Annotated in this window: 49 protein-coding genes, 4 tRNA genes and 1 pseudogene (1 of these 54 running past the window's edge); 40 read left to right on the top strand and 14 right to left on the bottom strand. The window is 58.4% G+C overall.

Annotation, left to right across the window (positions count from 1 at the left end):
* The 16 genes from wecA to DDA898_RS20070 all read left to right on the top strand — a co-directional run.
* A protein-coding gene (wecA, locus tag DDA898_RS20145; RefSeq protein ID WP_038912670.1) for a UDP-N-acetylglucosamine--undecaprenyl-phosphate N-acetylglucosaminephosphotransferase crosses the window boundary here: on the top strand, positions 1 to 945 show its 3' portion. Its footprint begins 129 nt before the window's first position; 945 of the gene's 1,074 nt are visible here — the last part of the coding sequence; its start codon lies beyond the left edge, outside the window; it ends in the stop codon at positions 943 to 945.
* 71 nt (positions 946 to 1,016) lie between these two features.
* The gene (gene wzzE, locus DDA898_RS20140; protein ID WP_038912173.1) at positions 1,017 to 2,051 is read left to right on the top strand and encodes an ECA polysaccharide chain length modulation protein; all 1,035 of its coding nucleotides are present in this window, start codon (positions 1,017 to 1,019) and stop codon (positions 2,049 to 2,051) included.
* Between the two features lie 86 nt (positions 2,052 to 2,137).
* Positions 2,138 to 3,268: a non-hydrolyzing UDP-N-acetylglucosamine 2-epimerase gene (gene wecB, locus DDA898_RS20135; protein WP_038912172.1), complete on the top strand. Its 1,131-nt coding sequence runs from the start codon at positions 2,138 to 2,140 to the stop codon at positions 3,266 to 3,268.
* Positions 3,265 to 4,530 carry a UDP-N-acetyl-D-mannosamine dehydrogenase gene (gene wecC, locus DDA898_RS20130; protein ID WP_038912170.1) on the top strand — a complete coding sequence of 422 codons (1,266 nt, stop codon included), beginning with the start codon at positions 3,265 to 3,267 and terminating at the stop codon, positions 4,528 to 4,530. The genes wecB and wecC overlap by 4 nt, the downstream gene beginning before the upstream one ends.
* A gap of 47 nt (positions 4,531 to 4,577) precedes the next feature.
* Entirely contained in the window at positions 4,578 to 5,282 is a 705-nt protein-coding gene (rffC, locus tag DDA898_RS20125) for a dTDP-4-amino-4,6-dideoxy-D-galactose acyltransferase (protein WP_038912169.1), read from the top strand.
* 48 nt (positions 5,283 to 5,330) lie between these two features.
* Positions 5,331 to 6,461 carry a dTDP-4-amino-4,6-dideoxygalactose transaminase gene (gene rffA, locus DDA898_RS20120; protein ID WP_038912168.1) on the top strand — a complete coding sequence of 377 codons (1,131 nt, stop codon included), beginning with the start codon at positions 5,331 to 5,333 and terminating at the stop codon, positions 6,459 to 6,461.
* Complete coding sequence (wzxE, locus tag DDA898_RS20115) at positions 6,461 to 7,711, top strand: lipid III flippase WzxE (RefSeq protein WP_038912167.1); 1,251 nt, start codon at positions 6,461 to 6,463, stop codon at positions 7,709 to 7,711. Before rffA ends, wzxE begins: the two co-directional genes overlap by 1 nt.
* Complete coding sequence (locus DDA898_RS20110) at positions 7,708 to 8,793, top strand: TDP-N-acetylfucosamine:lipid II N-acetylfucosaminyltransferase (RefSeq protein WP_038912166.1); 1,086 nt, start codon at positions 7,708 to 7,710, stop codon at positions 8,791 to 8,793. The genes wzxE and DDA898_RS20110 overlap by 4 nt, the downstream gene beginning before the upstream one ends.
* Positions 8,786 to 10,126: an ECA oligosaccharide polymerase gene (gene wzyE, locus DDA898_RS20105; RefSeq protein WP_038912165.1), complete on the top strand. Its 1,341-nt coding sequence runs from the start codon at positions 8,786 to 8,788 to the stop codon at positions 10,124 to 10,126. The genes DDA898_RS20110 and wzyE overlap by 8 nt, the downstream gene beginning before the upstream one ends.
* Entirely contained in the window at positions 10,123 to 10,860 is a 738-nt protein-coding gene (wecG, locus tag DDA898_RS20100) for a lipopolysaccharide N-acetylmannosaminouronosyltransferase (protein ID WP_038912163.1), read from the top strand. Before wzyE ends, wecG begins: the two co-directional genes overlap by 4 nt.
* Before the next feature lie 313 nt (positions 10,861 to 11,173).
* On the top strand, positions 11,174 to 12,568 hold the full coding sequence (gene thrP, locus DDA898_RS20095) for a bifunctional threonine/serine APC transporter ThrP (RefSeq protein ID WP_038912162.1): 1,395 nt from the start codon (positions 11,174 to 11,176) through the stop codon (positions 12,566 to 12,568).
* Between the two features lie 146 nt (positions 12,569 to 12,714).
* Positions 12,715 to 12,791 (top strand) — tRNA-Arg (locus DDA898_RS20090).
* A gap of 82 nt (positions 12,792 to 12,873) precedes the next feature.
* A tRNA-His gene (locus DDA898_RS20085) sits at positions 12,874 to 12,949 on the top strand.
* Positions 12,950 to 12,969: 20 nt separating this feature from the next.
* Positions 12,970 to 13,055, top strand: a tRNA-Leu gene (locus tag DDA898_RS20080).
* 40 nt (positions 13,056 to 13,095) lie between these two features.
* Positions 13,096 to 13,172 (top strand) — tRNA-Pro (locus DDA898_RS20075).
* A 143-nt stretch (positions 13,173 to 13,315) separates the two neighbouring features.
* A complete protein-coding gene (locus DDA898_RS20070) occupies positions 13,316 to 13,651 on the top strand; it encodes a nuclear transport factor 2 family protein (RefSeq protein ID WP_038912161.1) in 336 nt (111 codons plus the stop codon).
* 103 nt (positions 13,652 to 13,754) lie between these two features.
* Here the strand turns inward: DDA898_RS20070 and DDA898_RS20065 are convergent, their stop codons facing one another.
* The 4 genes from DDA898_RS20065 to DDA898_RS20050 form a co-directional block, all read right to left on the bottom strand.
* A complete protein-coding gene (locus tag DDA898_RS20065) occupies positions 13,755 to 15,209 on the bottom strand; it encodes an amidase (RefSeq protein WP_038912160.1) in 1,455 nt (484 codons plus the stop codon).
* 52 nt (positions 15,210 to 15,261) lie between these two features.
* Positions 15,262 to 16,485 (bottom strand): MFS transporter, encoded by a 1,224-nt coding sequence (locus tag DDA898_RS20060; protein ID WP_038912159.1) that lies wholly within the window; start codon positions 16,483 to 16,485, stop codon positions 15,262 to 15,264.
* A gap of 13 nt (positions 16,486 to 16,498) precedes the next feature.
* Positions 16,499 to 17,368: a SphA family protein gene (locus tag DDA898_RS20055; RefSeq protein WP_167401399.1), complete on the bottom strand. Its 870-nt coding sequence runs from the start codon at positions 17,366 to 17,368 to the stop codon at positions 16,499 to 16,501.
* A 131-nt stretch (positions 17,369 to 17,499) separates the two neighbouring features.
* Complete coding sequence (locus DDA898_RS20050; protein WP_038912157.1) at positions 17,500 to 18,480, bottom strand: helix-turn-helix domain-containing protein; 981 nt, start codon at positions 18,478 to 18,480, stop codon at positions 17,500 to 17,502.
* A 439-nt stretch (positions 18,481 to 18,919) separates the two neighbouring features.
* Here DDA898_RS20050 and purB point away from each other — a divergent pair, with 439 nt between their 5' ends.
* The 6 genes from purB to DDA898_RS20020 all read left to right on the top strand — a co-directional run bounded on the left by purB (position 18,920) and on the right by DDA898_RS20020 (position 24,368).
* Positions 18,920 to 20,284 carry an adenylosuccinate lyase gene (gene purB / locus DDA898_RS20045; RefSeq protein WP_038912156.1) on the top strand — a complete coding sequence of 455 codons (1,365 nt, stop codon included), beginning with the start codon at positions 18,920 to 18,922 and terminating at the stop codon, positions 20,282 to 20,284.
* Between the two features lie 11 nt (positions 20,285 to 20,295).
* Positions 20,296 to 20,820 carry a GNAT family N-acetyltransferase gene (locus DDA898_RS20040; RefSeq protein WP_013319841.1) on the top strand — a complete coding sequence of 175 codons (525 nt, stop codon included), beginning with the start codon at positions 20,296 to 20,298 and terminating at the stop codon, positions 20,818 to 20,820.
* Between the two features lie 13 nt (positions 20,821 to 20,833).
* Positions 20,834 to 21,613 carry an amino acid ABC transporter substrate-binding protein gene (locus DDA898_RS20035; protein WP_038912154.1) on the top strand — a complete coding sequence of 260 codons (780 nt, stop codon included), beginning with the start codon at positions 20,834 to 20,836 and terminating at the stop codon, positions 21,611 to 21,613.
* A gap of 72 nt (positions 21,614 to 21,685) precedes the next feature.
* Positions 21,686 to 22,357: an amino acid ABC transporter permease gene (locus DDA898_RS20030; protein WP_013319839.1), complete on the top strand. Its 672-nt coding sequence runs from the start codon at positions 21,686 to 21,688 to the stop codon at positions 22,355 to 22,357.
* A gap of 9 nt (positions 22,358 to 22,366) precedes the next feature.
* The gene (locus DDA898_RS20025) at positions 22,367 to 23,128 is read left to right on the top strand and encodes an amino acid ABC transporter ATP-binding protein (protein WP_038912153.1); all 762 of its coding nucleotides are present in this window, start codon (positions 22,367 to 22,369) and stop codon (positions 23,126 to 23,128) included.
* Between the two features lie 79 nt (positions 23,129 to 23,207).
* Positions 23,208 to 24,368 carry a M20 peptidase aminoacylase family protein gene (locus DDA898_RS20020; protein ID WP_013319837.1) on the top strand — a complete coding sequence of 387 codons (1,161 nt, stop codon included), beginning with the start codon at positions 23,208 to 23,210 and terminating at the stop codon, positions 24,366 to 24,368.
* A gap of 621 nt (positions 24,369 to 24,989) precedes the next feature.
* Here DDA898_RS20020 and hemY read toward each other — a convergent pair.
* The 4 genes and pseudogenes from hemY to hemC form a co-directional block, all read right to left on the bottom strand.
* A complete protein-coding gene (gene hemY / locus DDA898_RS20015; protein ID WP_038912151.1) occupies positions 24,990 to 26,186 on the bottom strand; it encodes a protoheme IX biogenesis protein HemY in 1,197 nt (398 codons plus the stop codon).
* Between the two features lie 2 nt (positions 26,187 to 26,188).
* A complete protein-coding gene (gene hemX, locus DDA898_RS20010) occupies positions 26,189 to 27,316 on the bottom strand; it encodes a uroporphyrinogen-III C-methyltransferase (RefSeq protein WP_013319835.1) in 1,128 nt (375 codons plus the stop codon).
* 101 nt (positions 27,317 to 27,417) lie between these two features.
* Positions 27,418 to 28,159, bottom strand: a pseudogene (gene hemD, locus DDA898_RS20005) (uroporphyrinogen-III synthase).
* On the bottom strand, positions 28,156 to 29,097 hold the full coding sequence (gene hemC, locus DDA898_RS20000; protein WP_038912150.1) for a hydroxymethylbilane synthase: 942 nt from the start codon (positions 29,095 to 29,097) through the stop codon (positions 28,156 to 28,158). Before hemC ends, hemD begins: the two are co-directional and overlap by 4 nt.
* A 325-nt stretch (positions 29,098 to 29,422) precedes the next feature.
* Here hemC and DDA898_RS19995 point away from each other — a divergent pair, with 325 nt between their 5' ends.
* Positions 29,423 to 31,981, top strand: a complete 2,559-nt coding sequence (locus tag DDA898_RS19995) for a class I adenylate cyclase (RefSeq protein WP_038912149.1) — start codon at positions 29,423 to 29,425, stop codon at positions 31,979 to 31,981.
* A 57-nt stretch (positions 31,982 to 32,038) separates the two neighbouring features.
* On the opposite strand, the gene cyaY is transcribed toward DDA898_RS19995, so the two are convergent.
* Positions 32,039 to 32,359 (bottom strand): iron donor protein CyaY, encoded by a 321-nt coding sequence (gene cyaY / locus DDA898_RS19990; RefSeq protein ID WP_013319831.1) that lies wholly within the window; start codon positions 32,357 to 32,359, stop codon positions 32,039 to 32,041.
* 77 nt (positions 32,360 to 32,436) lie between these two features.
* Here cyaY and lptM point away from each other — a divergent pair, with 77 nt between their 5' ends.
* The 8 genes from lptM (at position 32,437) to DDA898_RS19950 (ending at position 40,637) form a co-directional block, all read left to right on the top strand.
* Positions 32,437 to 32,601: an LPS translocon maturation chaperone LptM gene (gene lptM, locus DDA898_RS19985; RefSeq protein WP_024107630.1), complete on the top strand. Its 165-nt coding sequence runs from the start codon at positions 32,437 to 32,439 to the stop codon at positions 32,599 to 32,601.
* Between the two features lie 88 nt (positions 32,602 to 32,689).
* Positions 32,690 to 33,514 carry a diaminopimelate epimerase gene (gene dapF, locus DDA898_RS19980; RefSeq protein WP_038912148.1) on the top strand — a complete coding sequence of 275 codons (825 nt, stop codon included), beginning with the start codon at positions 32,690 to 32,692 and terminating at the stop codon, positions 33,512 to 33,514.
* Positions 33,511 to 34,212: a DUF484 domain-containing protein gene (locus tag DDA898_RS19975; RefSeq protein ID WP_038912146.1), complete on the top strand. Its 702-nt coding sequence runs from the start codon at positions 33,511 to 33,513 to the stop codon at positions 34,210 to 34,212. The genes dapF and DDA898_RS19975 overlap by 4 nt, the downstream gene beginning before the upstream one ends.
* The gene (xerC, locus tag DDA898_RS19970) at positions 34,209 to 35,117 is read left to right on the top strand and encodes a tyrosine recombinase XerC (RefSeq protein ID WP_038912145.1); all 909 of its coding nucleotides are present in this window, start codon (positions 34,209 to 34,211) and stop codon (positions 35,115 to 35,117) included. Before DDA898_RS19975 ends, xerC begins: the two co-directional genes overlap by 4 nt.
* A complete protein-coding gene (gene yigB / locus DDA898_RS19965; RefSeq protein WP_038912144.1) occupies positions 35,117 to 35,833 on the top strand; it encodes a 5-amino-6-(5-phospho-D-ribitylamino)uracil phosphatase YigB in 717 nt (238 codons plus the stop codon). The genes xerC and yigB overlap by 1 nt, the downstream gene beginning before the upstream one ends.
* Before the next feature lie 86 nt (positions 35,834 to 35,919).
* The gene (uvrD, locus tag DDA898_RS19960) at positions 35,920 to 38,082 is read left to right on the top strand and encodes a DNA helicase II (protein WP_038912142.1); all 2,163 of its coding nucleotides are present in this window, start codon (positions 35,920 to 35,922) and stop codon (positions 38,080 to 38,082) included.
* 369 nt (positions 38,083 to 38,451) lie between these two features.
* Positions 38,452 to 39,402, top strand: coding sequence for a magnesium/cobalt transporter CorA (gene corA / locus DDA898_RS19955; RefSeq protein WP_022635229.1), 951 nt, complete (start codon positions 38,452 to 38,454; stop codon positions 39,400 to 39,402).
* Between the two features lie 176 nt (positions 39,403 to 39,578).
* Complete coding sequence (locus tag DDA898_RS19950; RefSeq protein WP_038912141.1) at positions 39,579 to 40,637, top strand: AbrB family transcriptional regulator; 1,059 nt, start codon at positions 39,579 to 39,581, stop codon at positions 40,635 to 40,637.
* Here DDA898_RS19950 and rarD read toward each other — a convergent pair.
* Together rarD and DDA898_RS19940 are read right to left on the bottom strand one after the other, a co-directional pair.
* Entirely contained in the window at positions 40,596 to 41,516 is a 921-nt protein-coding gene (gene rarD, locus DDA898_RS19945) for an EamA family transporter RarD (RefSeq protein ID WP_038912140.1), read from the bottom strand. The genes DDA898_RS19950 and rarD overlap by 42 nt on opposite strands.
* 100 nt (positions 41,517 to 41,616) lie before the next feature.
* On the bottom strand, positions 41,617 to 42,087 hold the full coding sequence (locus DDA898_RS19940) for a thioesterase family protein (protein WP_013319820.1): 471 nt from the start codon (positions 42,085 to 42,087) through the stop codon (positions 41,617 to 41,619).
* 224 nt (positions 42,088 to 42,311) lie between these two features.
* Here DDA898_RS19940 and pldA point away from each other — a divergent pair, with 224 nt between their 5' ends.
* The 4 genes from pldA to DDA898_RS19920 all read left to right on the top strand — a co-directional run bounded on the left by pldA (position 42,312) and on the right by DDA898_RS19920 (position 47,117).
* On the top strand, positions 42,312 to 43,181 hold the full coding sequence (gene pldA, locus DDA898_RS19935; protein ID WP_038912139.1) for a phospholipase A: 870 nt from the start codon (positions 42,312 to 42,314) through the stop codon (positions 43,179 to 43,181).
* Positions 43,182 to 43,333: 152 nt separating this feature from the next.
* Entirely contained in the window at positions 43,334 to 45,178 is a 1,845-nt protein-coding gene (gene recQ, locus DDA898_RS19930; RefSeq protein ID WP_038912138.1) for an ATP-dependent DNA helicase RecQ, read from the top strand.
* A 60-nt stretch (positions 45,179 to 45,238) separates the two neighbouring features.
* Complete coding sequence (gene rhtC, locus DDA898_RS19925) at positions 45,239 to 45,862, top strand: threonine export protein RhtC (RefSeq protein ID WP_038912137.1); 624 nt, start codon at positions 45,239 to 45,241, stop codon at positions 45,860 to 45,862.
* Positions 45,863 to 46,226: 364 nt separating this feature from the next.
* Positions 46,227 to 47,117: a DUF6402 family protein gene (locus DDA898_RS19920; RefSeq protein ID WP_038912136.1), complete on the top strand. Its 891-nt coding sequence runs from the start codon at positions 46,227 to 46,229 to the stop codon at positions 47,115 to 47,117.
* A 157-nt stretch (positions 47,118 to 47,274) separates the two neighbouring features.
* Here the strand turns inward: DDA898_RS19920 and rhtB are convergent, their stop codons facing one another.
* Positions 47,275 to 47,895 carry a homoserine/homoserine lactone efflux protein gene (gene rhtB, locus DDA898_RS19915; protein WP_038912135.1) on the bottom strand — a complete coding sequence of 207 codons (621 nt, stop codon included), beginning with the start codon at positions 47,893 to 47,895 and terminating at the stop codon, positions 47,275 to 47,277.
* A gap of 113 nt (positions 47,896 to 48,008) precedes the next feature.
* Here rhtB and pldB point away from each other — a divergent pair, with 113 nt between their 5' ends.
* Together pldB and yigL are read left to right on the top strand one after the other, a co-directional pair.
* On the top strand, positions 48,009 to 49,001 hold the full coding sequence (pldB, locus tag DDA898_RS19910; protein ID WP_013319812.1) for a lysophospholipase L2: 993 nt from the start codon (positions 48,009 to 48,011) through the stop codon (positions 48,999 to 49,001).
* Between the two features lie 52 nt (positions 49,002 to 49,053).
* The gene (gene yigL, locus DDA898_RS19905; protein ID WP_038912133.1) at positions 49,054 to 49,851 is read left to right on the top strand and encodes a sugar/pyridoxal phosphate phosphatase YigL; all 798 of its coding nucleotides are present in this window, start codon (positions 49,054 to 49,056) and stop codon (positions 49,849 to 49,851) included.
* Here the strand turns inward: yigL and glpQ are convergent.
* Positions 49,842 to 50,924, bottom strand: coding sequence for a glycerophosphodiester phosphodiesterase (glpQ, locus tag DDA898_RS19900; RefSeq protein WP_038912132.1), 1,083 nt, complete (start codon positions 50,922 to 50,924; stop codon positions 49,842 to 49,844). The genes yigL and glpQ overlap by 10 nt on opposite strands.
* 144 nt (positions 50,925 to 51,068) lie before the next feature.
* On the bottom strand, positions 51,069 to 52,418 hold the full coding sequence (gene glpT, locus DDA898_RS19895; protein WP_038912131.1) for a glycerol-3-phosphate transporter: 1,350 nt from the start codon (positions 52,416 to 52,418) through the stop codon (positions 51,069 to 51,071).
* 300 nt (positions 52,419 to 52,718) lie between these two features.
* On the opposite strand from glpT, the gene glpA reads away from it, so the two are divergent.
* From glpA to glpC, 3 genes are read left to right on the top strand one after another with little or no spacing between them, the layout of a single operon-like run.
* Complete coding sequence (gene glpA / locus DDA898_RS19890; protein WP_038912130.1) at positions 52,719 to 54,362, top strand: anaerobic glycerol-3-phosphate dehydrogenase subunit A; 1,644 nt, start codon at positions 52,719 to 52,721, stop codon at positions 54,360 to 54,362.
* Complete coding sequence (gene glpB, locus DDA898_RS19885) at positions 54,352 to 55,602, top strand: glycerol-3-phosphate dehydrogenase subunit GlpB (protein ID WP_038912129.1); 1,251 nt, start codon at positions 54,352 to 54,354, stop codon at positions 55,600 to 55,602. Before glpA ends, glpB begins: the two co-directional genes overlap by 11 nt.
* Entirely contained in the window at positions 55,599 to 56,804 is a 1,206-nt protein-coding gene (glpC, locus tag DDA898_RS19880; protein ID WP_033112121.1) for an anaerobic glycerol-3-phosphate dehydrogenase subunit GlpC, read from the top strand. The genes glpB and glpC overlap by 4 nt, the downstream gene beginning before the upstream one ends.
* Positions 56,805 to 57,365 lie beyond the last annotated feature (561 nt).

Here is a 57,365-nt window from a genome sequence, read left to right as displayed (position 1 = left end):
CTGGTTGGCGGTATTTCTGTCTACATTGGCGTCTGCCTGCTGCCTGTTCTCATTTCCGAACCGATTCCCCATTTCCCGATCTACCTGATGTGTGCGGGTATGCTGGTGCTGATTGGCGTGCTGGACGATCGCTTTGATATCAGCATCGGCGTGCGGGCAGCGGTACAGGCGGCCGTGGCTATCCTGATGATGGCGCTGGCCGGCATCCTGCTACAGCGTCTGGGGTATATTCTGGGGCCGCTTTGGGATATCGGGTTGGGGCCGGTACGTTATCTCATGACGCTGTTTGTGGTGTGGACGGCCATTAACGCTTTTAACATGGTGGACGGCATTGACGGTTTGCTGGGCGGGTTGTCCTGCGTGTTGTTCGCTGGATTGGGCATCCTGCTGTATCACCACGGTAGTTTTGCGCTGGCGTTGTGGAGTTTTGCCATGATTGCCGCCATCTTGCCGTACATTTTGTTGAATCTTGAGCTCATGGGCCGACGTTATAAAGTGTTTATGGGGGATGCGGGCAGCACCATGATCGGCTTTACCGCGATCTGGCTGCTGTTGCAGAGCTCTCAAGGCGCGGATAATGCCATCAGGCCGGTGACGGCGCTGTGGGTTATCGCTATTCCGCTGATGGATATGGTGGCGATCGTCTATCGTCGGTTGCGTAAAGGCACGGGTCTGTTCTCGCCGGATCGCCAGCATATCCATCATCTGCTGATGCGGGCGGGACTGACCTCCCGTCAGGCTTGTCTGCTGATTACACTGGCCGCCGTGCTGCTGGCGGCGGTGGGGATAGCCGGCGAATGGCTGGCGGTGCCCGAGTATGTGATGCTGGCGCTGTTTTTGCTGGCGTTCGGCGGCTATGGCTACTGCATCAAGCGGGCGTGGCGGGTGGCGCGAGCCGTCCGGCGTATTCTGCGTTATTGGCGAAGTCGTCGTTATTGCGAGTAAAACGAATGGCGAGTAAACCGAATTGAATTGTGAGTGGGCCGAATTGTGAATAAACCGAATCAGGGAGCGCAATGAAACCGGAAACCTCCCCTCAGCCGATGTCGCCGGATAATGAGCTGGATATTCGCCGGCTCTGCCGGGCGCTGTGGCAAGGCAAGATGTGGATTGTCGGCTCGGCGGCGCTGTTTGCGCTGCTGGCGCTGATGTATTCCTGGCTGGCGCAGCCGGTATGGCGCACCACCGCGGTAACCGATAAACCAACGGCCGCCATGCTGTCGACATTCTTCGACCAGCAGCAGTGGCTGCGTTCGCTGGATGCGCCGACGGCGGCGATACCGGACGGCAGCGCCATTATGGCGGATGCCTACACCGAATTCACGATGCAGGCCGCCGCCTACGATACCCGGCGTGAATTCTGGCTGCAGTCTGCTTATTACCGCGCGCGCCAGAAAGGCGATGACAAGGCGGATGCCGTTCTGCTGGATGCGCTGATCAACGATATTCAGTTTATGCCGCGCGATGATGCCAAAAAAACCAACGATACCCTCAAATTGGGCGCTGATAACGCGCAAGACGCCAGCAATCTGTTGCGGCAATATGTGCAGTTCGCCAACCAGCGGGCCGTCAATCATCTGAATCAGAGTCTGGCCGGAAGCTTGGCGGCGCGCGTCCGGTTTGAACGCGCCTGGCTGCAACGCGAGGATACGGCGGCGCGAGCCGTCTATGACCGGACGCTACAGCGTTTGACGCAGGCGCTGGCTATTGCGCGCCAGCAAGGGATCGTACAACCGAAAAACGAGGCGTCGCCGCCGCTGCCCGATTCGGAATGGTTTTTACAGGGCAGCGCGCAATTGCAGGCGAGTCTGGACATGCTGAAGGCCAGCGGGCCGACGTTCGACGCCGATTACGAGCCGCGACGGGCGGCGCTGGCGATGCTTGAAAACGGGCCTGCGCTGGCGGACCGGTTCCAGACTTACCGCTATCTGCATACACCGGAAGAGCCGGTGCAGCGCGACAGCCCACGGCGCGGTTTTCTACTGTTGATGTGGGGCAGCATCGGCCTGTTGGTCGGCGCCGGGCTGGCGCTGGCGCGGCGTTCCCGCTAAGTGGGGGATGATTGGCACAGACAGTACAGTATTGATATGAATGAATGGGTTACCGTGGCGGCAAGCCGGAATAAAGAGAGTCATCAGTGAAAGTATTGACGGTTTTTGGCACTCGCCCTGAAGCGATAAAAATGGCGCCGGTGATACGGGCGATGGCTCAGGATGCTTTCTTTGAATCCAAAGTCTGTGTGACGGCGCAGCACCGCGACATGCTTGATCAGGTACTGCGCCTGTTTGAGATTGTGCCGGACTACGATCTCAATGTTATGCAGCCGGATCAGGGGCTGGTGGAGATTTCCGCCCGTATCCTCTCTGGGCTGGGGCCGGTGTTGACCCAGTTCCAGCCTGACCTAATGCTGGTGCACGGCGATACCACCACGACTCTGATGACCAGCCTGGCGGCGTTTTACCATCGTATTCCGGTCGCGCATATCGAAGCCGGCCTGCGCACCGGTAATCTGACGGCTCCGTGGCCGGAAGAAGCTAATCGCCTGCTGACCGGTCGTCTGGCGACCTATCATTTTGCGCCGACGATCACCGCGCGGCAGAATTTGCGCCGGGAGCAGGTCCCGCCGTCCCGCATCTGGGTGACGGGCAATTCGGTGATTGACGCTTTATTCTGGGTGCGGGATCTGATCGCCCGCGACGCGGCATTGCGTGACCAGTTGCAGGAAAAGTACGCCTTTCTGGAGCCGGAGCGGAAAATGATTCTGGTTACCAGCCATCGGCGGGAAAGCTTTGGCGAAGGGATGGAGCGAATTTGTCACGCGCTGGCGGCGCTCGCCCGCCATCATCCGGATATTCAGATCGTTTATCCGGTACACCGCAACCCCAACGTACTGGAGCCGGTGCAACGTATTCTCAGCGGTATCGATAACGTGTTTCTGATCGCGCCGCAGGACTATTTGCCTTTCGTCTACCTGATGAATCGCGCCTGGCTGATCCTGACGGATTCGGGAGGGATTCAGGAAGAAGCGCCTTCGCTCGGAAAACCGGTGCTGGTGATGCGGGAGACCACCGAAAGGCCGGAAGCGTTGGCCGCCGGCACCGTCCGGCTGGTGGGCACCGATACCGTGACGATTATCCGCGAGGTTTCCCAACTGCTGGCGGATGCTGCCGTTTATCAGGCGATGAGCTATGCGCATAACCCTTATGGCGACGGCTTGGCCAGCCAACGAATTCTCTCCGTTTTGAAACAACACCGGGTGACCGCATGAGTTTTAATCGCATTTGTGTGCTGGGTCTCGGGTATATCGGCCTACCGACCGCTACGCTGTTGGCCTCGCGGCAACAGTCTGTTTTTGGTGTGGATGTGAACCCGCACGTGGTGGAGAGCATCAACCGGGGCCATACTCATATTGCGGAGCCGGGACTGGCGCAGGCGGTGCAGGCGGCGGTGGCGCAAGGATATTTGCAGGCCGGCAGTCGGCCGGTATCGGCGCAGGCCTTTCTTATCGCGGTGCCGACCCCGTTAAAAGCGGACCATCGGCCTGATGTCTCGTTTGTGGAAGCCGCCGCCCTGTCGCTGGCGCCGGTGCTGAAACCGGGGGATCTGGTGATTCTGGAGTCGACGTCGCCGGTCGGTACCACCGAGCAGATGGCGCGCTGGCTGGCGCAGGCGCGGCCGGATCTGAGCTTTCCCCAGCAGGCCGGCGAGGCATCGGATATCCGCATTGCCTATTGCCCGGAACGGGTGTTGCCCGGCCGCATTATGGAAGAACTGCTCAGCCAGGATCGGGTGATTGGCGGGATGACGCCGCGTTGCTCGGCGCGGGCCAGCGAGTTGTATCGCCTGTTCCTGCTCGACGGCGAGTGTGCGATGACGGACTCGCGAACCGCTGAAATGTGCAAACTGACGGAAAACAGCTTCAGGGACGTCAATATCGCGTTCGCCAATGAGCTGTCGCTGATTTGCGCCGAACAGCAGATCGATGTGTGGGCGCTGATTCGCCTGGCTAATCGCCATCCGCGCGTCAATATTTTACAACCGGGGCCGGGCGTGGGCGGTCACTGCATCGCGGTCGATCCCTGGTTTATCGTATCGCAGCATCCGCAGCAGGCGCGTCTGATTCGCACCGCCCGCGAGGTGAATGACGCCAAGCCCCGCTGGGTGGTGGAGCAGGTGAAAGTCATGGTGGCGGAGGCGCTGGCGCAGGGAAACCAACGGGCCTGCGATCTGCGCATCGCCTGTCTGGGGCTGGCGTTCAAGCCCGATGTGGAAGATCTTCGCGAGAGTCCGGCGCTGGCGATCGCCGGGCAGATTGCCGAATGGCATGCCGGGACGACCTGGGTGGTCGAGCCTCATATCCGGCAGTTACCGCCTGGCTTGCAGGAAAAAGCCGGGCTGGTGAATATCGATCGGGCGCTGAGTGAAGCGGACGTCCTGGTTTTGCTGGTGGATCACCGGCAGTTCAGGGCGATTGCCCCTGAACAGGTGGCGCAACGTTGGGTGGTGGACACCAAAGGCGTCTGGCGGTGAAGGCGACGTGGTGACGGCTGTGGATTCTGCGTTAACCGGAGTGACCTATGCCTGTTCGTGCTGAGATTGAACCTCTGGTCTGGGAAAGCGATTTTTTTCAGCGTATCAGCGGGCGGTTGAGTTTTCAGGAGACCGCACCGCCGTTAACCCTCGCCGATCTGGATCGCTATGAGTTATGCCAGGCTAAGCTGGCGGCCAACGATCTGGCGACGGCGGATGCGCTATCGGCGCTGGGGTTTCGGCTGGCGGAAGGCGAGATGGATTTCAGTATGCCGGTCGTGCCTGTCGCCCGGGCCATGTTCGCCGTTGGCGTGCGGGAGGCGGAGGCAGGGGATATTCCGGCGCTGTGCGCGGCGGCGACAAAAAGTTTTGTGCTGAGCCGGTTCCGGGCACCGTGGTATGGCCCGGACGATTGTGGCCGTTTTTATGCGCGTTGGGTGGAAAAAGCGGTGTATGGCACCTTTGACGATGCCTGTCTGGTGATGGGCGGTCAGGGCTTGCCGTTGCAGGGGTTTGTTACGTTGCGCCAGACGTCGCCCAGCACCGCGCGTATCGGCGTGTTGTCCGCCTGGCCGGGTATGACCGGGCAAGGGATTGGTCAGCGGCTGATGCAGGTGGCGCGGGTCTGGTGTCAGCAGCGCGGCATTCGCCGGTTGACGGTGGCGACCCAGACCAGCAATCTGGCGGCGTTACGCCTCTACCTGCGCAGCGGCGCGCGGGTGGAGAGCACGGCCTACTGGTTTTATCGATAATGGTTTATCGATAATGGCTCTACCGATGATGATTCTGCAGGTGACGACATGATTCCTTTTAACTCGCCGCCGGTGGTGGGATCAGAACTGGAATATATGCAGGCTGCGATGCGCAGCGGCAAGCTCAGCGGCGACGGCGCTTTTACCCGTCGCTGTCAGCAGTGGCTGGAACGTTATTCGGGCAGTTGCAAGGTACTGCTGACGCCTTCCTGCACCGCGTCGCTGGAAATGGCGGCGTTGTTGCTGAACATCCAGCCCGGCGACGAAGTCATCATGCCGAGCTACACCTTTGTCTCCACCGCCAACGCTTTCGTGCTGCGCGGCGCTACCATCGTGTTTGTCGACATCCGGCCGGATACCCTCAATCTTGACGAAAACCGCATCGAAGCCGCGATTACGAACAAGACCCGCGCGATTGTGGTGGTGCATTACGCCGGGGTGGGCTGCGACATGAACGCCGTCATGGCGCTGGCGCAGCAACACGGGTTGTTTGTGGTGGAAGATGCGGCGCAGGGGATGATGTCGCGCTATCAGGAGCGGCCGCTGGGCGCCATCGGCCATATCGGTTGTTTCAGTTTCCACGAAACCAAGAATTACACCGCGGGCGGTGAAGGCGGCGCTACGCTGATCAACGCCCCCGAGCTGGCGGAGCGGGCCGAGATTATCCGCGAGAAAGGCACCAACCGTAGCCAGTTCTTTCGTGGGCAGGCGGATAAATATACCTGGCGCGACATCGGCTCCAGTTATCTGATGGCGGATATTCAGGCCGCTTATCTGTGGGGGCAACTGGAAGCGGCGCAGCGCATTCATGAGCGGCGCCTGATGTTATGGCAACACTATGCGCGCGCGTTCGCGCCGCTGGCGGCGGCAGGCCGGGTGACGTTGCCGGTGATCCCGGCGGACTGTCGCCACAATGGCCACCTGTTTTTCCTGCGCCTGCGAAATGAAGCGGAACGTTCAGCGTTCATCAGCCATATGAAAGAAGCGGAGATCCTGACGGTGTTCCACTATATTCCATTGCATTCCAGCCCGGCTGGCCGGCAGTTTGGCCGTTTTGTCGGTGAAGACCGTCATACCACGCGGGAAAGCGAACGGTTGGTGCGTCTGCCGCTGTTCTACAACCTGTCTGACCTTGATCAGCGTACCGTCATCAATTCGGCGCTGAGTTTCTTTTCCTGATGTCGCTGGCGCGCGCCTCGTTATGGACGGCTGCCTCCACGCTGGTCAAAATCGGCGCGGGGCTGGCGGTCATCAAACTGCTGGCGGTGACGTTCGGCCCGGAAGGCGTCGGGCTGGCCGGGAACTACCGTCAGTTGATCACCGTACTGGGCGTAATGGCCGGCGCGGGCATCGCCAACGGCGTAACCCGCGCGGTGGCCGCCGCCCCGCCCGATGCCAACCGCCCCGGCCCGTTGCTGGGGACGGCGGTATCGCTGTCGATGGGTTGCTCGCTGCTGTTGACGCTGGCGTTGTGGCTGCTGGCTGCGCCGCTGTCGCGCCTGCTGTTCGGTGATGACGCCTACCAGCCTGCCATCCGTGCGCTGGCCTGGCTGCAACTGGGCATCGCGGGCGCCAGCCTGCTGCTGGCTATTCTGAAAGGTTATCAGGATGCACGGGGCAACGCGCTGGCCGTTATGGCCGGCAGTCTGCTGGGGGCGGTGGCGTACGGCGTCAGCGTGTGGCTTGGGGCGTATACCGGCGCGTTGGTGGGATTGGCGCTGATGCCGGCGCTGACGTGCGTGCCCGCGCTGATACTGTTGTTCCGGCGAACGCCATTAGGTTTGCAAGCGCTCACACCTGATTGGTCGTGGCCGCTGGCCGGTCAGTTAACCCGTTTTAGTCTGATGACGTTGATCACCGCCGTAACGCTGCCGGTGGGTTACGTGATGATGCGAAATCTGCTGGCGACCCATTACTCCTGGCAGGAAGTGGGGGTGTGGCAGGGGGTCACCACCATTTCTGATGCCTGGCTGCAATTCATTACCGCGTCATTCACGGTTTATTTGCTGCCTGCGTTGGCGCGCCTGCAGGATAAACGCGCGGTCCGGCGTGAGATTCTCAGCGCGTTGCGGTTTGTGTTGCCGGTGGCTACCGCGGTAGGCGTAGCTATCTGGCTGTGGCGCGATGTGGCGATCCGCTTACTGTTTTCCAGCGCGTTTTCGGCCATGCGTGACCTGTTTGCCTGGCAGCTGGCAGGCGATGTATTGAAAGTAGGCGCTTACGTTTTTGGTTACCTGGTGGTTGCCAGAGCCTCGCTGCGCTTCTATTTGCTGGCTGAGCTCGGCCAGTTTCTGCTGCTGACCGGATTTTCCCGCTGGCTGATTCCATTGCATGGCGCGCTGGGCGCGTCGCAGGCGTATCTGGCAACCTATGCGGTCTATTTTCTGCTGTGTTGCGGCGTTTTCATTCTGTACTGCAGGCGAGCATGACCACACTTATTCACGTTCTGGGGGCGGATATTCCCCACCATAATCAGACGGTGCTGCGTTTCTTTAATGATACGCTGGCGCCGTCGCTGCCGTCGCATCAGGTACGGCGGTTTATGGTCGTCTCGGCGGCTGAACTCTCCGGGCATGCCTATCCGGCGTTGCAGATAGCGCGTTTCGCTGACCAGAAAGCACTGGCGCGTGCCGTGGTGGTGCAGGCGCGTGAAGATCGATCGGTCCGTTTCTTTTTTCACGGCCAGTTTAACCCCTGGCTGTGGCTGGCGTTGCTGTGCGGCGGTATCAGCACGACGCAGGCGTACTGGCACATCTGGGGCGCGGACCTGTATGAGGAAGCCCGCGGCTGGAGATACCGCTGGTTTTACCGTCTGCGACGGCTGGCGCAGCGGCGGGTCGCTCGGGTGTTCGCCACCCGCGGCGACATCGACTATTTCCGGCGGCGATATCCGGCCGCGGCGACGTCGCTGCTCTATTTCCCCACCCGCATGAGCCTGCATGCGGCGAGTCCACATGAAAAAGCGCCGGACGCGCTGCTGACTATTCTGGTCGGCAACTCCGGCGATCGCAGCAACCGCCATCTGGCGGCGCTTGATGCCATTCATCGTCAGTTTGGCGTGCAGGCGCGGGTGATCGTGCCGATGGGGTATCCGGCCGGCAACCATGCCTACATTGAGCAGGTGGCGCAGCACGGGCTGGCGTTGTTCGGCGCTGACCGTTGCCGGGTGTTGCGTGAATCACTGGCGTTCGATGACTATCTGGCGTTGCTGCGCACCTGCGATCTCGGCTACTTCCTGTTTCACCGCCAGCAGGGGATTGGCACCCTGTGTTTGCTGATCCAACTGGGCGTACCGTTCGTCATCAGTCGTCATAACCCGTTCCGGCTTGATTTGTCGCAACAGCGCCTGCCGGTGCTGCTTGGCGAGGAGACGCTGAATCAGGCGATGGTGCGTGACGCCCGCGAGCAACTGGCGCACATCGATACCCGGCAGATTGCGTTCTTCAGCCCCGGCTATGAACAAGGGTGGCGGCAGGCGTTGTCACTGGTGGCGGGAGACTGTGATGACTGAGTGGGCGTTTTTCGGGTTGTGGCTGGTTTGGCTGGGCGGTGGCGGCGTGGTGCTGTGGCTGAGCGGGCGTGAATTCCGCCGCTGGCGTTTCAACTTCAACGTGTTGTTTTCCCTGTTGTATCTGCTGACGTTCTATTTCGGCTTTCCGTTAACCGCCTTACTGACATTTCGCTTCGGGGTGGAGACGGCCTCACCGCTGAACCTGCTGCTGGCGCTGCTGTCCGCCACGGCGTTTTACGTCATTTATTATGTCAGTTATAAAACCCGGCTGCGGTCCGCGCCGCCGGTATCACGCCCATTGCCGTTGACCATGACGCGGCTGGAAGCGCTTCTCACCGCTGGATTGCTGGCGCTGGTGGCGCTGGTGACCGCAGCAGTGTTCTTTGCCAACAATGGCCTGTTGTTGTTCAAACTCAGCTCCTATAGCCAGATTTTCTCTCGCGACGTCGCCGGCGTCGCCCTGAAGCGCTTCTTCTACTTCTTTATTCCCGCCATGCTGATGTGGTATTTCCTGCACCAGACCCGGCGAGCCTGGTTGATTTTCCTGCTGACGACCGTCGCGTTTGGTGGGTTGACCTACCTACTGGTGGGCGGCACCCGTGCCAATATCATCATCGCCTTCGCCCTGTTTCTGTTTATTGGCCTGCAACGCGGTTGGATTGCCTGGTGGATGCTGGCGGCGGCGGGCGGCGGCGGTATCGTGGCGATGTTCTGGCTGGCGCTCAAGCGCTACGGTCTGGACGTACAGGGCGAAGAGGCGTTCTACACCTTTTTGTATCTGACGCGGGATACCTTTTCGCCGTGGGAAAATCTGGCCATGCTATGGCAACATCTCGACCAGATCACGCTACAGGGGTTGGCGCCCATCGTACGGGATTTCTATGTCTTTATTCCCGCCTGGCTGTGGCCGGATCGACCGGCGCTGGTGCTTAACAGCGCCAACTATTTCACCTGGGAAGTGCTGAATTATCATGCCGGGCTGGCGATATCGCCGACCTTGCTCGGTTCGCTGCTGATCATGGACGGACCGCTGCTGATTCCGGCCGGCGCGGTCGCGGTCGGGTTGCTTATCAAAGGGTTTGATGGCCTTTACCACTATGGGCGGCAGGCGGAAAACCGCTATCTGTCCGCCGTGTTGCAGGCGTTCTGCTTTGGCGCGGTTTTTAACCTGATCGTGCTGGTGCGTGAAGGGCTGGATGCGTTTGTCTCACGGGTGGTGTTTTTCTGTCTGGTTTTCGCTGTCTGCCTGCTGGCGGCTAAATTGCTGTACTGGCTGTTGTTGCGCGCCGGCGCGGTTGCCGCCCGCGCGCCATCTCAAGGAGAAACGGAATGAATGATGCACAGCCGCAGTACCGCATTCGCGGCATCCCGGTGCAGGGTTTTCGGGACATGGACCAGTGTGTGTCGGCGCTGTTTGCGGGCGGCTCGCCGCACCCGGGAACGCTGATTGCCATTAATGCCGAAAAGGTGATGGCCGCCGACCGCGATGCGTCGCTGCGTGAACTGATGTTGCAGGAGGGAAATTGCAACTATGCCGACGGCATCAGCGTGGTGTGTTCCATTCGCCGCAAATATCCGGGCGCTCAGGTGCAGCGTATCGCCGGCGCCGATCTGTGGGAGGCGCTGATGCAGCGCGCCGGGCAGTTGGGAACGCCGGTGTTTCTGCTCGGTGGTAAACCGGCGGTGCTGGCGGAAACCGAGCGCAAGCTGCGTGAGCAGTGGCAGGTCAACATTGTCGGAACGCAGGACGGTTATTTCGCGCCGGAACAGCGTCAGGCGGTATTGGAACGCGTGCGCGACAGTGGCGCGCAACTGGTGACGGTGGCACTGGGGTCGCCGCGGCAGGAGTTGTTGATGCGTGATTGCCGTCGGCTGTATCCCGCCGCGCTTTATATGGGCGTGGGCGGTACTTACGATGTGTTTACCGGGCAGGTCAAACGCGCGCCGCCGGCGTGGCGGCGTTACGGGGTGGAATGGTTGTACCGCTTGCTGACGCAACCCAGCCGTTTTCGCCGCCAGTTCAAACTGTTGCGCTATCTGGTCTGGCATTTCGGCGGCAAACTCTAGGCGCGTTTCAATACGGTGCTGGCTGGTATGGCGACGGCGGCCTGGCTTCGCGCTTGCTGCCCGTCGTACCACTTTTTTTACCGCTTTATCGTTGTGATCAAGGTCTGCCTGCGCTGTTTATTTCATCATGTCCGGGTACAGGAAGGGTAGGAATCCGGTTTGCATTGCGGTATCTTCTCGGCCGTTTTTCCGGTCGGGGAGCGGTAATGCTTTGCCGGGAGAGAGCCGGTATACCCATGTGAAACATGACGGGTATAAAACAATAACGCTTTTGATGCCGGCGTAAAAAGGAACCATTAAAGACAGAGGTTATATGGTAAATATAGAAAAACAAGACAAGCTCCACCGTGGGCTGGAAGCGCGACATATCGAGCTTATCGCGCTGGGCGGCACCATCGGCGTGGGCTTGTTCATGGGGGCGGCCAGCGCCCTGAAATGGGCCGGGCCGTCCGTGCTGCTGGCCTATATCGTGGCAGGCATTTTTGTGTTCTTCATCATGCGGTCGATGGGGGAAATGCTGTTTTTGGAACCGGTGACCGGTTCGTTCGCGGTTTACGCCCACAATTACCTGAGTCCGTTCTTCGGCTATCTCACGGCGTGGGGGTATTGGTTTATGTGGATGGCGGTCGGCATTTCGGAAATTACCGCCATCGGCGTGTATGTGCAGTACTGGTTCCCGACCTTGCCGCAGTGGATACCGGCGATCGGCGCCGTGGCGCTGGTGGCGGCGGCCAATCTGGCGGCGGTGCGGCTGTATGGTGAAATCGAGTTCTGGTTCTCGATGATCAAGATCACCACCATTGTGGTGATGATTGTGGTGGGCGTCGGCATCATTTTCTTCGGCATCGGCAACCACGGCCAAGCCACCGGTTTTGTTAACCTGACCGAGCATGGCGGTTTCCTGGCGGGCGGCTGGAAAGGGCTGCTGTTTGCGCTCTGTCTGGTGGTGGCCTCCTATCAGGGGGTGGAACTGGTCGGCATTACCGCTGGTGAAGCCCGCAACCCGCAGGTGACGCTGAAGCGGGCGATCAACAATATCCTGTGGCGTATCCTGATTTTCTATGTCGGCGCCATTTTCGTGATTGTGACCATTTTCCCGTGGAATGAGATCGGCACGTCCGGCAGCCCGTTTGTGCTGACCTTCGCCAAAATCGGTATCACCGCTGCGGCAGGCATCATCAACTTCGTGGTGCTGACGGCGGCGTTGTCCGGTTGCAATAGCGGCATGTACAGCTGCGGGCGTATGCTCTATTCGCTGGCCAACAACCGTCAGTTGCCGGCGGCGCTGGGCCGGGTGACGGCGGGCGGCGTGCCGGCTATTGGGGTGATGGTGTCCATCCTGTGCCTGGTGGCCGGTTCGGCGCTGAATTACCTTATCCCCAATCCGGAAAAAGTGTTCGTGTACGTGTACAGCGCCAGCGTGCTGCCGGGGATGATTCCCTGGTTTGTGGTGCTGATAAGCCAGTTGCGTTTCCGTCAGCAGCATCAGTCGGCGCTCGCTGGCCATCCGTTCAAGTCGATCCTGTTCCCGTGGGTGAACTACCTGACGATGGCGTTTCTGCTCTGCGTGCTGGTCGGGATGTACATCAATGAGGACACGCGTATGTCGCTGGTGGTCGGCGGTATTTTCCTGGCCGCGGTCAGCTTGTTTTACGTTGTGCTGGGGCTCGGTAAAAAACAGCCGGAAATGCAAACGGAAGCCGAGTAATCGCGGCTAACGGCGGGTGGTGACGGTGGATTGAAGCGGGTTTTGAGCTCAAATGAGCAAAGCATAAGCAAACGCATCATTTCTGTGAAAAAGCACTGGACAGGCCCATATTAAATCCGTACTATCCCCACCCGCAACGGCGCTATGCGCCCGTAGCTCAGCTGGATAGAGCGCTGCCCTCCGGAGGCAGAGGTCTCAGGTTCGAATCCTGTCGGGCGCACCATTAAATTGAGTGCGGGAGCTGCGGAGGTACTTATTACCCCGTAAGTTGAGTACTGGAATACGTAGTAAAGCAGTGGTATATGGTGGCTATAGCTCAGTTGGTAGAGCCCTGGATTGTGATTCCAGTTGTCGTGGGTTCGAGTCCCATTAGCCACCCCAAATTTTAAAGTTTGTGACAGGCGAAGGTGGCGGAATTGGTAGACGCGCTAGCTTCAGGTGTTAGTGTCCTTCGGACGTGAGGGTTCAAGTCCCTCTCTTCGCACCACACAAACAACAGCAGTAATGTACGTGTTCTAAATCGGGATCGGCGAGTAGCGCAGCTTGGTAGCGCAACTGGTTTGGGACCAGTGGGTCGGAGGTTCGAATCCTCTCTCGCCGACCATCCTATTCTTAAGAAACGGCAGCCCAAATGGGCTGCCGTTTTTTTTATGGTTTTTCCCGCCGGATTTGCTTTCCACCGCTGACTGGTGTATTACGTCGAATTGAATTTTTATTCATGATTATTGCATTTAAATGGAGAGTGCTATGTCAATCATCGATCCGGTTGAAAAACAGTTTGCCGCCTACAACGCCCATGACCTGACCGCTTTTGTCGCCTGTTTCCACGACGACTTCCGGGCTTACCGCATGCCATCCGAAAACTCGTCCATGGAGGGAAAAGCCGCGCTGGAAACCTTCTATCGCGACCACCGGTTCAATAACCCGGCGCTGCGAGCCGAGCTGGTGTCCCGCACGGTGCTGGGTAACCATGTTTTTGATCATGAAAAGATTTACGGCATAGAACCTGAACCGATCGAAAGCATCGCGGTGTTTGAAGTCAAAGACGGATTGATTGCGACGGCATGGTTCTATTTTGCGTAATTATGCGAATGCGGTGGCGTTCGCAGTGTATAAAAAAGACCGCTCCGGCGGTCTTTTTTATAACAGTAAGCCTCAGTCAGCCGAACGCGCTTTTGACGTGGCGTTATGTTGACAACGCATTGACCGGCGGCACCCGGCCAGCCCAGGGTTGCGCCTGCTCCAGCTGTGCCGCCAGCGCCAGCAGCGTGTTTTCGTCGCCAAAGCGGGCGGCGAAATGAGAGCCGATCGGCAGGCCCCCCGGCGTCCAGTAAAGCGGCACTGACATCGCCGGTTGTCCGGTGGCGTTGAATAGCGCGGTAAACGGGCAATAACGGTGGAAGCCTTCAATGATATCGTCCACGGTGAGCCGATCGTCAAACGCATCCAGTGTGCCGATCGGCGTCGGTTCACGAGTCAGCGTCGGCGTCAGGATCAGATCATAATCCTGCATGAATCCGGCAAACTGTCGGCCTAGCGCATGCATGGCGTTAACCGCCGCCACGTATTCGACGCCAGACTGACGGCCGCGTTCACGTAACATGACCCGAGTTCTGGGCTCCAGTTCTTCCGGCCTGACCGGCGCTCCCCGCATATGGCCGAGCAGATCGACGTATTCCTGCGTGTTGACGCTGATAATGGTAAAGGCATCGCTGAAGAATTTTTCCGCCGTCACCGGGAGCGTCGCCACATCGACCTGGTGGCCCAGGCGTTCGCACAGCCTGGCGGTGTGCCGGACGGCGCTTAGCGCTTGTTCGCTGGTAACCCAGGGGGAGAGATGTTCGACCAGCGCGATACGCAGTGTGCGGGCAGGGCGTGACAGCGCCGCCATGAAAGGTTCGCTTTGGTATGGCGCGGCGTAAGGCGCGCCTGCGTCGGCCCCTGACGCGATATCCAGCAGCGCAGCGCTGTCGCGTACCGAGAGCGTCACTGCATGGGGTGCGCCCATCCCTGCCCAGCCTTCGCCTGCCAGCGGCCCGCTTGGCATTCGCCCCCGGGTCGGTTTCAGCCCGAAGACGCCGCAGCAGGATGCCGGCACCCGCAGTGAACCGCCGCCGTCATTGCCGTGGGCGAACGGCACCACGCGAGCCGCTACCAGCGCACCAGCGCCGCCGCTGGAGCCTCCGGCGCTGTGTTGCGTATTCCACGGGTTACGGGTGGCGCCGAAGCGGGTGGATTCGGTGGTGTAGGAAGAACCAAACTCCGGCGACGTAGATGTACCGACAATCAGGATGCCCGCTTTGCGATAGCGCCGCATCATTTCATCGTCGAGTCCGGGATATGTTTCGCCCGGTGCCAGCGAACCGTTGGTCATTCTTGCTTCTTTCACCGCGGTAAACAGGTCTTTGACCAGCGTAGGAACGCCTGCCAGCGCGCCGCCCTGAGCGATCTCCATCGTGCGGGCGGCGTGTCGGGCGCTGTCGTAAAGCGGTTCGGCCACCGCATTGAGGCTGGGGTTGACTTGTTCCAGACGTTCAATCACGGCTTCAACCAGTTCCGCAGGCTTGACTTCGCCGCATGTCACCAAACCGGCCAGCCCGACGCCATCCTGTGTGTCCAGTAACTGATGGATGTGTTTCACGTAACGCCTCCTTATGTATCTGACTCTTTTAATTGGTTTTTATAATCAGCTGTTATTTGTCTTTGGCGATCTGGGCGGATTGGCGTTTCAGACCGGTGAACAGCCATGCCAGCGCGCCTGCCAGACTGGCGACAGACAATAATTGGATCGATCCCTGGATGTTGTGCGCAACATTCGCTATGACGGCGACAACCAATGGGCTGATGAATTGCCCGATATACAGACAACCGGTAAATACGCCGAGGCCTTTACCCCGATGCCGCTCGGATAACGCATTCATGACCGGCAGCATCGTATTGGGGACCAGCATACCGACGCCGATACCGTGCACGGACACCGCCAGCAGTACTTGTGGGTAATCTCCAGCATGCACCAGCAGCCATAAGCCGACTCCTTCCAGCGTGAGCAGTAAAGTATTAACGCCCGCGATCCCCACACGATGGCGAAACCAGGGCCACAGCAGCGAACCGACAAGTGATGCCAGCAGGCCGAGTCCGGCGGACAGCCCGATCAGCGTGCTGGAAGTGATACCTTTCTGCACGAGCAGCGCCGGCGTTTGCACCGGCACCACAAACGCCAGCACCATACCGCCAGACACCAGCAGGTAGTTGGCCAGCAGGGTACCGGACACCGTCGGCTGACCGGCCTCCGGTTGTTTTTGTCTGGCGCGCGGTTTCACCTGAGGTTCCCACAGCACGCCGATCATGGCGGGCACCAGCAACAGCGGCAGCAGATACAGATAAAAAGGCAGGCGCCAGCTGTGCTCGCCGAGTGCTCCGCCGATGACAAAGAACAACGCACCGACAATCCCGATGGATACCACCTGTAGATTGACGAAGCGCCCTCGCTCCTGGCCGTGCCAGTAATCGGCAATCAATGTGGTGCAACAGGTCATGATGGCGGCTTCAGCGCAACCGAATACCAGACGGCTCAGTACGATGCTGCCGAGGTCGTCCAGTAATGCCGGCAGCATACCGGTGACGGCGTACAGCACAGTAGCCAGAATCAGCAAATTTTTGCGGCCGAAACGGTCGGCCAGCCAGCCGACCAGCGGGGAAAACAGCGCCATCGCCAGCGCCGGGCCGGTGATAGCCAATGGAACCAGCACGTCGGCGGCCGGTGTGCGCGGGCCGAACTCGGCGTCGATCTTCGGCATCACCGCAGCGATCATCACCGAACCCATGATGGTCAGGCTGCCGCCGAGGATCAGTATTAGCCCTTCGCGGCTGGCGCGCGGAATTCGTCCTTCGGCCGGGGTAGTCAGTATTGACTGCATGATGGCGTCTCCGTCAGAAGCTTTGTGCGATGCGAAAGGCGAGGGTGTAGCCTTCGCTGCGGTTGCGGGAATAGTTTTCCTTATAGGCGTGTACCCAAATTGCCGGACCTTTGGGGGTGAAATAGCTGACCGCCGGGCCATAGGCGAAGGTCCGTGAGCGGATACCCTGTGTCAGCGTCGGGCTGCTGTCGTCGCTGAACTGGTTGTAGTAATAACCGCCGACGCCGACTGTCCAGGCACCGATATGTTGCCCCAGCGCATATTCGTAGCGGTATTCGACGCCGTTGCGGTAATCGGTGGCATGATTTTGCGTGTTGACATCCACCTCCAGGCTGGAGGAAACCTCGAACCCACTGGACGTAATATAGGTGGCGTTGATGATGGGAGAGAAAACCCAGTGGTTTAGCCCCGGAGAAACCAGACGGTTGCGGTCATAGTCGCCGGTTGGCGCCTGAATCTGGAACTGGGTATTGATGGCAAGATTGGGGGCGGGCGTCCAGCCGAGAATCAACGGTATGACTTGTAGGTCCGCTGCGCGGAATACGTTGTCGCGCAGCGTCAGCCCGCCTGCCGGCGTAGGCACCGTCATGTCGATATCCATTTTGAAGAACGGCTGGATCAGGCCGAAACCATAGCGGCCGCCGAGTAGCGTCTGGTCGGTCATTTTCATCCAGGCCAGACTCATCGATAGTACCTGCAATGAAAAGGGGGCGTTGAGCGTGTTGCCGTTGTTGTCACGGTTGGTGTGCGCGGTATAGAACGCGATACGGGAGCCGAAGGTGCCGAAATCCGTGGTGAGCGGCAGGAAACCGGTGCCGAAATCATACACGCCGGCGGCCGTGGTGGGGGTGCCGTTTTCAGCCGCCTGAGCCACACCGGTCATTATTGTCGAAAGTGTCGAAAATATTAATAAATTGCGAATAAATGACGAGATATTGCTGAGAAAATTCATCTTCATATTCCTTTTCGCTGTATTTGTTGTTGGTCAGCGTAGGTAATGAAGATGAAACAATGTTAGCCGAAATTAGCACAGTTGTGACGGCTACGGGCCAGCGTGGCGGAGGGCGGTTCGCCAAACAGTCGGCGGTAGTCGTTGGCGAAGCGGCTAAGATGCCAGAATCCCCAGCCGTAGGCGACATCTTGCACCGAAGGTGCGCCCTTTAGCAGGTCACGATGTACTCCATTGAGGCGCAGCACGCGCAGATAACTTACCGGGTTGATGCCCAGCGTTTCCTGGAAACAATACTGAAGTTTGCGGCGGCTGGCGCCGGCGTGTTTGCACAGCTCCAGAATCGAGGGCGGGTTTTCGCAGTGGGTCAGCATATACTCCTGCGCCCGGTCCACGATGCGCTTTTTGGCGCTGCCGGTTAGCCTCAGCGCCTGCGAATGCCCCACCATATCCGACAGGGAAATCAACAGCGTATCGCGCAGCCCTTTACGGATAGCCGTGAAGTCCAGCAGTGTCGCGTTGCGCCGGCTTTCTTCGTCAAGGCTGTCGCTTAGCATTTGCCAGCGGGTCAGGTTGTCAGGGTCATTAAGCGGGAATACCTGCGGCGTATTCAACGCCCGGTCATCTGCGTCGTCGAACAGGGTGGTAAAGCAGGCTGCGTCCACGCTGATGGCCAACAAATCAATGTGTTCCGGCGCGCGCAGATCCGGCAGCGAAGCGGATGGCGCCACCAGCAGGCTGTGGCGGTTGATTTGGTGCCCAGCGCAGTAAAAATCGGCGCAGGGAGCATGCAGAGGAAAAGTGAACAGCAGCTCTTTTCTGGCCTGGCCGCTTTTGAATAACGCCAGATTGACGCGATCCCGGACGAACTGAATGCCCTCCAGCTCCAGGACCGTCAACCGACCGGAAAATTTCCCCGGTGTCAGTTGATTGTACTGCAATGACCAGCCGGTCATGCCGGCAGCGTGCTCTTCAATATTGGATGAGCGCAGATGACTTAACGACGCGGATGCATTTGCCGGTCTGGAAAAAACGACAGATTCCATGTTGGCCTCCAGCCAGTAAACCCCATGAATTCAAGCAATTCCTGAGCCAGTACGCCGCCTCTGGCGTGGGCAGGGACAGAATTGCCGAAAACGGATAGTGCGGGGTGAGTCCTTTAAGTTTAATCGATTGAAAAATAATCCTTTTACTTCCGGCGCTTCCAGCCGGGGCGATGACCATATCCTGATTTACCGGCGAAGATGGCGTAATGGGGACGCACGCATTCGGTGCAGGCCATCGCAAACGGCATATCAGGAGTTAGACTGATTACATAGTTTTCAGGAAAATAATTGCCAACGAAATCATAAAACAATAAAGAATATCTTATATCGATCGGGTATATAGGCGGGAATATCGCCGGTGATATAGTCGCCAACAAACAACAGCGTCGTCTTGACCCGCCTCTCTTTCCCCCATTATTACAATGTAAACGAGTGAGTTATGGCATCACATCTGATTGATTTTCTTCTTATTGGAAATAACTTTGGCACACCAGAAATGCGCGCCGTATGGTCAGAGCAGAATCGCCTGACCCGCCAGGTTGACGTGGAAATCGCGTTAGCGCTGGCAGAAGGCGATCTGGGTGTCATCCCGCAGGACGCGGCCAGCACTATTGCTTCCCACGCCAACGCCAGCGCACTGAATATTGAAGAGATCGCTCAGGATGCGGTGCGCATGAAGCATTCTCTGATGCCGACCATTGCCGCTATCCAGAGGCAGTGCGGCGAAGCCGGCGAGTACATCCATTATGGCGTGACCACGCAGGATGTGGTGGATACCGCCACGGTATTACAGCTGCGTCAGGCGTTCGACATCGTGGTGCGCGACACCCGTCTGGTGGCTATCGAACTGAAACGACTGGCGAAGAAACACCAGCATACGCTGATGACCGGCCGTACCCACGGCATGCAGGCGTTGCCGACCACCTTTGGTTTCAAGCTGGCGGTATGGCTGGACGAGTTTGTGCGTCACCTGCAACGCCTGAATGAAATCCGTGAGCGTGTGCTGGTAGGTAACATCAACGGCGCTATCGGCACCTATGCCTCTTTTGGCGAGCTGGGGCCGGAAATCGAACGCCATACCCTGACCCGTCTGGGTTTGAATACCCCAAATATCGGCTGGCAGTCCGCCCGCGACCGTTTCTCGGAATACGCGTCGGTGGCGGTGCTGATCAGCGGTACGCTCGGTAAAATCGGCAACGAGCTGTACAACCTGATGCGCACCGAAATCAACGAAATCGAAGAGCCGTTCTCCGAAGGGAAGATCGGCTCTACTACCATGCCGCACAAACGCAATCCGGCCGCGCTGGAAGGGCTTGCCAGCCTGACGGCGCCGCTGTTTAAGAGCGCCGCCCTGATCCACGAATCAATGAAAGTCGAACACGAACGTGACGCCATGAGCTGGCGCGCGGAGTGGATCGCGCTGCCGGAAATCAACATCTATCTGTCGGCGCAGTTGCAGAACGCGCTTGGCATCCTGCGTGGTATGTCGGTGAACGAAAAGCAGATGCGCGCCAATCTGGATTTGCAAAACGGCCTGCTGCTGTCGGAAAAAGTGATGTTCGAAATCGGCAAACTGCTCGGCAAACAGACGGCACATCACCTGGTGTATGAATGCTCGATGGCGGCGTTCGAACAGAACCGCGAGTTCAAGGCGTTGCTGCTGGAGCATCCGGTGCTGTCGCAGCACCTGACGGCGGATACGCTGGATGCCTGGCTGGATCCGGCGAACTATGTCGGCAGCGCGCCGCAGAAAGTTGATGAGGTGATCCGGTACGCGGATGGCACCGGTCTGCTGGCCGAGTAACGGGAGAGGCCATGAGTACCGTATTTCGTCAGGCCACGTCTGCGGACGATGAGGCATTTTTGGCGCTGGCGCTGGCCGCTTATGCGCCGGTGCGCGAACTGGGCATCAAGTTTGACGCCGCCTATGCGGACATCGATATGGTGCGCCGCCATCTGCGCAGCAACGGCGTGTATGTGATGGAGAAAGACGGGCGTCTGGCCGCGTCTGTCACCCTTCGCTATCCGTGGGGGCCGAATCCCGGCCCGTACGGATTACCGCACATCGGTTGGTTCGCCACCCATCCGGACTTCAAACAACAGGGGCTGGGCAAACAGATGCTGGACTGGCTGGAGCAGGCGGTGCTGAAAGACCAGTTAAAAGCACCCGCCGTGACGCTGGGCACGGCCAAACAGCATCCCTGGTTGCTGGAAATGTACCGGAAATATGGCTTTCAGGAAGTCGGCCAGGCGGATTTAGGGAAAGGACACCTCACGATTTACATGCGAAAAGTCCTGGATCAGGACCTTTATCATCACTGGGAAAAGAAACACCCCTAAGAGGCGTTATTCGATGACTATGAAAAAAATTATCCTCCCTGTATTAGCCTTGTCTGCGGCCATTCTGGCGGCGGGTTGCGATTCTCAGAACAGCGGCGAGAAGGTACTGCGTATCGGCGCCACCGGGCAGAGCTACCCGAGTTCGTTCAAACAGGACAACAAGCTGGTTGGTTTTGACGTGGAAGTGGCGGAAACCATCGCTAAAGATTTGAACTACAAAGTCGAGTGGGTGACGGCGGATTTCAGCGGCCTGATGGGGCAACTGGAAGCCAGCAAGCTGGACACCATCGCCAACGTGGTGGCGATTACCCCAGCGCGTCAGGAGAAATACAGCTTCTCCCAGCCGTACAGCTATTACGGCAGTCAGATCGTTACGCATAAAGACAACGCCAACATCAATACGCTGGATGATCTGAAAGGCAAAACCGTGGCGGGCGTGCTGGGTTCCAACCACGTCAACAACCTGAAAAAAGCCTTTGCCGACGGCAGCGTCAACATTCGCACTTACGAAACCCGCGACGGCGCCATGAGCGATGCGTTGGCGAAACGTGTGGAAGGTTACATCAACTCCCGCCCGATCCTGCTGGCGGAAATCAATAAGCGCAACCTGCCGTTCAAGCTGGTGGGCGAGCCGCTGGTGGTGGAGCAGGTGGGCTTCCCGTTCCATAAAGATCAGAAAGGCGACGAGCTGCGCAAGAAGTTTGATGACGAACTGAACAAAATGCGCAGTGATGGCCGACTGAAAGCCCTGTCTGTTAAATATTTCGGCGAGGACATCACGGCGGGCAAATAACCCTGCCTGCTCGCTCAACTCCTGTGACGCCAGCCAGATTCGCGGCTGGCGTCAGTGTTAATGGTATGACCCATGAATATCGATCTTTCCTACCTGCTGAAAGTTTTTCCCCAGGTGTTGATGTACTTACCCACCACGCTGTTGCTGGCGGTGGTATCGATGCTGTTTGCCATCGTGCTGGGACTGGTGCTGGCGCTGGTTCGCGAGAGCCGCTTCGTTGTGGTGGCGAAACTGGTTGAGCTCTATATCTCGCTGTTTCGCGGTATCCCGTCGCTGGTGCAATTGTTCATCATCTATTTCGGCCTGCCCCAGCTGTTCCCGTCACTGAATGGCCTGTCCGCCATGACGGCGGCGATTATCGGCTTTAGCCTGAAGAACTCGGCTTATATGGCGGAGATTTTCCGGGCGGCGCTGGCGTCGGTGGATTTCGGGCAAACCGAAGCCGGTCTGTCGGTAGGGATGAACAAGGCGCAGATTTATCGCCGCATCGTGCTGCCGCAGGCGATGCTCAATGCGCTGCCTGCCACCGGCAACACCTTTATTTCGCTGATTAAAGATACCTCGGTGGCTTTTGCGCTCGGGGTGTCGGAACTGTTTGCCGAAGGCAAGATGATCGCCGCCGAATCGCTGCGCTTCTTCGAAACTTTCCTGGTGGTAGGGCTGATTTACTGGATGCTCATTGTGGTTTACTCCTGGCTGCAGTCTCAGCTGGAGAAGAAACTCAGCCACTCACGGCAGCGTTAAGGAGCCGACATGATTAGCGTAAAAAACCTGACCAAACGTTTTGGCGACCAGGTGGTGCTGAACAACATCAGTCTGGATATCGCCCAGGGCGAGGTGGTGGCGATCATCGGGCCGTCCGGCTCGGGCAAATCCACCCTGTTGCGTTGCCTGAATCTGCTGGAGAAGCCGGAATCCGGCACCATTACCATCGGCGAGCAGTCGCTGGATACTCGCCGTTATACCGGCAAGGAAGAGTATGCGCTCAGACGCCAGACGGCGATGGTGTTCCAGAACTACAACCTGTTCAAGAACAAGACCGCGCTGGAAAACATCACCGAAGCCCTGATTGTGGTGAAGAAAATGCCGAAAAAGCAGGCGGACGAGATTGGGCTGTCGCTGCTGGAGCTGGTGGGGCTGCTGCCGCAGGCGCACCAGTATCCGGTGACGCTGTCCGGCGGCCAACAGCAGCGCGTCAGCATCGCCCGTGCGCTGGCGGTGGACCCTAAAGCGATCCTGTTTGATGAGCCGACCTCGGCGCTTGACCCGGAGCGCGTGCATGAAGTGTTGCAGGTTATCCAGAAACTGGCGGGGCAGAACACCACCATGGTGATTGTGACCCATGAGATGCAGTTCGCCAAAGAGGTGGCGGACCGCGTGATCTTTATGGCCGATGGACACATTGTCGAGCAAGGCCCGGCGGAGAAAGTGATCAGTTTCTCCGACAACCCGCAGACCCGCCGCTTCCTGCGACAGCTGACTAACATTCAGGAACCATCAGAGTTCGATATCTGATCGATAACGTATTCACCTGCAGGCTCGACGCGTCGGGCCGCCCTGCGAGGCAGGGCTGAAAAAAGAGGAGTGACCCTACATGAAAGAGCATGCCCAGCATGCGCCGTTGGCGCAGTTTATTCAGGCGTTCCGGCACGATTTGCATCAGCATCCGGAATTGTCCAATCAGGAGTTTGAAACCACGCGGAAAATTCGCGCCGTGCTGGAAAAAGAAGGGATCCGCATTCTGGATCTGCCGCTGAAAACCGGTCTGGTGGCGGAAGTGGGTGGCCTGCAGGACGGCCCGTTGGTGGTGGTGCGTTCCGACATCGACGCCCTGCCGATTGAAGAAGAGTCCGGCGTCGAATTCAGTTCGAAGAATGCCGGCGTGATGCACGCTTGCGGTCACGATTTCCATTCTTCGGCGGCGCTGGGGGCGGCGATTTTGCTTAAACGCATTGAGCCGGAACTGAAAGGCACCGTGCGTATTCTGTTTCAGGCGGCTGAAGAAACCGGGCTGGGCGCGCCGGAAGTGATCGCCGTCGGCGCGCTGGACGGCGCGACCGCCATTTTCGGCATTCATAACGACCCAACGCTGCCGGTCGGCGTGATTGGCGGTAAAGACGGCGCGCTGACCGCCGGGGTGGACCGTTTCGAAATCAAGATTGCCGCCAAAGGCTGCCACGCCGCCAAGCCGCACGAAGGCAATGATCCGATCATTATTCTGGGGCAGCTGATTTCCTCCGTGCAGACCATTATTAGCCGTACCGTGCCGTCCGACAATAATGCGGTGGTGTCGATCACCCAGGTGCACAGCGGCAGCACCTGGAACGTGATTCCGGACACCGCCTATGTGGAAGGAACGGTGCGTACTTTTAGTCAGGCGGTGCGTGACCTGATTGAACAGCGTTTCCGCCAGATTGTGGCCGGCATCGCCAGCACCTTTGGCGCGGAAATCGAATTTATCTGGCACGCCGGACCGCCATCGGTGGTGAACACGCCGCGCTGGGTGGACTTCGCGCTGCAGGTCGCTGATGACGAAGGGTTTGAGGCGCGTCGCGTCGAAGCCAGCCCCATCGGCGAAGACTTCGCGTTCTACCAGCAGAAGCTGCCGGGCACCTTTATGATGGTCGGCTCTGGCGGCCCGTACGCGCTGCATCACCCCAAATTCCGGGTGGATGATAGTGCGCTGTTCCCGACCGCGCATTACCTGTATCAGTTGGCGAAGCAGAGCCTGGAACAACTGCCGCAGACCGCCTGATCACCCGTCAGCGCCCTATCAAACAAAACGGCCACGGTTATCCGTGGCCGTTTTGTTTGAATCGTAAGCTAAACGCTACCTGTGGCTTTTCGGCGACAGTTGGGGTGTCTTCCTGTCGCCAAAGAGAGACATATAAACATTTGATTTTTAAAGGATATAAATAGCGCTGTTGGCATCGTCTCTTATTAGCGACAGTATTGGTGAGGAATGCCTGATTTTTCAGCAGGTTAGTTAGGCCGGTATTAAGCAGCGATTTATATTTAATTCCTTATTTATCAATGAATAATATTTTTCTATTTGGATTTTAGTGAAGTTGGCATCATTCATGCTTTATTAAGCGTGTAGATGCTCATTCCACCTTCTATGCTTGCTTCGGCTTCATAAACCTGGGAATGACGCAGAGCCATTTACGGTGCCTAACGTCCGATTATTGATGAAGCTTGCTTCATCGCCGTTGGACGTAACGTTGAGTGGGGCACCTTAAAGTTGTCTTTCAGACCTGATTTTTATTGCACGCTTGCCGCTGGTCGGTAAGCGTTTTTTTTTGCCATTATTCAGCTAAATCATGGTGTTATCTGGAAGACGTGAAGACCGGCGCGGGAACGCGCCGGTCAGGGCAGGTCAGGCGTCGTGGGGCGGCTGCAGCGTCAGTAACAAACCGTCACGCCGCATGCGGGCCGCGTCTTCGGGGCGCTTTAGCCGGTCAAAGGCATCGGCGCACCAGGCGTAGTCGTAGGCGTCCGGTCGCAACGCCAGCGCGGCGGAGAAGGCATCGCTGGCCTGTTGCCATTCGCCATGCTTCGCCAGTAACTGCCCCAGCGTGCTGTGCAGCAGCGCGTCATCGTTGTGCTGTTTCAGACGCAGGCGCAACAGTTTTTCCAGCGGTTCCGGCTGACCGGCATTGAGCCGGGGGATCAGCTGTACCAGCCGGTAGTCAAACTGCTGCTTCAGCCCGTCTACAATGATGTCCTGTGCGGTGACGTGGTCATCACACACAATCAGCCGTTCAGCCATGGCCACCTGCATTGGCAGCGCCTGGCGAACTTTACGCGGCTGATTTTTCCACCACTGTTTCAACCCTTCGCTGCCGCCTTCCGCCATCGCCTGATCCATCAAACCGATGGTGGCGCGCTGCTGCAATTCATCCAGCTGGGATTCGTCATGCAGCCGGGTTTTACGCATGGCGGGCAGGATATCCAGCAAAGCGCTGTAGGCGTGGGTACGCAGGAACGCCTGTTCCGCCAGCCGCAAGACTTCCGGGTGGCGCGGCGCCACTTCCAGCAAACGGTCTACGCCGTGACGAGCGGCGTGGTCTTCGTTACGGGCCAGTTGAATGCGAACGCGGGTGATATCCACCGGCAACTGATTCGTGTCGGCGATTTCCGCCGCCCGCTCCAGATATTGTCGGGTACGGAACTCGTCGCCGCGCTGCTGGGCGGCTTCCGCCGCCAACAGGTAGTTCACCACCGGCTGCTCTGCGTGATCGGCATTGCGGGTCAGCAGTTTTTCCACCTGCAGATAGTCGCCTTCGGTCAGTTTCAACAGCGCCGCTTTGGTTTGCTGACGCGCCCGGGTGCGCTTACGGCCGATGAACCAGCCGCGGGTGCGGGCGCCGGTGCGGAACACCCGCCGCAGCAGCCATTCCACCGCCAGAAACGCCAGCAGAAACAGCACCAGCATGATAACCAGCCCGGTGACGCTGGTTTCAATGTTGTAATTGTCGGTCTGGATCAGCACGTAACCCTGATGGCCTGCCAGCATCGGCCCCACTACGATACCGGCGATCAGCACCACAAACAGCAGAAATACCTTCAGCATGTTCAGCCCTCCTGTGGTTTGGCGGACGGCTGCGCCAGCAGGTTGCGGACCCGGGTTTGCATCAGTTTGTCCAGCAGCGGCTGGCTTTGCAGTTCATTCGGTACATCCATCGCCACCGACTGCTGGCTCAGCGCGTCCAACTGGTCCAGAAACGCTTTGGTGGTCGGATCGCTTTCGTCAAAGTAGGCGCGTATCCAGGTCGCCGCCGTTTCCAGCGATTGCCGGTACGTTTCGTTCTGGTGGCGCGGCACCGCTTGCGCGGCGACCAGCAGGCGTGAACGGATGTTTTCACGCAGATACACATCCTGATTCGGCGCCAGCAGCGGTTCGGCGCTGTCGTCGCGGCGACGGATGGTGATGAAGTCCGACAGGAAGTTATGCCAGCTCTTGCTCAGGTTCTGCCGCCATTCGCTCAGCGAAGCCGACAGCGTCGAGTCGTTTTCTTCCATCGGCGCTTCGTCGGAGTCGGTATCGGCCAGCCGCAGGTTGTCCACCTGATCCGCCAACTGATTCACTTTAAGGATGATGCCGTCGAAGTCGATCTGACTGACGCCTGCCAGCATGCCGATATCATGGGTGATGGCCCGGCGCACGTCGATCAGGCTGGGGTCGTTCATGTCCGCCAGGCTGGCATCGGCGCTTTTGAGCAGGGCACCGGCGGTGGTGACGTCTTTATCGCTCCACAGCTTGCGTCCGGCCTGTTTGACCAGAAAATCAGCCTGCGCCAGCAGCCAGGTTTTGGAGTCGCTGTTAGCGAGAGTGGCCAGTTTTTCCTGCATTTCACCGGCCTGCCGGGTCAGGGTCGCCAATCGCTGCTCATCGGCGCTCAGGGCTTTGGCCTGCTGATCCAGAGTCTGTTGCCACTGCTGCTGCGCCTGTGATTGCTGCTTTTGCAGCGCAGTCAACTGATCCTGCAATTGGGTCAGTGCGGTACTCTGACGCGTCATCTGCTGGTGGGCGTAATAGTAGACGCCGCCGCTCAGCGCCAGCGAAACCACAATAGCGATGGCGCCCAGCACAATACCGTGGCGCGGCGCACCGGAGGCGGGCGGCGATTTTTGCGGAGGAGTGGATTCAGCCCGTTCGACCACCTCTTCGGAGGGCGTTGAGGAGGTAATGTGTTCCGTCATATGAGTACATCCTATGATCAGGGTAATGGTAATTGTCCGGGTTACTATCTGGTTAGTTGTGTCACGGTGACGACATTAGCTATGTAGCGACACTAGCTGCGTCACTGCAGCGCCCGCATCAGCGCATCGTTATCCGCATTATCGGCGATCCGAATATCACTCCAGCCCAACTCGCGGGCCATGTCGGCCAGACGCTCGCTGACGACGACGACCCGGCAACCCGGTAGCCAGGCAGTTCGATAATAATCAGGCACTAAAGTATAGAACTGTTGCAGCATTTTCTCCGCTGGTGATCACCAGCGTATCGATGCCGAGACGTTGCCAGCGCTGGCACTGTTCCGCGCCGTCGTAAACCACTGGATTGCGTTGATAGCATTCGCAATAACGTACCTGTGCGCCGCGCTGCTGCAACGTATCGCCCAGCAGTTCCCGGCCGCCGTTGCCGCGTAATAACAACGCCTGCTTGCCGGTTACCTGCTGTAGCGCCGGCGACTGCAATAATGTTTCGCTGGTCGCGCGCTCCGGCGGGTAGTGCACCGGCAAACCGCTGACGGTATGCAGCGCCAGCCCGGTGGAGCGCCCCACCGCAAAATAGGTGAGCGCTTTAGGCCAACCGGTTCCGGCGCGCGATAGCACCGGGTCCGCGTATTCCACAACCTGTTGCGACAGGGCGAATACCAGATCGCCGGGGCGCAGCGCTTGTAGCATGGCGGGCAACTGCGGTAATTCGCCGCCCGGGGAAAATTCGATTAATGGACTGTGGTAGGCCTGCTGGCCTGCCATTCTGAGACGGGCTACCAACTGCTCACCCGCAGGGGAGGGACGGGTAACCAGAATCGTCATGACGAGGCTTCTCCGTAAACGGATTGCAGAATATCGCGGGCGCCGCGTTCGAGCAGTTCGTCCGCCAGGGCGATGCCGAGCTGCTCCGCATCCTGACGCAGACCACGGCGTTCCGCGTAAATAATGCGGCTGCCGTCCGGCGCGCCCACCAGCGCCCGCAGCCACAGCGTATCGCCGTCCTGCAGTTCGGCGTAGCTGCCGATAGGAACCTGACAACCGCCTTCCAGCCGGGTATTCATGGCGCGCTCGGCCAGTACGCGCGTCGCGGTATCATCATGGTTAAGCGGCGCCAGCAGCGCGCGAGTTCGGGCGTCGTCCAGCCGGCACTCCACGCCGACGGCGCCCTGGCCGACCGCCGGCAGCGATTGTTCCGGACTGAGCGCGGTACGGATACGGTCTTCCAGACCCAGGCGTTTTAGCCCGGCGACCGCCAGAATGATGGCGTCGTAGTCGCCGTTATCCAGTTTGGACAGACGGGTGCCGACGTTGCCGCGCAGATCGCGGACCGTCAGGTCCGGACGGTGGGCGCGTAACTGGCACTGGCGACGCAGGCTGGAGGTGCCGACGCAGGCGCCGACAGGCAGATCGTCCAGTGAATCGTAATGGTTGGAAACAAAAGCATCGCGCGGGTCGTCACGTTCGCAGATGGTGACCAATCCCAGACCCTCGGGGAATTCGACCGGCACATCCTTCATTGAATGCACCGCGATATCGGCACGGTTTTCCAACAGCGCCAGTTCCAGTTCTTTGACAAACAATCCTTTGCCGCCCACTTTGGCCAGCGGCGTATCCAGCAGCACGTCGCCGCGGGTGACCATCGGTACCAGTTCCACCCGTAAACCGGGGTGGCAGGCTTCCAGCCGCTGCTGAACAAAATGGGCCTGCCACAGCGCAAGCGGGCTTTGTCGGGTCGCAATTCTTAGAATAGTGTCTACCATGCTTGATACCGTTTTGATCCTTTCTTTCCATCGTACCATTGAAGGCGAGCCGGTGTCAGTTGCCCGGCCGTCGTGATGAGGGAAGGGAACGACAAAACCCCGGCGGGGGATAGCCGGGAGCGGCAAAAGTGGCGATAATATGTTCAACGCTGAAGCATCAATAAACAAATCCGACTTTCTTTAGTTTCTTTACGCCCTTTCAGCAAGGTGTTAAATTGATCACGTTTCCAGCAATAATCTGCCCGTCATTCTTCCAATATCTATTCTGGGCAGGTTGGGAAACAACGGCTTCTTTATAGGCACTGGGATAAGCAGGCGAAACGTCTTGTACTTCTACATCGAGACACTGAAGCAAAGACTGGATGCGATCAACCAACTGCGTGTGGATCGTGCTCTGGAAGCAATGAAACCCGCTTTTCAGCAGGTTTACAGTCTTTTGCCAGTTTTATTACATCATCATCACCCGCTGATGCCTGGCTATCTGGAAGGCAAGGTTCCGCACGGCATTTGTCTTTTCTCCCCCGATGAAAAACAACAGCACTATCTCGACAGCGTGGAGTTGCGCTGGGGTGAGCTGTCTGCGCCGGATCGCAAGGGCGAACTGCCGATCACCGGCGTCTATTCCATGGGCAGCACCTCGTCCATCGGGCAGAGCTGCAGTTCCGATCTCGACATCTGGGTCTGCCACCAATCATGGTTGGATAACGAAGAGCGTCAGCGGCTGCAGCAGAAGTGCTCGCTGCTGGAAAAATGGGCAGCCGGGCAAGGCGTAGACGTCAGTTTCTTCCTGATGGATGAAAACCGCTTCCGCCATAACGAGAGCGGCAGCCTCGGCGGCGAGGATTGCGGCTCCACCCAGCATATCCTGTTGCTGGACGAATTTTACCGTACCGCGGTACGCATGGCGGGCAAGCGCATTCTGTGGAACATGGTGCCGGTGGAAGAGGAAGCCCACTATGATGAATTCGTGCTTTCCCTGTATGCCCGCGGCGCGTTGGCGCCGAACGAATGGCTGGATTTGGGCGGGCTGAGCGCGCTGTCGGCGGAAGAGTACTTTGGCGCCAGCCTGTGGCAGTTGTATAAAAGTATCGACTCGCCCTACAAGGCGGTGCTGAAAACCCTGCTGCTGGAAGCCTACTCCTGGGAATACCCCAATACCCGCCTGTTGTCGAGCGAGATCAAAGCACGCCTGCATAAAGGCGAGATCGTTTCCTTCGGGCTGGATCCCTACTGCATGATGCTGGAGCGCGTGACCCAGTATCTGGACGCGATCAATGACCAGACCCGGCTGGATCTGGTGCGTCGCTGTTTCTACCTCAAAGTGTGCGAGAAGCTTTCCCGCGAGCGCGCCTGCACCGCCTGGCGCCGCCAGATCCTGACGCAAATGGTGCAGGCATGGGGATGGAGCGACGAGCGGTTGGTAATGCTGGATAACCGCGCCAACTGGAAAATCGGGCAGGTGCGCGAAGCACACAACGAACTGCTGGATGCGATGATGCAGAGCTATCGCAACCTGATTCGTTTCGCCCGCCGCAATAATTTGAGCGTCAGCGCCAGCCCGCAGGATATCGGGGTGCTGACCCGCAAGCTGTATGCCGCTTTCGAGGCGTTGCCGGGCAAGGTGACGCTGGTGAACCCGCAGATTTCGCCCGACCTGTCGGAAACGAATCTGACCTTTATCTACGTTCCGGCGGGGCGCGCCAACCGTTCCGGCTGGTACCTGTACAATCAGGCGCCGTCGATGGACGCCATCATCAGCCATCAGCCGCTGGAATATAACCGCTATCTCAACAAACTGGTGGCCTGGGCGTATTTCAACGGCCTGCTGACGTCATCCACCCGTTTGCATATCAAAGGGCACGAACTGTGCGATATCGCCCGGCTGCAGGAACTGGTATCGGATGTGTCCAGCCACTTCCCGCTGCGTGTGGCGGCTCCCACCCCGAAAGCGCTGTACAGCCCGTGCGAAATCCGTCATCTGGCGATCATCGTCAACCTGGAGCATGACCCGACGGCGGCGTTCCGCAATCAGGTGGTGCATTTTGATTTCCGTCAGTTGGACGTCTTTAGCTTTGGTCAGCAGCAGCAGTGTCTGGTCGGCAGTATCGATTTGTTGTACCGCAATTCCTGGAATGAAGTGCGCACCCTGCATTTCAGCGGCGAGCAGGCGATGCTGGAAGCGCTGAAAACCATTCTTGGCAAAATGCATCAGGACGCCGCGCTGCCGGAGTCGCTGGAAGTGTTCTGTTACAGCCAGCATTTGCGCGGGCTGATTCGGACTCGGGTGCAGCAACTGGTGTCCGAATGTATTGAACTGCGTCTGTCCAGCACCCGTCAGGAGCCCGGTCGCTTCAAAGCGGTGAAAGTCGCGGGCGAGACCTGGGGATTATTCTTCGAACGCCTGAGCGTGTCGGCCCAGAAACTGGAAAATGCGGTGGAGTTCTACGGCGCGATTTCCAACAACAAATTGCAAGGGCTGCCGGTTCAGGTGGAAACCAATCACATCCATCTGCCGCCGGTGGTGGATGGTGTCGCCAGCGAAGGGATTATCCAGTTCTTCTTTGAAGATCAACATGATAATCAGGGGTTCAATATCTATATTCTGGATGAGTCGAACCGGGTGGAAGTCTATCATCATTGCGAAGGCAGTAAGGAAGAGCTGGTGCGCGATGTCAGCCGTTTCTACTCCTCATCGCACGATCGCTTTACCTACGGCTCCAGCTTCATCAATTTCAATCTGCCGCAGTTCTATCAGATTGTGCAGTTGGACGGCCGCACGCAGGTGATCCCGTTCCGCAGCAGCGCGCTGTCTCATCTGTGCGTCACGCCATCGTCTGAAGACAAAAAGAATCTGGTGCTGAGCCAGCGCTTGCAGATGCTCTGATTCAGAGCGGGAAATCCGGGGTGAATGGCAATTGGGGCGAGTGTGCCCCAATTTGCTTTAGTCGAAATGAATCTCTTCGCCGCTCTGTTCCGTGCAGGCTTGCGCCAGCAGCGCCATGAAATCGCTGCCGCTGCGGTCGCAAATCCAGCGGCCATGCTGATAGTCGAAGTGATAGCCGCCGCCTTTGGTCGCCAGCCACACCTGATGCATCGGTTCCTGCCGGTTAATCACGATTTTGCTGCCGTTCTCAAAACTCAGCGTCATCACGCCGCCGTTAGTTTCGTAATCGATATCCGCATCGCCATCAAATTGATCCAGCGTTTCCTCCACCTTTAGCATCAGCGTGTCGGCCAATTGATGAAACTCGCTATCGTTCATATTCGATTCCTATTGATTTTCATGATCCACCTGCGATTATAGAGAGCATAGGTATCTGAATGACAGGTTTTAACGAAATGAAAACTCTTTTTCGTCAGGGCGCGCTGGCATTGTTGGTGTTGTCACTGGCTGGTTGTGGTTTGAAAGGCCCGCTTTATTTTCCGCCAGAGCAACCGGCTCCGGCTAAAAAAACGCAGCAGCAAAATACCCAGGCTCCGCAAGCATCGTCCGCCCGGCAGTAGCCGCCGTGGTACGCAGGGTGATTGAGGGTAGTCTCGCGGGTCGCGACAGGGTCTCTGCCGCACCCGTTTAACGCAGCGGGGTCAGGAAATGCAGTTCTCGAAAATGCACGGTCTGGGCAATGATTTCATGGTTGTCGATGCCGTGACGCAGAATGTCTACTTTTCACCGGAGCTGATCCGTCGCCTGTCGGACCGGCATTGCGGGGTGGGGTTCGATCAGTTATTAATCGTTGAGCCGCCCTACGATCCCGAACTGGATTTTCATTACCGAATTTTCAATGCGGACGGCAGTGAAGTGGCGCAGTGTGGCAACGGCGCTCGCTGCTTTGCCCGTTTCGTACGCCTGAAAGGGTTGACCAACAAGCGCGATATTAATGTCAGTACGCATAACGGCCGCATGGTGTTGTCGGTGACGGAAGACGAGCTGGTGCGGGTGAACATGGGCGAACCCAACTTCGAACCGCAGCAGGTACCGTTCCGCGCCGCCAAGCCGGAAAAAACCTATATTATGCGCGCCGCCGAGCACACGGTGCTGTGCGGTGCGGTGTCGATGGGCAACCCGCATTGTGTGATTCAGGTGGACAATGTGGATACTGCGCCGGTAGAGACGCTCGGGCCGTTGCTGGAAAGCCACGAACGTTTTCCGGAACGCGCCAACGTCGGTTTTATGCAGGTGGTTAACTCCGGCCTGATCCGGTTGCGCGTGTTCGAGCGCGGCGCGGGCGAAACTCAGGCCTGCGGCAGCGGCGCCTGCGGCGCGGTGGCGGTGGGGATTCAGCAGGGGCTGCTGGCGGCGGATGTCAAAGTGCAACTGCCGGGCGGCGAACTTGAGATTCACTGGGACGGCCCCGGTCACCCGCTGTTTATGACCGGCCCGGCTACGCATGTTTATGATGGGTTTATGCATCTATGAAGAACATGGAAGAGCAGGCTGAACGTCAGGAGTTGACTGACGATCTGGTGTTGCAGTACCTGCGCCAGCATCCTGACTTTTTCATTCGTCATTCCCACCAGACTGAGACCATGCGTATTCCGCATCCGGTGCGTGGCAGCGTGTCGTTGGTGGAGTGGCAGCTCGCCCGCCAGCGCAACCGCATTCAGTATCTGGAAGAAGAGATCGCCTTGCTGACGGAACAGGCTACCCGCAATGAGGAACTGTTCAGCCAGTTGTTGCAATTGCAGATGACGCTCTCTACCGCCGTGTCGTTACAGGAGCTGCTCGACCGGCTGCACCGCTGGGCACGCAAACTGGGGCTGTCGGGTGCGGCTATCCGCCTGTTTGCCGATCGCTGGCGCATCGGCGCGCCTTCCGATTTTACCCATCTGGCGCTTAACCGTACGATGTTTGAACCGCTGCGTATCCAGCGGCTGGGCGAGCGGCATCATTATCTTGGTACGCTGAACGGCCCCGAACTGTTGCTGCTGTTGCCGCAGGCGCGCCAGGTCGGCTCGGTGGCGCTGTCGCTGATGGGAAAAAACGGCGATCTGGGATTGTTGATTTTCAGCAGCCGCGACAGCCACCACTATCAGGACGGCATGGGCACCGATCTGCTGCAACATCTGGCGACGATTATCCCGGTATTGCTGGAGCGATGGATTGAACGCTTATGAACCCCGATTCCCCCCTAACGGCGCCAGCCGAAGCCTTTCTGCGTTATCTGCGGGTTGAGCGGCAACTGAGTCCGCTGACGCAAAGCAGCTATGCCCATCAGTTACAGGTAATTATCGACCTGTTGTCGGCGTCCGGCATTGCCGACTGGCAAGCGCTGGATGCCGCCGGCGTGCGAGCGGTGGTGGCGCGCGGCAAGCGCGATGGGCTGAACGCCGCCAGTCTGGCGCAGCGTTTGTCGGCATTGCGCAGCTTTCTTGACTGGCTGGTTGGTCGCGGTGAACTCAATGCTAATCCTGCACGCAGTGTGCCGGCGCCGAAAGCGGGTCGGCATCTGCCCAAAAACATGGATGTGGATGAAATGAGCCGCCTGTTGGAGATCGATCTCAGCGATCCGCTGGCGGTGCGCGATCGCGCCATGCTGGAAGTGATGTACGGCGCTGGGTTGCGTCTGGCGGAACTGGTCGGGCTGGACTGTGGTCACGTCGATCTGGACAGCGGCGAAGTCTGGGTGATGGGGAAAGGCAGTAAAGAGCGCAAACTGCCGATCGGCGCGACCGCCGTCACCTGGCTGCGTAACTGGCTGGCGATACGGGATATTTACGCGCCGGAAGACGACGCGATCTTTATCTCTAGCCTCGGTAAGCGTATTTCCATGCGCAACGTACAAAAGCGCTTTGCCGAATGGGGCGTCAAGCAGGGCGTGAACAGCCATGTTCACCCGCACAAGCTGCGGCACTCGTTTGCCACCCACATGCTGGAGTCCAGCGGCGACCTGCGCGCCGTGCAGGAACTACTGGGTCATGCTAACCTCTCCACCACCCAGATCTATACCCATCTGGACTTTCAACATCTGGCATCGGTGTACGATGCCGCGCACCCACGCGCCAGACGAGGTAAATCCTGATGTATTTTTATCGCCCACTTGGTCGGATTGAGGCCATCACGTTCGATTTGGACGATACCCTGTACGATAACTATGAAGTTATCCGGCGAACGGAGCAGGAGTCGTTACGGTTTTTGCAGAACTATCACCCTGGGTTGCGGGCGTTCACCAGCGAAGGCCTGCGTCAGCTGCGGCAGGAGTTGCTGGCGCAAGAGCCGGAGATTTATCACGACGTCACGCACTGGCGCTGGCGCTCCGTACATCTGGCGATGAGCCGGGTGGGGATGTCGCCGGACGACGCGGCCGCCGGCGCGGACGCTGTAATGGCGGAATTCGCCCGCTGGCGCAGCCGCATCGCCGTGCCGCAGGAAACCCACGACACATTGCGTGCGCTGGGGCAGCGTTGGCCGCTGGTGGCGATCACCAACGGCAATGCCGATCCGCACGCCTGCGGTCTTGGCGAATATTTTCAGTTTATTCTGCGTGCCGGCCCGGATGGCCGCTCAAAGCCTTGTGATGATATGTATCAGCTGGCCGCCGAACGGCTGAATTTACCGTTGCACAACCTGCTGCATGTGGGGGATGATCTGACCACCGACGTGGCCGGCGCGATTCGCAGCGGCGTACAATCCTGCTGGATTAACCTGCGTGACGGCAACCTGATGCAGATTCACGATTCCCGGCTGCTGCCGCATGTAGAAATTTTCAGCTTGGCATCGCTCACCACGTTGCTATAATTCTGCTATTTTTACTGTATAGATAACCAGTGGAATTTGTCTCCGATCCGGAGGCCGGGTTCCCCTTTGACGGATAACCGACGCCTATGGACGTATCTGACCTGCTCGACAGTCTGAATGATAAACAGCGTGACGCCGTGGCGGCGACGCGCAGCAACATGCTGGTGCTGGCTGGCGCAGGCAGTGGTAAAACCCGCGTGCTGGTGCATCGCATCGCCTGGTTGCTGACGGTGGAGAACTGCTCGCCCTATTCGATCATGGCAGTGACCTTTACCAACAAGGCGGCGGCGGAAATGCGTCACCGTATCGATCAACTGCTCGGCACCAGTCAGGGCGGGATGTGGATCGGCACGTTCCACGGGCTGGCGCACCGCCTGCTGCGCGCGCACCATCTGGATGCCGGCTTGCCACAGGATTTCCAGATTCTGGACAGCGAAGATCAGTTACGGCTGCTCAAACGTCTGGTCAAGGCGCTGAATCTGGATGAGAAGCAGTGGCCGCCCCGTCAGGCGATGTGGTACATCAACGGCAAGAAAGACGAAGGGCTGCGGCCACAGCATATCGACAGCTACGGCAACCCGGTGGAGCAAACCTGGCTACGCATCTATCAGGCTTATCAGGAAGCGTGCGATCGCGCCGGGCTGGTGGATTTCGCCGAATTACTGCTGCGCGCCCACGAACTGTGGCTCAACAAACCGCATATCCTGCAGCATTACCGCGACCGTTTTAGCAATATTCTGGTGGACGAATTCCAGGATACCAACCGTATTCAGTACGCCTGGATTCGCCTGCTGGCCGGCGACAGCGCCAAAGTGATGATCGTGGGCGACGACGACCAGTCGATCTACGGCTGGCGCGGCGCACAGGTGGAGAATATCCAACACTTCCTGCGGGATTTCAGCGACGTAACCACCATCCGTCTGGAACAGAATTACCGTTCCACCGCCAATATCCTCAATGCCGCCAACGCGCTGATTGCTCACAACGGTGACCGACTGGGCAAAAACCTGTGGACCGATGGCATCGAGGGCGAACCGATTTCGTTGTATTGCGCCTTTAACGAACTGGACGAGGCGCGGTTCGTGGTCAGCCGCATCAAGGTATGGCAGGAAGCGGGCGGGGCGCTCAGCGAATGCGCCATTCTTTATCGCAGCAACGCCCAGTCGCGCGTGCTGGAAGAGGCGCTGTTGCAGCAAAGCCTGCCGTACCGGATTTATGGCGGTATGCGCTTCTTCGAACGTCAGGAAATCAAGGACGCGTTGTCTTATCTGCGCCTGATGACCAACCGTAACGATGACGCCGCTTTTGAGCGAGTGGTCAACACGCCGACGCGCGGCATCGGCGATCGCACGTTGGACGTGGTGCGCCAGACTGCGCGCGACCGCCAGTTGACACTGTGGCAGTCCACGCGCGCGTTGTTGCAGGAAAAAGTGCTGGCCGGGCGCGCCGCCGCCGCGCTGCAACGTTTTCTGGAACTGGTGGATGCGCTCGCCAGCGATACCGCCGATTTACCGCTGCATGTGCAGACCGACCGGGTGATTCGCGATTCCGGGTTGTGGAGCATGTACGAGCAGGAAAAAGGCGAGAAGGGTCAGGCGCGGGTGGAAAACCTGGAAGAACTGGTGACGGCGACCCGCCAGTTCAGTTATCAGGACGAAGATCAGGGCTTGCTGCCGCTGCAGGCGTTTTTGTCTCACGCCGCGCTGGAGGCCGGCGAAGGGCAGGCGGACGCCTATCAGGACGCGGTGCAACTGATGACGCTGCACTCCGCCAAAGGTCTGGAATTCCCGCAGGTGTTTGTCGTCGGCATGGAAGAAGGAATGTTTCCCAGCCAGATGTCGCTGGATGAAGGGGGCCGTCTGGAAGAAGAGCGCCGGCTGGCCTACGTCGGCGTGACGCGCGCTATGCAGAAACTAACGCTCACCTACGCCGAAAGCCGCCGTCTGTACGGTAAGGAAACCTATCACCGCCCGTCGCGTTTTATCGGCGAACTGCCGCCGGAGTGCGTGGAAGAGGTGCGACTGCGCGCCAGCATCTCGCGTCCGGTTAATCATCAGCGGCTGGGAACGCCAATCAGCCAGAGCGATACCGGGTATAAGCTGGGGCAACGGGTGCGTCACGCCAAATTCGGCGAAGGCACCATTGTGAATGTGGAAGGCAGCGGCGATCACTGTCGGATCCAGGTGGCGTTTGCCGGTCAGGGCATCAAATGGCTGGTGGCCGCGTATGCTCGTCTGGATACGGTATAGCGTGATTGTGCCGTGACGGCGGCGGTGTTCAGTCTGAGTTCACTGGATGTTACGGTTGGACACAGACTAATCATCTGTTTGTCTGTTGACAGCCTTTTTCATCTCGGCGTAACATGCGCGCATCATTATGCCCGGAGGACCCACGCCTTGGACACACCCAGTCGATACTGGCTCAATAACCTACTGATTAGGTACCACTTCTAAGGCTATCTTCCCTGTGCTGATAGCCTTCGAGGTTGTCAGCGATATTGTTTGTCGCATCGAGTCAGCACCGTCTCATGGCCTGAAACCTGATGGTGACTTTTCCACCCTGTTTCTGTGTTTCAATCGCGTTTTGTCCCTCTTTGTTACATTTTGGGAGCATGGCTTATGCTGAGCGCATTCAAACTCGATAACTGCCGTTTAACTCGCCTGGAACTGGATGAAAGCAACGACCTGACCACGTCGCTATGGGTGGATTTGGTCGAACCGGACGTCGAAGAGCGAGATTTGGTGCAGAATCAGCTGGGGCAAAGCCTGGCGACCCGACCGGAGCTGGAAGACATCGAGGCATCGGCCCGTTTCTTCGAAGATGAAGACGGCCTGCACATTCACTCCTTTTTCTTTTATGAAGACGCGGACGACCACGCCGGCAACTCCACGGTGGCGTTCACCATCCGCGATGGCCGTTTGTATACGCTGCGCGAGCGCGAACTGCCGGCCTTCCGCCTCTACCGCATGCGCGCCCGCGCTCAGACGCTGGTGGACGGCAACGCCTACGAACTGCTGCTTGACCTGTTCGAAACCAAGATTGAACAGCTGGCGGACGAAATCGAAAACATCTACAGCGATCTGGAATCCTTAAGCCGGGTGATCATGGACGGCCGTCAGGGCGACGAATATGACGACGCGCTATCGACGCTGGCGGAGCAGGAGGATATCGGCTGGAAAGTACGCCTGTGTCTGATGGATACCCAGCGCGCGCTCAACTTCCTGGTGCGCCGTGCCCGTCTGCCGAGCAGCCAACTGGAGCAGGCGCGCGAGATCCTGCGCGACATCGAGTCTCTGCTGCCGCATAACGAATCGCTGTTCCAGAAGGTCAACTTCCTGATGCAGGCGGCGATGGGTTTTATCAACATCGAACAGAACCGCATCATCAAAATCTTCTCGGTGGTATCGGTGGTGTTCCTGCCACCGACGCTGGTGGCGTCCAGCTACGGCATGAACTTCGAATTCATGCCGGAGCTGAAATGGGCCTACGGCTATCCGGGCGCGATGCTGTTGATGCTGCTGGCCGGTCTGGCGCCGTACCTGTATTTCAAACGCCGCAACTGGCTGTAACGCCAACGCCCTTTTCTCTGACAGGCGACTCGTTGCCCGCAAGGTCGACGAGTCCCTGGCCCGACTTCCTCCGACAATTTTTGATAACGGACAGATTTCGCACGGATAGATGCCCGTCTGACGGGCTTCCGCGGTAGAATCGCCTCTCTGCTTTGATGTTGTAACAGGTGCTGTGCATGGAGAGGTTTCCCGCGTCGACACAATGGTTCATGCTGCTGTCGGTTTCGTTGGTGTTGGGGTTTGGTCTGCAGGTTTATCATGTTCCGGCGGCGCTGTTGCTGGGGCCGATGCTGGTAGGGGTAGTGATGGGCCTGAACGGCGCCACTATCCGTATTCCCCGTCCGCTGTTTTTCGCCAGTAATGCCGTGCTGGGCTGTCTGGTGGCGCAAAGTCTCTCCCTGTCCATCCTGACGCCGCTGGTGAAAGAGTGGCCATTAGTCCTGTTTATCCTGTTGTCGACGCTGGTTGCCAGCGGGCTGTCGGGCTGGTTGCTGATGCGCTACAGCGAGCTGCCGGGCACCACCGGCACCTGGGGTGCCTCTCCGGGCGGCGCGTCGGCGATGGTGGCGATGGCGGGGGACTTCGGCGCCGATGTGCGGCTGGTGGCGTTCATGCAGTATCTGCGGGTACTGATGGTGACCGCGGCGGCGGCGTTTGTGGCGCGCGCCAGCCTCGGGCAAGACGCCCAAGCCAATAGCGCGCTGATGGTCTGGTTCCCCGCGTTGGACTGGCGTTTCCCTGCCACGCTGGCGGTGGCGTTTAGCGGCGCCTGGATTGGGCGGCGGCTGCGCATTCCTTCCGGCCAACTGCTGGGGCCGATGATTATCGGCTCCATGTTGCATTCCACCGGCACGCTGACATTACAGACGCCGGAATGGCTGCTGGCGCTGGCCTATGCGTTTATTGGCTGGAGCGTCGGGCTGGCGTTTACCCGCCCTGTTTTCCTACTGGCGCTGCGCACCCTGCCGAAAATGATGATGTCGATTGTCACGCTGATGCTACTGTGCGGCGGGATGGCGCTGATGATAACGCATTTGTTGTCGGTAGATATCCTGACCGCCTATCTGGCGACCAGCCCCGGCGGGCTGGACTCCATTGCCATTATCGCCGCCGGCAGCCGGGTGGATATCGCGTTCGTTATCGCCATGCAGACGCTGCGCTTGTTCTCCACCCTGATTTTCAGCCCTATTCTGTCACGTTACATCTCGCGTCACGCTGTGGTTAGCGCGGCGTAATCGCCGCTGAGTATAGAGCGCGTCAAGCGTGAAGACGGCCAGCGCCAGCCAGATGAACGCAAAGGTGACCAGCCGGTCCGGTGTGATGGTTTCGCCGTAGACCAGCACCGCTAGCAGGAAGGTCAGCGTCGGCGCCAGATACTGAAAGAAGCCCAGCGTCGACAGCCGCAGACGCATGGCGGCCGAGGTAAACAACAGCAGCGGCACGGTTGTGACGATGCCGGCCGCCATCAGCAACAGATTGAGCGATGTCGGGTTTTGACTGAGATGGCTGGTGGGCGAGTCGGCCAGCCATTCCAGATAGACCAGCGCGGCGGGCAGCAGCCACAGGGTTTCGAATAACATGCCGGTCTGGCCGTCGATAGCGATCTTTTTGCGCAGCAGGCCGTAAATACCGAAACTAAAGGCCAGAGCGAGCGCAATCACCGGCAGCGAGCCGAGCGTCCACAACTGCACCAGTACGCCGCACATCGCTAGCATCATCGCCAGCCATTGCGTTGGGCGGAAGCGCTCCCCGAGAAACAGCATCCCCAGCAGCACGCTGACCAGCGGGTTGATGAAGTAGCCCAGGCTGGCTTCCAGCATATGGTTATGGTTAACCGCCCAGATGTAAATCAGCCAGTTGCAGGCCACCAGCATGGCGGTGATCGCCAGCAGCAATAACTGGCGCGGCCGACGGCAGGCGTTGCGCACCACTCCCCATTTACGGCTGAGGCTCAGCAGCAACAGCATGAAAAAGAACGACCAGATAATCCGGTGGCTGAGAATTTCATCAGCCGGCACTTGCGTGAGCTGTTTGAAGTAAACCGGGGCGATCCCCCAGATGATATAAGCGCCGAGGGCAAACAGCATCCCCTGACGGTGTTGTGGCATACTCATTGATAAGAAACCAGATAAACCGCAATAAGCATCCAGTGTACCGGAGCACGGCGTGGGTGTCTTGCCGCCGCGTGCCGATAAATATCTGTTCGACACGCCCTTAGCCAACGATGTAGGTGGCGATGGCGCTGGCGATATGCGACTGTTTTTCATTATGTAATTCGGCTCGCGCCACGGCGATTTTATTGCCGCCGCGCAACAGCTGGCTGGTCAGGATAAAGTGCTCACCGCGGCCGGGGCGCAGGTAATCCACCCGCAGGTCGATGGTGCCCATACGCGACAGCCGCTGGTGAAGTTCCTGCTCGCTCAAGGTGTCATGTCGCAGCAGCGCGCTGCCCACGCACACCAGCCCGGCCGCCACGTCCAGACCGGCGGCGATCACGCCGCCGTGCAGGATCTGTTGCAACGCATTGCCCACCAGCTTGTTCTGGTGATGGAAACTCAGCGTAACCGCATCCGGCGAGAATGCCTCCAGCGTGAGCCCCAGCTCCTGATTGAATGGCATCTGATAAATAAAAATATCGCTGACGCGCTGACGTAGCGTGTCCTGGGTGAGCGGTGTAGTAAGCATGTGTGAGCCTCTTGTCGCGCCTGCAGGGTGAGGTGGTTAATTTTTATGTATTTATGGGTTAATGAATTGTTATTTTAGGCGCCGTAATGCTTTCTTGCTACCGCTGGTCGATATAACAACAGGAAAACTGCGCGAACCGGGCGACCTGTGTACACTATCCGCCATTATTTTCAGTTCGTTATCCAATTCACATTACTATCTTGATCCTTTGGGAGAGTACGCACATGTATAAATCAGGTGGGATAGCTGTTGCGCTGATGTTGGCGGCGACCGCCCAGGCGCAGGAAGCCCGCGTTCAGGAAATCCATGATGCGCCGGCCGTACCGGGCAGTATTATCGCCGGGCTGCTGCAGAAGCACGACACGCCGTTCATACTTTACCCTTATGAAAGCAACTACCTGCTTTACACCTACACCAGCAACATCAATAAACAGGCGATTGACAGCTACAGCTGGGCCGACCACGCTCGCAAAGACGAGGTGAATTTCCAGTTAAGCCTCGGTTTTCCGCTGTGGCGCGGCATTGCCGGGGAAAACTCGCTGTTGGGCGCGTCTTATACCCAGCGCTCCTGGTGGCAGATGTCCAACAAGAGCGAGTCCACGCCGTTTCGTGAAACCAACTACGAACCGCAGGTCTTTCTTGGCTGGGCGACCGATTACCGTTTTGCCGGCTGGACGCTGCGCGACGTAGAGATGGGGTTCAATCATCAGTCCAACGGGCGCGCCGATCCGACCTCGCGCAGCTGGAACCGGGTCTATGCCCGTCTGATGGCGCAGAACGGCAACTGGCAGGTGGAAGTGAAACCTTGGCTGCGCCTGCATGACAGCGAAGACGACAACCCGGACATCATCCGGTACATGGGCCATTATCGGGTGCGGGTCGGCTACCATTGGGGGGACAGCATTTTCAGCGCCGAAGGACGTTATAACTGGAATACCGGTTACGGCGGCGGCGAGCTGGGATGGAGCTACCCGATCAGCGATCATGTCCGTTTTTACACCAAGGTATTCAGCGGTTACGGCGAGTCGTTGATTGACTACAATCACCGCCAGACCCGCTACGGCATTGGCGTGACGCTCAACGATATGTTCTAGCCCTGACCGGCGAGACTGCGGGCCGCCGCAGAAAACCCGGCAACAGACGTTGCAGTTTTGGCGAGCGGCGCTGAAAATAGCGCTTGTTTGCTTTTTTCAAAAGCGGTGAATAACTTTTTCAGGGCAGTGAATAACGTGAAATCGGTGAAGGCGTGTCTACGGCAGATGTATTGAATGCGGACGTATTGAATAAAGAAACGCTGGCGATGCAGGTGCTGCGTGAAACCTTTGGCTACCAGCAATTCCGGCCGGGTCAGCAGGCCATTATCAATGCCGCCGTCAGCGGGCGCGACTGCCTGGTGATCATGCCGACCGGCGGGGGAAAGTCCCTGTGTTATCAGATTCCGGCGCTGGTGCTGGAAGGGCTGACGCTGGTAGTGTCGCCGCTGATCTCCCTGATGAAGGATCAGGTCGACCAGTTGCAGGCTTACGGCGTGGCGGCGGCTTGCCTCAATTCCACCCAAACCCGTGAACAGCAGCAGGCGGTGTTCAGCGCTTGTCGTCGCGGTGAACTGAAACTGCTGTACATCGCGCCGGAGCGTCTCACCACCGACGGGTTTCTGGAGCAACTGACGCACTGGAACACGACGCTTATCGCTATCGACGAAGCGCACTGCATTTCCCAGTGGGGGCACGATTTTCGCCCGGAATACCGCGCGCTGGGGCAGATTAAACAGCAGTTTCCCACCCTGCCGATTGTGGCGCTGACCGCAACCGCCGATGAAACTACCCGTCAGGATATCGCCCGTCTGCTGGATTTGCGCGACCCGCTGATCAATATCAGCAGTTTCGACCGTCCCAATATCCGTTACACGCTGGTGGAAAAATTCAAACCGCTCGACCAACTGTGGCTGTTTGTACAAGGGCAGCGCGGTAAGAGCGGCATCGTGTATTGCAACAGCCGGGCCAAGGTGGAAGACCTGTGCGCCCGGTTGCAGAACCGCGGGCTGAGCGTCGGCGCCTATCATGCCGGGCTGGACAACGACCGTCGCTCTCAGGTGCAGGAGGCGTTTCTGCGCGACGACCTGCAGGTGGTGGTCGCCACCGTGGCGTTCGGCATGGGCATCAACAAACCTAACGTGCGCTTCGTGGTGCATTTCGACATCCCGCGTAATATCGAATCCTACTATCAGGAAACCGGCCGCGCCGGGCGCGATGGCCTGCCCGCCGAGGCGGCGCTGTTCTACGACCCGGCGGACATGGCCTGGCTGCGCCGCTGCCTGGAAGAAAAACCGGCCGGTGTGCAGTTGGATATCGAGCGGCACAAACTGAATGCGATGGGGGCGTTTGCTGAAGCGCAGACTTGCCGCCGTCTGGTGTTGCTCAACTATTTCGGCGAAAACCGCCAGCAAGCGTGCGGCAACTGCGACGTCTGTCTCGACCCGCCCCGGCGCTATGACGGACTGGTGGACGCGCAGAAAGCGCTGTCCTGCGTTTACCGCGTCGGGCAACGGTTCGGCATCGGTTATATCGCCGAAGTGCTGCGCGGCGCCAATAATCAGCGCATCCGCGAATTCGGTCACGACAAACTGCCGGTGTACGGCCTGGGTAAGGATAAAACGCAGGAACAGTGGGTCAGCATTTTGCGTCAGTTGATCCACCTCGGGTTGCTGGCGCAGAACATCGCCCATCATTCCGCGCTGCAACTGACCGAATCGGCCCGGCCGGTGCTGCGCGGCGAAGTGCCGTTGCAACTGGCGGTGCCGCGCGTTATCAGCCTGAGCAAGCCGCGCGCCAGCCAGAAAACCTACGGCGGTAATTACGACCGCAAACTGTTCGCCAAACTGCGCAAACTGCGTAAATCCATTGCGGATGAAGACAACATTCCGCCGTACGTGGTGTTCAGCGACGCTACGCTGCTGGAAATGGCCGAACTGCTGCCGGTCACCGCCAGCGAGCTGCTGGCGGTCAATGGTGTCGGCCAGCGAAAACTGGAGCGATTTGGCACCCCCTTTATGACGTTGATCCGCGATCATTTGGATAGCGGTGATGACTGAGGCGTGCTTAGTCTACCGGCCGGGTCTTCGCCTTCTCTGGAACGTAAAAAAGGAATGAATATGTTGATGCTGTTTCTCACGGTAGCGCTGGTGCATCTGATTGCGCTGATGAGTCCGGGGCCGGATTTCTTCTTTGTTTCCCAGACGGCGATCAGCCGCTCCCGCCGCGAAGCGTTGATGGGCGTGCTGGGGATTACGCTGGGCGTGCTGGTATGGGCCGCCATCGCGTTGATGGGGCTGCATCTGCTGCTGGAGCGCATGGCGTGGCTGCATCGTCTGGTCACGATCGGCGGCGGTCTGTATTTGTGCTGGATGGGCTGGCAGATGCTGCGTTCGGCTCTGCGTAAGCGAGCTCATCAGGGAGAGGAAACTGTCGAAGTGGCGTTGCCGCAGCAGGGTAAAACCTTCATGCGTGGTTTCCTGACTAACCTGTCCAACCCCAAGGCGCTGATCTATTTCGGCAGCGTGTTCTCGCTGTTTGTCGGCGATGACGTGGGGGCGGCGGCGCGCTGGGGACTGTTCGCGCTGATTTCACTGGAAACCTTGCTGTGGTTCAGCCTGGTGGCGCTGGTGTTTGCGTTGCCGGTGATGCGCCGCGGGTATCAGCGGCTGGCGAAATGGGTGGACGGTCTGGCAGGCGTGCTGTTTACCGGGTTCGGCATCCACCTGATTATTTCGCGTTAAATTCCACCCGCTTTTTTATTTACAGATATTATTCGCTGGTTTCCGATAGTCGTACCGGAAACCAGTCCTCTCTAATTAGCGCTTTCTCCTCATTGATCGCATCGGCTCCTGAATAACTCATTGGTTCGGGGCGGTATATTTGTTGATGGCACTCTCCGGGGGGTATCGCTGACCGGAGCGCCTGATGCAATTTTTGCCTGATAAACCAAGCGAATGAACGCACCTTGAATATTTTTCCTCTGGAATGACGGTTGCGAACGCTCAACGGGTATTGCTGAGGGTTTGCTTACACAAATTTGTACAATCACATATTAAAAGAAAGTATCGTCAAATTCTGTTTTCCAGAACAGGTAAGGATTCGATCATGGCGGTTGAAAACCCCAAAGCCTCTTCAGCATCCAATACTGACGAGGAGAAAGCTGGCGCTAAGGCATTTCCTCTTGTTCAAATTATCATCGCTATGGAGAAAATGGGCTGGAAAGTTGCTCCTCAGTTGATGAAACACTGGTTTAGTATCAGCCCGGCGGTAAAATGGACAATAGAAAGCAAGAACACCTTATTTAATACTGATGCCAGAACATTAAAGGAAAATGAGTATAACGACACCATCGTAAAAATGGATTGGGCATTGAAATACCCACAAGTAATAGAAAGATTTCACCAATTACAAGAAAGTTGGGACAATCACAACGCTATTGCACTCCTGAAAGAAAGGCTGGTATCTGAAGGATATACTCCAGGTGGATTAGTGAAGCTAGGGTACAGTGATAGCGCCAGAGTACTGGATGCCTCAGCACAGGTAAGTGGTGTTGACGTTGGCGGCATTCTGGATACGATTAATGATTGGTATGGCGCAATCGGGAAAGCAAATCTTAAACTTGCAGTGCGTGGCTATACATCTGTACATGAAAATAAATCTATTTTTTCTCTTGAATCAATCGGTGTATATCTCAAAGATGCGTATGACTTTGTTGATGAAAGAGTAATGAATAGTATTGATATTATAAGGCCGGAATTATTAGGGGTGTGGAGTAAAGACCGTATTTTGAATAAGGTGGAGACAGTAGTCTATTTTTCATATTATATTGCGGGGCTATCTGGTTTACTGGAAAATAAATATCCGGGATTTTATCCGATATGGAATTCGGATTTTAGACGTTGGCAGGAGAGAAATAATTCAGGTGGAGACTTTATCGTATTTTCCGATGTTTTCTGGTTTCCACCATCAAAAGATAATAAAGTGATATTCTTATGATATACCCGTCATACTTCACGTTGCAGGTGCGTTGACTTTATTACTCGGCCCATGCTTGGGCCTCGCCCTTTCAGGGTCGCAGCACGCTGCGTTCAAATCTGCTCCCGGCAGAGTTGTCGTTCACCCGAATCACTTACCTGAGTAAGCTCATCGGGATTCAGGCTTTGCGGGCCGTCGCCAGCAGCGCGCCGACCAGTATGAACAGCGAACCAAAGGTCCGGTTCAGCTGTTTGAGCTGACGCGGGCCTTTTAGCCACAGCGCGATGCGCTGCGCCAGCGTGGCGTAGCCAATCATCACGATGATGTCGACCACCACGGTGGTGACGCCCAGCACCAGATACTGCATCGCCTGGGGCTGATGCGGGATAATAAACTGCGGGAACAGCGCGGCCAGAAACACGATGCTTTTCGGGTTGGTCAGGTTGACCAGAATCGCCCGTTTGAATAAACGGCGGCGCGGCATACTGTTAGCCAGCGTCTGCAGGTCCAGCGAGCCGGCGCTGCGCCATTGCTGGATGCCGAGCCAGATCAGGTAAGCGGCGCCGAGCCATTTCAGCATGTCGAAGGCCAGCACCGATTGAGACAGCAACGCCCCCAGGCCGATCCCCACCAGCACGATGTGAATAGTCAGGCCCAGCTGCAGCCCGGCGATGGAGGCTATCGCGCCGCGGTAACCGTGGCTGATGCTGGTGCTCATGGTGTTGATGGCGCCGGAGCCGGGCGACAGGCTGAGAATTAATGTGGTGACGAGGTAGGTTAACCACCAGTCCTGGGTCATGGCCGAATGCTCCCTGATTGCGGTTTTTTGTGTCACAATACGCCAATGCCCGTCTTTGTGCTATAGCTCACAAAAATCAATCCGTTCGGCATGATTGACCTCGGGAGAGCCTGATGAATCCGTATCCAGAGTGCCTGCTGACCAGGGAATGGCAGTACGCTGCATTTGTTAACGGATCATTGCTGGATTTCTGGCGACAGCGTCAGGAAGGGATGTTCATCGGCGTGGATGACGTGCCGATCCGTTTCGTGCGTTTTACCTCGCCGTTGCATCAGCATCTGGTAGTGGTGTTGCCTGGCCGCACCGACAGTTACGTGAAATATGCCGAGGCGGCCTACGACCTGTTCCAGTGCGGTTACGACGTGTTGATGATGGACCACCGTGGTCAGGGGCGTTCCGGCCGGTTGCTGAAAGACCGTCATCGCGGTCATGTTAAGCGCTTTAGCGATTATGTGGACGATGTGGCGACACTGTGGCAACAGCAGGTGGCGCCGGGGCGCTATACCAAACGGTTCGCGCTTGCGCATTCAATGGGCGGCGCGATTCTGGCGCAGTTTCTGGCGCGTCAGCCGCAGGCGTTCGATGCGGTGGCGCTTTGCGCGCCGATGTGCGGCATCCTGTTGCCGATGCCGCGCTGGCTGGTCTGGCGCATTCTCGACTGGGCCGAGCGTTACCCGGCGATACGGGACTACTATGCCATCGGCACCAGCCCGTGGCGCCCGTTGCCATTTATGGCGAATGTGCTGACCCACAGCCATGCGCGCTATCGTCGCCATGTGCGTTTTTATGCCGATGACCCGGATTTGCGCATCGGCGGCCCGACTTATCACTGGGTGCGGGAAGCGCTGCAAGTGGAAACGCAACTGTTACAACAGGCGGCGGTGATTATAACGCCTCTGCTGCTGTTGCAGGCGGAAGAGGAGCGGGTGGTGGATAACCGCTGTCAGGACGCCTTTTGTCAGGCGCTGGCGGCAGCCGGCCACCCGTGTGCGGATGGCCGACCTTACGTCATTCGCGGCGCTCGTCACGACATCCTGTCGGAAAAGGATGCGATGCGGGCCGACGCCTTCGGGCGGATTTTGCAACACTTCAACGATTATCATTAATACGTCTGTGCGGCCAGTCCGCCCGGCACCAGCGGAGGTTGGATTTCAACGTATGTACCCGATTGTTGCTTCCGATCTGGATGGCACCTTGCTGTCACCCGATCACACCCTGTCACCCTATGCCAAAGAAACCCTGCGCCTGATGACGGAACAGGGCGTCCATTTTGTGTTCGCCACCGGACGTCACCATATGGATGTGGCGCAAATCCGCGATAATCTGGCGATCAGCGCCTACATGATTACGTCTAACGGCGCGCGGGTGCATAACACCGAAGGCGAGCTGATTTTCAGCCACAATCTGGACCGCGATATCGCCCACGATCTGTTCGGCATGGTGTATCACCATCCGGAAATCATGACCCACGTTTATCGCGGCGACGAGTGGTTCCTGTGTCGCTCCCGCCCCGAGGAAGAGCGCTTTTTTACCGAGACGGTGTTCCGCTACAAACTGTTCGACCCGGAAACGCTGGGTACCGACGGCGTCGGCAAGGTGTTTTTCACCTGTGAGGATCACGACAAACTGCTGCCGCTGGAAGAAGCGCTTAACGCGCGCTGGGGCGACCGGGTGAACGTCAGCTTTTCCACCCTGAGTTGCCTGGAGGTGATGGCGGGCGGCGTATCCAAAGGCCACGCGCTGGAGCAGGTCGCCAAAATCCTCGGTCACACTATCAAAGACTGTATCGCCTTCGGCGACGGCATGAACGACTATGAAATGCTGTCGATGGCGGGCAAAGGCTGCATCATGAGCAATGCCCACCAGCGACTGAAGGATATGCTGCCGGACAACGAGGTGATTGGCACCAACATCGATCAGGCGGTGCCACAATACCTGCGTCGTCTTTATTTCTGAGACGGCCGGGCATCCGGCGGTGAATGCAGGAACGCGACGGCCTTGTCGGGGAAATCCGTGAACAGGCCGTCCACATCGGCTTGCCGGTAGAGCAGCGCATAGAGCGCGTTCACGTCGTTGACGTATTTCGGCAGCCGGTCCGCCCGCACCGTGTAAGGGTGCACCACCATGCCGCTGGCGTGCGCCTCTTTCACCAGCGGACTGATGGCGACCTTGCCCGCTTCGCCGCTGAGCAGCATGTGATAGTCGGGGCCGACGCCATCGGCGTAGCGGGCGATTTTCTGCATCGCGCCCGGCTTGAGCATCCAGTCGTAGTCATAGTTGACCCAGCGGCCGTCCGGCTGTTGCTGCTGGGTTTCCTGCCAGCGGGTTTCGGCGATCAGTTGTACCAGCTTCAGGTTCATGCCCAGCGCCGGCTCCAGTTCGGTTTTGATGCGCTGTAGCTCGTTGGCGTCGAAGCATTGCAGGTAAACCCGGTCGCTTTTTTGGCTGTAGCCGTACTGTTTCAGCACCTCCAGCACCGCGCGTGAAATATCTTTGCCTTCCTGACGATGGAACCACGGCGCTTTGATTTCCGGATAGATGCCGATATTTTTGCCGGTCGAGTGGTTCAGCCCCTGAATAAATTCGATTTCATCCTGAAAGGTGTGAACGCGAAAGTCCGATTTGCCCATCGGGAAACGATTCGGGTAGCTCTGCACCGGCTTGCCGTCTTTCAGGTCAAACCCTTCGGTGAATTTAAGCGAACGGATTTCCGCCAGCGTAAAGTCGATGGCGTAGTAACGGCCGTCAGCCCGCGCCCGGCCGGGAAAACGGCTGGCAACGTCGGTCACGCGATCAAGGTAGTGATCGTGCAGCACCACCAGCGCGTTATCTTTGGTCATCACCAGGTCCTGCTCCAGATAGTCCGCGCCCTGCGCGTAGGCCATCGCCTTGGCGGGCAGGGTGTGCTCCGGCAGGTAGCCGCTGGCGCCGCGGTGGGCAATCACGATTTTATCGCCGGTCTGCGCCAGCGCGGAGAGAGACATCGCCAGCGTCATGCCGGCCAGTAACGGTTTGAACAGAGGATTCATGTCAGCGTCCTTTTTCAGTGGGAGAAAGAAAAGCTGGGTGAGTCGATGCGTTTAAAATGAAAGTATCGTTGATAACTCCCCGCCAGTCCGGCGGGGATAAAGCGTATGGTTTCGTCGTCAGTAAACCATGACTGGATGACAGAATCAGGCGCGTTGCGCCAGCGCTTCCTTGTGTTTCTTCTCGTTGATCATGGTCAGGATCAACAGCAGCACCGCCAGTACGCTACCACCGATCATCACCAGGAAACCGCCGTCCCAGCCGAAGAAGTCCACGGTGTAACCGACGATAGCGCTGGCCGCCACAGAACCGCCCAGATAGCCGAACAGGCCGGTGAAGCCAGCGGCGGTGCCGGCGGCTTTCTTCGGCGCCAGTTCCAGCGCATGCAGGCCGATCAACATCACCGGGCCGTAGATCAGAAAGCCGATAACGATCATGCAGAGCATGTCCACGGTGGGGTTGCCCGCCGGGTTCAGCCAGTACACCACGGTGGCGATGGTCACCAGGCTCATGAAGAACACGCCGGTGGCGCCGCGGTTGCCTTTGAACACTTTGTCGGACATCCAGCCGCACAGCAGCGTGCCCGGAATACCGGCGTATTCGTACAGGAAGTAAGCCAGCGACGACTTATCCAGCGCGAAGTGCTTCACCTCTTTGAGGTAGGTGGGCGACCAGTCGAGAATGCCGTAACGCAGCAGGTAGACGAACACGTTGGCAAAGGCGATGTACCACAACAGTTTGTTGGGAAACACATACTGCATGAAGATTTCTTTGGCCGTCAGCTCCTGTTCGTCTTTTTCGCTGTAATCCGCCGGATAATCGTTTTTGTATTCTTCGATCGGCGGCAGGCCACAGGACTGCGGCGTGTCGCGCATTATAGCGAAGGCGAACAGCGCCACCAGAATCGCGGCGAACGCCGGCATATAGAGCGCGGCTTTCCAGTCGTGGAACCAGGCCATCCCCAGCAGGAACAGCAGCGGCGGAATGCCGCCGCCCACGTTGTGGGCGCAGTTCCACACCGACACGATGCCGCCGCGTTCTTTCTGCGACCACCAGTGCACCATGGTGCGGCCGCACGGCGGCCAGCCCATGCCCTGGAACCAGCCGCAGATGAACAGCAGCACGAACATGACCATGATGCTGGAGGTCGCCCACGGCACGAAGCCCATAAACAACATCACCGCCGCCGCCAGAATCAAACCGGCGGGCAGGAATACGCGCGGGTTGGAGCGGTCGGACACCGAGCCCATGATGAATTTAGAAAACCCGTAGGCAATCGAAATACCGGACAACGCGAAGCCCAGATCGCCTTTGGAGAAGCCCTGTTCGACCAGATAAGGCATCGCCAGCGCGAAGTTCTTCCTGACCAGATAGTAGGCGGCGTAGCCGAAAAAGATCCCCAGAAAAATTTGCCAGCGCAGACGGCGGTAGAGCGGATCCACCCGATGTTCCTCTACGCGCGGACGATGTGCCGCAGGCTTGAAAATACTCAGCATAAATAAACGATCCCCGATAGTTATGTTCTATAACGCTCGCCAGCGTAGCGAATGCGCGTGCTTTTCAGTGTGAGTAAACGCGCAATTGTTACACTTTTATGACGAGGGAGGCCATTTTGAGCTGTGAATAACACAAATGAAATAACCATTTTTCATTTCTGAGTGATTTGAGTCACATATTCGTGGTCTTACCGTCGTTCGGTTTTCGTTTTTTGAGTGTTTTTGTTCTTTATCAATCATTTTTGCGGTGATTTATGTCCCACTACATACAAAGACGATCCGAATTGAGGTGGGACGGTAATGGCGAACGATGGTTTGCGGCGTGAAACGGATGTGGTGATTATCGGCGGCGGCGCCACCGGCGCGGGGACCGCTCGCGACTGCGCATTGCGCGGTTTGCGGTGCCTGTTGCTGGAACGGCACGACATCGCCACCGGCGCTACCGGTCGTAATCATGGGCTGTTGCACAGCGGGGCGCGTTATGCGGTTACCGATGCCGAATCCGCCCGCGAATGCATTGAAGAAAATCAGATTCTGCGCCGTATTGCCCGCCACTGTATTGAACCGACCGACGGCCTGTTTCTGACGTTGCCGCAGGATGACCTCGACTATCAGGCGCGGTTTGTCGCCGCCTGTCGGCAGGCGGGGATCCCGGCGCAGGCGATCGATCCGCAAGAGGCGTTGCGACTGGAGCCGGCCGCCAATCCGGCGTTGATCGGCGCGGTAAGGGTGCCGGACGGTACCGTGGACCCGTTCCGGTTGACCGCCGCCAACATGATCGACGCCTGCGAGCATGGCGCGGAAGTGCTGACCTACCACGAAGTCATCGGGTTGATTCGCCAGGGTGACCGCGTCATCGGCGTGCGCGTTTTCGACCACAAACGCCACCTGGCCTGCGAGATTTATGCGCAGGTGGTGGTGAACGCGGGCGGCATCTGGGGGCAGCGTATCGCTGAATACGCCGACCTCACCGTGCGCATGTTCCCGGCCAAGGGCGCGCTGCTGATTCTGGGCCACCGTATCAACAACCGGGTGATCAACCGCTGCCGTAAGCCGGCGGACGCCGACATTCTGGTGCCGGGCGACACCATTTCGCTGATCGGCACCACCTCGACCCGCATCGACTACGACCAGATCGACCGCATGACCGTTACCCCAGAGGAAGTCGATACCCTGATCCGCGAAGGCAGCCTGCTGGCGCCGCAACTGGCGCAAACCCGCATTCTGCGCGCCTACGCCGGGGTGCGACCGCTGGTGGCGAGCGATAACGACCCGTCCGGGCGCAGCGTCAGCCGCGGCATTGTGCTGTTGGACCACGCCAGCCGGGACGGGCTGGAAGGGTTTGTCACCATTACCGGCGGCAAGCTGATGACCTATCGGCTGATGGCGGAATGGGTGACGGACAAGGTATGCGAGAAGCTCGGCCATCGAGCCGAATGCGCCACCGCGTCACGGCCGCTGCCGGGGTCGGAAGTCTCTGATCCAGACAGGCCGCAGGCCGCGTCGCCGCTGTCGGCGCCGTTGCGCGGCTCGGCGATTTATCGCCACGGACATCGCGCCGCGCCGCTGGTTTCCGGCCAGCGGGTGGACAGCAGTCTGGTGTGCGAATGCGAAGCGGTGACGGCGGGCGAGGTGCGTTATGCGGTGGAGTCGCTGCAGGTCAACAACCTGACCGACCTGCGCCGCCGTACCCGCGTCGGCATGGGCACCTGTCAGGGGGAGCTGTGCGCCTGCCGCGCGGCCGGTCTGTTGTGTCGGCTGGGGCAGTCCACGCCGCAACAGGCGGTGTCGCAACTGAGCCAGTTTCTCAATGAGCGCTGGAAAGGTATGCGTCCCATCGCCTGGGGGCATACGTTGCGGGAAAGCGAATTTACCAGTTGGATTTATCAGGGGCTGTGCGGGCTGACCGAAAACCGGGAGCAGGAGAACAGCGATGCGTTATGACGTGGTGATCATTGGCGGCGGGCTGGCCGGGTTAGCCTGCGGCATTCGCTTGCAAGAGCAGGGTAAACGCTGCGCCGTGGTCAGCGTCGGGCAAAGCGCGCTGACCTTTGCGTCCGGCGCGCTGGACCTGCTGGCGACGCTGCCGGACGGCACGGCGGTCGACCAGCCGTTGACGGCGTTGGATGCGTTGGCCGCCCAGGCGCCGCATCATCCTTACACCCTGATGGGCAAGGCGCGCGTCAGCCAACTGGCGTCGGACGCCGAAGCGCTGCTGGCGCGCTGCGGGCTGTGGCTGCGAGGGGGAAGCGGGAGTAATCATCAGCGCCTTACCCCGTTGGGCAAGTGGCATCCGTGCTGGTTAAGCCCGTCGGACAGCGTGACGCGCGGCTTGCCGGGGTCGCCGGCGTGGCGGCAACCGCTGGTCGCCGGTATCGACGGCTTTATGGATTTTCAATCCCGGCTGGTTGCCGGCGCGTTGCAGGCGGAGGGGATCGCCGCCCGCGCCGATGACCTGCGTCTGCCGCTATTGGATGCTTTACGGCAAAACGCCAGCGAGTTTCGCTCGCTGGCGATTGCCCGGTTGCTGGATACCCCGGCGGGGACGGCGGCGCTGGCCGAAGAACTGCTGACGCGGGCGAACGGCAATGACGCCGTGATCCTGCCTGCCTGCATCGGTCTGGAGGCGCAGGCGCGGCTGAATGCGGCGCTGGGTAAACCGGTGGGGTTATTGGCGACGCTGCCGCCGTCGTTGCCAGGCATGCGCATGCATCAGGCGCTGCTGAATCGCTTTCGTCAGATCGGCGGAACGCTGATGCCGGGAGATCGGGTGTTGTCGGCGCAGCCGCGGGAAGACGGTGTGGCGCTGTATACCCGCAGCCACGGCGAGATACCGCTGCGCGCCGATCATGTGGTATTGGCGAGCGGCAGCTTTTTCAGCAATGGTCTGGTGGCCGAGCGCGATCGGGTGGTGGAACCGGTGTTCGGGCTGGACGTCGATTTCCTGCCTGCTCATGAAGACTGGAGTAAGCCGAATCTGTTCGCCGCTCAGCCCTACCTGCAATTCGGGGTGGTGGCGGATGCGCAGTTGCATCCGGCTATCGGCGGTCATACTCAGCACCGTTTGTATGCGATTGGCTCGGTATTGCGGGGATATGACCCGTTGCGACAGGGATGCGGTGGTGGGGTATCGCTGCTGACCGCGTTGTACGCCGCCGAGATGATCATAAGAGAGAACCCATGATGAACCGGCCTGACACCAGTTTCGAAAACTGCATCAAATGCACCGTCTGCACCACAGCCTGCCCGGTGGCGCGCGTCAATCCGCTCTATCCGGGGCCGAAACAGGCGGGGCCGGATGGCGAACGGCTGCGGCGCAAAGACCCGGCGTTGTTTGACGAAGCGCTGAAGTATTGCACCAACTGCAAGCGGTGCGAGGTGGCTTGCCCATCGGATGTCAAAATCGGCGACATCATCCAGCGCGCCAAAGCCAGCCATAGCCAGCACCGCCCGACGCTGCGCGACGCCATTCTCAGCCACACTGACCTGATGGGGACGGTCGCCACGCCGTTTGCGCCGCTGGTGAACACCCTCACCGGGCTGAAACCGATGCGCCAGCTGCTGGATAAAGCGTTGAAAATCGACCATCGCCGCCAGCTGCCGCGTTATTCCCACGGCACCTTCCGCAACTGGTATCGCCAGCAGGCGGCGCATCAACGGCAATTTGCCGAACAGGTGGCTTATTTCCACGGCTGTTACGTCAACTACAACCACCCACAGCTGGGGCGCGACCTGATCCGCGTGTTTAACGCGATGGGGGTCGGGGTGCAGTTGCTGACCAAAGAGAAATGCTGCGGCGTGGCGCTAATCGCCAACCGTTTCCTCGATAAAGCGCGCAAACAGGCGCGTTTCAATCTGGCCTCGCTGGATGACGCCATCAACAGCCGGGGCTTGCCGGTCATCGCCACCTCGTCCAGTTGCACCTTTACGCTGCGCGATGAATATCCCCATCTGCTGGGGCTGGACAATCACCACGTGCGCGACGGCATCGAACTGGCGACTCGCCATCTTTATCGTTTGCTGGAGCAGGGCCGGACGCTGCCGTTGCAGCCCTTGCCGCTGCGGGTGGTGTATCACACGCCCTGCCATCTGGAACGCATGGGGTGGACCGCCTATACGCTGGAACTGCTGCGGCGGATTCCGGGGCTGGAGTTGCAGGTGCTGGATTCCCAGTGTTGCGGCATCGCCGGAACCTATGGTTTCAAGAAGGAAAACTACGACACCGCGCAAGGAATTGGCGCGCCCTTGTTCCGGCAGATTGACGCAAGCGGCGCCGATTTGGTGATCACCGATTGCGAAACCTGCAAATGGCAGATTGAAATGTCGACGGGGAAACCCTGCGAACATCCCTTCAGCTTACTGGCTAAAGCGCTGCCTGCGGAGTAAACGGTTGGCGCGGGCTTCGATGCACGGCCGCCCTCTCAATGTTGACGCGGAGAGGGCGTTTATTTTTATTCCCTCGCGCCGCGTATGGTTAATTGTTAACCAATTGATTCTGAAAAAATAATCCTTCATGGTAACGGCAGGATCATCGAAATGTCAGGCAGGCCGGCGATCTCAGGGGGGATTTTTCTTTGTATTGAGCAAAAAAACGCTTTACAGATGCAAATGATAATGATTATTATTGCCATGCGTTCCGGGAAAGCCAAATGAATCCATCCTTGTGACTCATCGCGGTTTTGCTGTGAAGGCACGACATTGCTCACATTGCTTCCAGTATTACTTAGCCAGCTCGGGTGCTGGCTTTTTTTTATCCTGAATTTTTAGGAATCTGGTTTCCTATTTGTTTGTCGCGGTGCGACATCAAAAATTTCTCCCGGAAATTTTTTGTGGCGTGCCATCCCTGGCCGCCACCCTACGGGCCGTCGCGGTGCGACATCAAAAATTTCTCCCGGAAATTTTTTGTGGCGTGCCATCCCTGGCCGCCACCCTGCGGGCTGTCGCGGT

The sequence above is a fragment of the Dickeya dadantii NCPPB 898 genome (genome assembly GCF_000406145.1).
GTDB classification, from domain to species: Bacteria; Pseudomonadota; Gammaproteobacteria; order Enterobacterales; family Enterobacteriaceae; genus Dickeya; species Dickeya dadantii.
This window is presented reverse-complemented; position numbering and strand designations above follow the sequence as displayed.

Excerpts from the sequence above, each read along its gene's own strand:
- wzzE (WP_038912173.1), top strand. The coding sequence starts at position 1,017 with ATGAAACCGGAAACCTCCCCTCAGCCGATGTCGCCGGATAATGAGCTG.
- wecC (WP_038912170.1), top strand. The coding sequence starts at position 3,265 with ATGAGTTTTAATCGCATTTGTGTGCTGGGTCTCGGGTATATCGGCCTA.
- rffC (WP_038912169.1), top strand. The coding sequence starts at position 4,578 with ATGCCTGTTCGTGCTGAGATTGAACCTCTGGTCTGGGAAAGCGATTTT.
- rffA (WP_038912168.1), top strand. The coding sequence starts at position 5,331 with ATGATTCCTTTTAACTCGCCGCCGGTGGTGGGATCAGAACTGGAATAT.
- wzxE (WP_038912167.1), top strand. The coding sequence starts at position 6,461 with ATGTCGCTGGCGCGCGCCTCGTTATGGACGGCTGCCTCCACGCTGGTC.
- DDA898_RS20110 (WP_038912166.1), top strand. The coding sequence starts at position 7,708 with ATGACCACACTTATTCACGTTCTGGGGGCGGATATTCCCCACCATAAT.
- wzyE (WP_038912165.1), top strand. The coding sequence starts at position 8,786 with ATGACTGAGTGGGCGTTTTTCGGGTTGTGGCTGGTTTGGCTGGGCGGT.
- wecG (WP_038912163.1), top strand. The coding sequence starts at position 10,123 with ATGAATGATGCACAGCCGCAGTACCGCATTCGCGGCATCCCGGTGCAG.
- thrP (WP_038912162.1), top strand. The coding sequence starts at position 11,174 with ATGGTAAATATAGAAAAACAAGACAAGCTCCACCGTGGGCTGGAAGCG.
- DDA898_RS20070 (WP_038912161.1), top strand. The coding sequence starts at position 13,316 with ATGTCAATCATCGATCCGGTTGAAAAACAGTTTGCCGCCTACAACGCC.
- DDA898_RS20060 (WP_038912159.1), bottom strand. The coding sequence starts at position 16,485 with ATGCAGTCAATACTGACTACCCCGGCCGAAGGACGAATTCCGCGCGCC.
- DDA898_RS20055 (WP_167401399.1), bottom strand. The coding sequence starts at position 17,368 with ATGACCGGTGTGGCTCAGGCGGCTGAAAACGGCACCCCCACCACGGCC.
- DDA898_RS20050 (WP_038912157.1), bottom strand. The coding sequence starts at position 18,480 with ATGGAATCTGTCGTTTTTTCCAGACCGGCAAATGCATCCGCGTCGTTA.
- purB (WP_038912156.1), top strand. The coding sequence starts at position 18,920 with ATGGCATCACATCTGATTGATTTTCTTCTTATTGGAAATAACTTTGGC.
- DDA898_RS20040 (WP_013319841.1), top strand. The coding sequence starts at position 20,296 with ATGAGTACCGTATTTCGTCAGGCCACGTCTGCGGACGATGAGGCATTT.
- DDA898_RS20035 (WP_038912154.1), top strand. The coding sequence starts at position 20,834 with ATGACTATGAAAAAAATTATCCTCCCTGTATTAGCCTTGTCTGCGGCC.
- DDA898_RS20030 (WP_013319839.1), top strand. The coding sequence starts at position 21,686 with ATGAATATCGATCTTTCCTACCTGCTGAAAGTTTTTCCCCAGGTGTTG.
- DDA898_RS20025 (WP_038912153.1), top strand. The coding sequence starts at position 22,367 with ATGATTAGCGTAAAAAACCTGACCAAACGTTTTGGCGACCAGGTGGTG.
- DDA898_RS20020 (WP_013319837.1), top strand. The coding sequence starts at position 23,208 with ATGAAAGAGCATGCCCAGCATGCGCCGTTGGCGCAGTTTATTCAGGCG.
- hemY (WP_038912151.1), bottom strand. The coding sequence starts at position 26,186 with ATGCTGAAGGTATTTCTGCTGTTTGTGGTGCTGATCGCCGGTATCGTA.
- hemX (WP_013319835.1), bottom strand. The coding sequence starts at position 27,316 with ATGACGGAACACATTACCTCCTCAACGCCCTCCGAAGAGGTGGTCGAA.
- hemC (WP_038912150.1), bottom strand. The coding sequence starts at position 29,097 with ATGGTAGACACTATTCTAAGAATTGCGACCCGACAAAGCCCGCTTGCG.
- cyaY (WP_013319831.1), bottom strand. The coding sequence starts at position 32,359 with ATGAACGATAGCGAGTTTCATCAATTGGCCGACACGCTGATGCTAAAG.
- lptM (WP_024107630.1), top strand. The coding sequence starts at position 32,437 with ATGAAAACTCTTTTTCGTCAGGGCGCGCTGGCATTGTTGGTGTTGTCA.
- dapF (WP_038912148.1), top strand. The coding sequence starts at position 32,690 with ATGCAGTTCTCGAAAATGCACGGTCTGGGCAATGATTTCATGGTTGTC.
- DDA898_RS19975 (WP_038912146.1), top strand. The coding sequence starts at position 33,511 with ATGAAGAACATGGAAGAGCAGGCTGAACGTCAGGAGTTGACTGACGAT.
- xerC (WP_038912145.1), top strand. The coding sequence starts at position 34,209 with ATGAACCCCGATTCCCCCCTAACGGCGCCAGCCGAAGCCTTTCTGCGT.
- yigB (WP_038912144.1), top strand. The coding sequence starts at position 35,117 with ATGTATTTTTATCGCCCACTTGGTCGGATTGAGGCCATCACGTTCGAT.
- uvrD (WP_038912142.1), top strand. The coding sequence starts at position 35,920 with ATGGACGTATCTGACCTGCTCGACAGTCTGAATGATAAACAGCGTGAC.
- corA (WP_022635229.1), top strand. The coding sequence starts at position 38,452 with ATGCTGAGCGCATTCAAACTCGATAACTGCCGTTTAACTCGCCTGGAA.
- DDA898_RS19950 (WP_038912141.1), top strand. The coding sequence starts at position 39,579 with ATGGAGAGGTTTCCCGCGTCGACACAATGGTTCATGCTGCTGTCGGTT.
- rarD (WP_038912140.1), bottom strand. The coding sequence starts at position 41,516 with ATGAGTATGCCACAACACCGTCAGGGGATGCTGTTTGCCCTCGGCGCT.
- DDA898_RS19940 (WP_013319820.1), bottom strand. The coding sequence starts at position 42,087 with ATGCTTACTACACCGCTCACCCAGGACACGCTACGTCAGCGCGTCAGC.
- pldA (WP_038912139.1), top strand. The coding sequence starts at position 42,312 with ATGTATAAATCAGGTGGGATAGCTGTTGCGCTGATGTTGGCGGCGACC.
- rhtC (WP_038912137.1), top strand. The coding sequence starts at position 45,239 with ATGTTGATGCTGTTTCTCACGGTAGCGCTGGTGCATCTGATTGCGCTG.
- DDA898_RS19920 (WP_038912136.1), top strand. The coding sequence starts at position 46,227 with ATGGCGGTTGAAAACCCCAAAGCCTCTTCAGCATCCAATACTGACGAG.
- rhtB (WP_038912135.1), bottom strand. The coding sequence starts at position 47,895 with ATGACCCAGGACTGGTGGTTAACCTACCTCGTCACCACATTAATTCTC.
- pldB (WP_013319812.1), top strand. The coding sequence starts at position 48,009 with ATGAATCCGTATCCAGAGTGCCTGCTGACCAGGGAATGGCAGTACGCT.
- yigL (WP_038912133.1), top strand. The coding sequence starts at position 49,054 with ATGTACCCGATTGTTGCTTCCGATCTGGATGGCACCTTGCTGTCACCC.
- glpQ (WP_038912132.1), bottom strand. The coding sequence starts at position 50,924 with ATGAATCCTCTGTTCAAACCGTTACTGGCCGGCATGACGCTGGCGATG.
- glpT (WP_038912131.1), bottom strand. The coding sequence starts at position 52,418 with ATGCTGAGTATTTTCAAGCCTGCGGCACATCGTCCGCGCGTAGAGGAA.
- glpA (WP_038912130.1), top strand. The coding sequence starts at position 52,719 with ATGGCGAACGATGGTTTGCGGCGTGAAACGGATGTGGTGATTATCGGC.
- glpB (WP_038912129.1), top strand. The coding sequence starts at position 54,352 with ATGCGTTATGACGTGGTGATCATTGGCGGCGGGCTGGCCGGGTTAGCC.
- glpC (WP_033112121.1), top strand. The coding sequence starts at position 55,599 with ATGATGAACCGGCCTGACACCAGTTTCGAAAACTGCATCAAATGCACC.